Origin of the sequence: Rhodanobacter aciditrophus (assembly GCF_050026795.1) — a bacterium.
Lineage (GTDB): Bacteria > Pseudomonadota > Gammaproteobacteria > Xanthomonadales > Rhodanobacteraceae > Rhodanobacter_A.
In genome coordinates this window covers 742,737-796,708 of record NZ_JALBWP010000010.1, presented here as the reverse complement: position 1 = coordinate 796,708, position 53,972 = coordinate 742,737, and the positions used below count along the sequence as shown (strand labels likewise).

Here is a 53,972-nt window from a genome sequence, read left to right as displayed (position 1 = left end):
GATGCGCCCAAGCTGCTTCTGCTCGGCGGCGTAGCCGGCGAGGAAACCCCGGTAGTCGCGCAGCTTCGCCGCATCGTCCAGCTCCACCCACAACGTCACCCACAGGCAGGGCGAGTTCTGCAGGGGCTTGCTGCCGACATCCCATTCTGCCCAGCACGTGAATGGCTCGAGGTCGGTAGGCGCGATGTCCTCGCTGGTGCCGAACGGCAGGAACACGTCCTCCGGCCTGGCGTAGAAGCTCGCGGTATCGCCGTTCGCGAAGCGCCCACCGGCCACGTCGAAGAACGCCGGCGATGGCCGCCATGGCGCCAGCACGCCCACGATGCGCACATCGCTTCCCTTCAGCCTGAGCGTGCGCCCAACGCTGTCGGCGCCGCCGAACACCTTGCGATTGAGGTCGTCCGAGATCACCGCGATGCGGGCTTTCTTCGCATCGTCGTCAGCGCTCCAGCCCTGACCGTACTCGAACGGCGCGCCGAACATCGCGAAGAAGTCGCTGGTAGTGGCCAGCACCGACGCCATCAGCGGCGGCTGGTTGACCTCCGGCGCGCGCAGCTTCAGCGTGGCGCGTGCGATCAGCGCCTGGCGGTTGGCGCGATGCGCGCTCCACAGGTCCATCGCCGAGCGGTAGTCCATCATGTCCCAGGGCTGATGCTGCGGGTCCGGCTTGGGCGACGGGTCCACCTGCGGGTAGTAGATGTGCTGGCTGCGCCCCGGCAACGGGTCGCCCGACAGCAGATGCATCACCGTCAGCGTGGTCATCGACGCGCCGATGCCCACCGCGATCGCCAGCACCATCAGCGCGGTAAGCGTGCGGTTGCGCTTGAGGCTGCGCAGGGCAAGGTCGAGGTAGTAGCCGAACACTTCACATCTCCTCAGTTGCACTCCCCTCCCCGCATGGAGAGGGGGCGATCAAACCGCGCGCGTGGCTGTCACCGGCGGCACGTTGGAGGCGCGCCGCGCCGGCACGAACACCGCGCACTGGCCCAGCACCAGCACCGCCACCACGCCGATCAGCGCGTAGAACACCGGCAGGCGATCCATCTCGTAGTAGCGCATCAGCGCCAGGTTGAGGCCGATGGCCATGCCGATGCCGATCAGCGCGCCGCTGCCCGCGATCAGCAGGTTCTCCAGCTGGAAGTAGTGCAGGATGTCGACCTTGCGCGCGCCGAGCGCGCGGCGCACGCCGATCTGCCGGTGGCGTTGGCCCACCCAGAAGCTGGTGAGGCCCACGATGCCCGCCGCGGTGACGCTGAGCAGCACCAGGCAGATCACGCCCATCAGGATCGCCATGCCCACGTCGGCGCGGTAGGCCTCGGCGCGGATGTCGGCGAACGATTTCACGCTGTTGTCGTCGAGCACGCGCAGCGGATTCACCCGATACAGCGCCGGGGCCACCGCGCGCATCGCCGTCTCCAGCTGGCCCGGCTTGGTGCGCACCGCGTAGCGCGCGTAGTTCGCGTCGAGCCGGGTCGGCACCAGGGTGGCGTTCCAGGTGAAGCCGTTGACCCAGGTGCCGGTGGCAGGCACCTGCAGGCGCGCCACCACGCCGACGATGGTGCTGGGCGTGCTGCTGCCGTCGAGGTAGATCGCCTTGCCCACCGCGTTGCCCTGGGGGAACAACTTGTCCGCCAGCGCCTTGGTGACCATGACGATCGGCCGCGGAGGATTGTCGCGGAAGCCCTGGTGCTGCACGTCGCCGGCATTGAACGCGCGGCCGGCCGCCAGCTTCAGGCCCAGCGTGGCCATCGCCTGCTCGTCGGTGAAGTAGTACGTGGTGCGCACGTTGCTGCCCTTGTCGCTGAACTTCACGCCCGGTTTGGTCGAGGCCGCACCGTTCCAGGACGAGTTGAGCAGCGGCAGCGAGTTGATCGGCGCCACCGAGGCCACGCCGGGCAGGCTGCGCAGCGCGGCGAGGTCCTCCTTCTGCATGGCATCGAGCTTCGCCACGCCGTCGGCCGTGTCGGCGCTGGGCGCGCCCACCCACTGCTGGGTGACCAGGAACAGGTTGCTCTCGTCCAGCCCGGTGGGGCGGTTCACCCGGTCGATGCGCTGGCCGATGATGAAGATGGCGTTGCAGACGATCGCCAGCGTCAGCGCGATCTGCAGCGAGATCAGCACCACGCCTGCCTTGTGCTTGCGCAACGCCGCGATCATGGGATGCAGTTTCATGGCGGAATCCTCTCTGCACGTCATTCCAGCGAACGCCGGAATCCAGTGCCTTGCTGTAGTTGAAAGTCGCTGGACCCCGGCCTTCGCCGGGGTGACGACCGGCTAGTTGCTCTTCAGCTGCCACGCGGGCTGCACGCGCGAGGCTCGCCAGGTGGGGTACAGCCCGGCCAGCATCGTGGCGATCACCGCCACCAGCAGGGTGAGCACCAGCAGCGATACGTCCAGCCGCGCCAGCGCGGCGATGTCCTTCGGCATCACCCAACCCACGCTGGCCACGCCCGCACAGGTCAGCAGCAGGCCCAGCACGCCACCCGCCGCGCCGACCATGCCCGCCTCGGTGAGGAACTGCAGGTAGATCGCCTTGCGCGGCGCGCCCAGCGCGCGGCGCACGCCGATCTCGGCGCTGCGGCGCAGGAACTTCGCCAGCAGCAGGCCGATGGTGTTGACCAGGCACACCAGCAGCAGGCCAAGCGCCACCAGCAGCGAGACCTTGGTGTCGCTGGGCACCACGTGCTGGTTGTCCAGCCACGCCGGCAGATCACGCAGGCGGTTGTTCGGCGCCCAGCTGAAGCGGCCGGCCTGCTGCTGCTCGCGCGCGTAGCCCTGCAGGTAGTCGCGGTACCTCGTCACCGCCGCCGCATCGTCCAGCTCGACCATGTAGGCGATCCACACGCATTCGGAATGCTGCAGACCGGCGAAGCCGGGCTCCTTGGGTATCGCGTTGCAATTGGTGTTGCCGTCGTTCTGGATGTTGGCCTGGATGGCGGTCTGGAACGGCAGGAACACGTCGTCGTACTGGCTGTTGAAGCCGCCCGAGTTGACCACGTCGTAGAAGCGCGGCTGCGGGTTCCAGTCGTTCAGCACGCCCACCACGCGGTAGTCGCTGCGCTCGATGTTGACCGTCTTGCCCACGCTGTTGGCGCCGCCGAACAGTTTCTGGTTGAGCTTGCTGCTGATCACCACCACCTGGGCACGGTTGGCGTCGTCGCTGGCGCTCCATCCGCTGCCGTACAGGAACGGTACGTCCAGCATCGGGAAGAACTCGCCGTACACTGCATGGCCGCTGACGTTGATCGGATGCTTGGTGGCCTCGGCGGGCACGATCGAGGGTGAGATCTGGTACATCGCCGACTGCAGCCTGGCGCGGTGGTCGCGCATCAGTGCGGTAGCGTCGGTGTAGTCCATCGCGTTCGGTGGGTCGCCGTCCGGCTGGCGACCGTTCGGCCCCCAGTTGTCGACCTGCGGCACGAACAGCTGCGACGACTTCCACGGAATCGGGTCGCCCGACACGGCGCGGAACACCGACCACGAGGTCATCGACGCGGCCACGCCGAAGCCGATCGCCAGCACCATCAGCACGGTGAGGCCGGGGCTGCGTTTCAGGCTGCGCAGTGCCAGATCCAGGTAATAGGTGAACATTGCGTCTCTCCGGTGATTTGTCTCCTCCCCGTTTGCAGGGGGAGGTCGGGAGGGAGGCCTCGCAAGATCGAAAGCACCCCGCCCAGCCCTCCCCTGCGCGCAAGGGAGGGATCAAAAGCAACTCACACGCTGCGCGTCGCCTCCACCGGCGACACGCGCGATGCGCGCAGCGCCGGCGCCAGCACGGCGCCCTGTCCCAGCAGCAGCAGCACGACCACGCCGATGCCCACGTAGGCCATCGACATGCGACTCATCTCGAAGTGGGTGACCGTCCACAGGTTGAAGGCGATCGCCAGCACGGCGCCCAGCAGCACGCCCGCCGCGCTGATCAGGAAGTTCTCGGTGAGGAAATAGCCGAGAATGTCGCGCTGCCTGGCGCCCAGCGCGCGACGCACGCCGATCTGCTTGCGGCGCTGGCCCACCCAGAAGCTGGTGAGGCCCACGATGCCCGCCGCGGTGATCGCCAGCAGCACCACGCTGATGATGCCCATCAGGATCGCCATGCCGCGGTCGCTGTCGTAGGCGCGATGGCGGATCTCGGCGTAATCCTGGATGCCGTCTTTCGGATCGATGATGCGCATGCGGTTAAGCGCGAACAGCGCCTTGGGTGCCTCGCGCATCGCTGCGGCGAGCTGGCCCGGCTTGGCGCGCACGATGTAACTGATGCCGTACGGGTTGTCCAAACGCATTGGCCAGATCAACGACTGCCCGGCATAAGGCTTGTTCCACCGATCCGTGCCCTGCCGGTGCAGGTCGTCGACGATGCCAATGATCGTCGTCGGCACCGTGCTCATCGAATAGAACGACTTGCCCAGCGCAGAACCGTCGGGGAACAGCCGGTCGGCCAGCGCCTTGGTCACGATGACCACCGGCGGGACGTTGATCTCCTGGGGGCCCATGGCGCCGACTTCGTCCGGACGGAAGTTGCGCCCGGCGATCAGCCGTGTGCCCAGGGTATCGAGCAGGTGCTCGTCGCCCAGGTACACCGCCGAGTCGGTGGTCATCTTGACCTGATCCGGCGTCATCATGACGTAGTTGTCCCAGCCACTGCCCTGCAGCGGATAGCCATTGCTGGGGGAAGCGTCGCGCACGGCAGGCAGCTGTCGCAGCGCGACCATGTCGGCCTGTATCTGCGCGTCGATCTGCTGCGCGGACATGTTGCCGGCCCACTGGTTGTCGATCACGAACACGTTGTGCTCATCGACGCCGCTGGATTCGGACAGGCTGGCCAGGCGCTGATGGATGATGAAGAGTGCGTTGCACACGATGGCCAAGGTCAGCGCGATCTGCAACGCGATCAGCAAAGTGCCCGCCTTGTGTCGGCGCAGGGCGACGAGGATGGGCCTGATCTGGATATTCATGGCTGTCTCCTCAGCTCGACTTCAATTGCCAGGCCGGCTGCACGTGCGCCGCGCGCCATGCCGGATAGAACGCCGCGAGCACGGTGGCAATGATGGCCACGGCAAACGTGAGCGCCACCAGCGACAGATCGAGCCTGGCCAGCTTCGCGATCTCCGGCGGGAACAGCACCCCCACGCCCGACACTCCCACTGCGGTGAGCAGCAGTCCCAGCGCGCCGCCCGCCAAGCCCACCGTGCCCGCCTCGATCAGGTACTGCGCGTAGATCTCCTGCCGCGTCGCGCCAAGCGCTCGGCGCACGCCGATCTCGCCCGCACGGCGCAGGAACTTCGCCAGCAGCAGGCCGACCGTGTTGACCAGGCAGATCAGGAAGAAGCCCAGCGACACCATGAGCGAGATGCGGCTCTCCGGCGGCACCACTTGCTCGTGGTCGAGCCACTGCATCACGTCGCGCAGGCGCACATTGGGCGCCCAATTGAAGCGGCCAGCCCGTTGCTGGTCGGCCGCATAGTTCTCGAGGAAACGCCGGTAGTGCGCGGCATCGGCTGCACTGTCCAGTTCCACCCACGGCGTGACCCATACGCAGTTGCTCTGCAAGTAGTCCTGCCAGGTCTTGAAAGTGAGCTTGCCTCGGCAACTGTTCCGGCCGGCGGTGCGCATCCGCAGATCCAGCGCACGAGTGAACGGCATGTAGAAATCGGACTCGTCAGCGAAACCGCTGGTGGTGAACATGTCGAAGAAGCGCGGTTTCGGGTTCCAGTAGCGGGTTACGCCCACCACACGGTAATCGTGCCCACCAAGATTGATCGTGCGCCCCACGCTGTTGGCACCGCCGAACAGCTTCTGGTTGAGCCGATCGCTGATCACCACCTCGGTGCTACGCGTCTGGTCGTCCTGCGCGTTCCAGCCGCCGCCGTACCGGAACGGCACATCGAACATCGGGAAAAAATCGCTGTAGACGGCATAACCGCTCGCGGCAATGGGCATATCGCGTTCACCTTCCGGCATAACCGACACTTGCACCGGATACAGCAAGGTTTGGCGCTTCGCCTCGTGCGCGCGCATCAACGCCATCGCGTCGATGTAGCCCAGCGCTTCCGCCGGCTCGCCGCCCTTCAGGTTCTGCTGCGGGCCCCAGGCATCGATCTGCGGCGTGAACAGCTGCGCCGACTTGTCCGGAATCGGATTGCCCGACACCGCGCGGAACACGGAATACGTGATCATCGATGCGGCCACGCCGAAACCGATCGCCATCACCATCAGCAGGGTGAGGGCCGGGTTGCGGCGCAGGCTGCGCAGGCCGAGCTGGAAGTAGTAGGTGAACATCACGTTCCTCTGTCGGTTTTCCCCTCCCGGGCTTGCCGGGGGAGGAAGCGAAACTCATTGCAGCAAGCCGTTGACCGCTTCCAGGTCGCGCAGGTCGATCGTTCCGGCGGCCTGCTTGAGCAGCAGCTTGTTGAGCACGAACTGGTGGCGCACCACGGTGTATTCGCTCTGCATGCTGGCGAGGTACTGGATGGCGAACACCACGTTGGTCAGCGACTGCGTGCCGATGGTGTAGCCCGCTCGCATCGAGGCCACCGTCTTCTGCGCGGCCTCGACCGAATCGCGTGCGCTGTCTACCTGCTCGATGCCGTCCACCACCAGGTTGAAGTAGTTGGCGGCATCGCGCGCGGCCTGGCGGCGCTGGGTTTCCAGCACGCCCTGGTCCGCATCGCGCTGGTACAGCGCCTGCTTCACCCGCGCATGCGTGAGCCCGCCGCTGAACAGCGGGATGGTGAGCGTCAGGCCCACCGTGGTGGTGGCCGGCCCGTAGGCGCCCGTGCCCGGCATGGCGCTCGACCACTGGCCGAACTTGTTGTAGCCCACCCCCGCGGTGAGCGTAGGCAGGTGGCCGGCGCGCGCCGCCGTCACCTTGTGCTCGTCGCTGCTCACGGCGTAGCGCGCGGCGAGCACGGTGGGGTTGGTCTTCAGCGCCGCGTCCACCCAGGCCTGCTCGCTGTCCGGCTGCGGCGCCTGCATGGGCAGGTCGTCGCGCAGCTTCTTCAGCTCGCCCACCGGCTTGCCGGTGATCTGCTGCAGCGCCCGGCGCGCATCCTTGAGGCTGTCCTCCGCGCTGATGCGCTGCGCCTTGATGTACAGGTAGAGCGCCTTCGACTGGCTGACGTCCGCGGCCATCGACAAGCCGTTCTTGAAACGCGAGGAGGTCTGGTCGTACTCCTGCTTGTAGGCGTCCTCGTAGGCGCGGTCGATGTCCAGCAGGTCCTGCGACACCAGCACGTTGAAGTAGGCGTTGGCCACGCGCACGTACAGGTTCTGCAACGCGGCCTGGTAGGTCTGCTCCTGCGCGTCGCGGGCGGCGTGCGCCGCGCGCAGGTTGGCAATGGCGGACAGGTCGATGATCGGCTGGCTGAGGTTGCCGGTGAGGCTGCGGTCGCGCACGTGACCACCGCCGCCCGTCTGCACGATGTTGCCGTTGCCGGACGTGGTCTGGGTGCTGCCGCCGCTGTGGATCTGATCCATCTCCAGTCCCGCGGACAGCTGCGGCAGCAACGCGGCGCGCGCCGCCGGGACGCCCTCGGCCACCAGCAGGCGTTGTGCGTCGGCGGTGGCCAGCACCGGGTCGTTGGCGACGGCCTGGCGGTAGGCGTCCATCAGGTCCTCACCGTGCCCCGGGAACGGGGCGACGGCGAGCAGGAGCAGCACGGGCAGCAGCTTCACACGCATGGACTGGACTCGCAGTGGGCGGGCATGGGGACGACGGTTGCGGGAGGCATCAGGCCGGGCTGGCGTTGCCGCGCGCCGCGGCCACGCTGTTGTGGAAGCGCGGATCCTCGGCGAGGTCCACCACCTGGCCGTCGATGATGTGCACGTTGCGCTGCGCGCGCGCGGCCAGCTCGGGATCGTGGGTGACCATCACGATGGTGGCGCCTTCGCGGTGGATCTCCTCCAGCAGCTCCAGCACGCCGCGGGCCATCTGCGTGTCCAGATTGCCGGTGGGTTCGTCGGCGAGCAGCAGACGGGGGCTGCCGGCCAGCGCGCGGGCGATCGCCACGCGCTGCTGCTGGCCGCCGGAGAGCTCGGCGGGATAGTGCTTGTAGCGCGAGGCGAGGCCCACCCGCTCCAGTGCGTCCATGATGCGCTGCTTGCGCTCCGGCGCCTTCATGCCGCGGTAGCGCAGTGGCACTTCCACGTTGTCGAACACGTTGAGGTCCGGGATCAGGTTGAACGCCTGGAAGATGAAGCCGATCTTCTCGTTGCGGATCTTCGAGCGCGCATTGTCGTTGAGGTTGCTCACCTCGATGCCGTCGAGGTGGTACTCGCCGCCGGTGAACGTTTCCAGGAGACCGGCGATGGTGAGGAAGGTGGTCTTGCCCGAGCCGGAAGGCCCGGTGACGGCGACGAACTCGCCCTCCTTCACGTCGATGTTGAAATCGCGCAGCGCGTAGGTCTCCACCACTTCGGTGCGGTAGACCTTGGACAGGTGGGTCATCTTCAGCATGGTTCACGTTCCTCGGTGGTGGTGGATGGTGCTTTGAAGTCCCTCTCCTTTCGGGAGAGGGGCGGTGACCTCAGGCCGGGATCATCCCGGCTTGTCGCGGGGTGTCGGTGTGCATGGGGATCGCGCGGAGGAGAAGACCTCAGCGGGCAATCGCCACGCGCTGCGCGCCCTTGAAGCTGTCGGTACCGGAGATCACGATGCGGTCGCCTTCCTTCAGACCCTGCAGGATCTCCACCTTGTCGATGCTGGAGACACCCACGCGGATCGGCGTCTTGGTGGCGATGTCGTCCTTGACCACGTAGGCGTAGCTGCCGCCGGACTCGTCGACGAAGGAGCCGCGCTGCACGGTGAGCACGTTGTCGCGCTTGTCGAGCAGGATGCGCACGGACAGGCGCTGGTTCTGGCGCAGCTGCTTAGGCGTGGCGCCCTCGAAGCGCACGCGGGCGGCCACTTCGCCGTTCACCACTTCGGGCGAGATCGCGCTGACCAGGCCCTTCCAGGTATTGCCGTTGCCGCTGATCTCGCCGGTCATGCCGATCGCCAGGTCGCGGGCGAAGCTTTCCGGCACCTTCACCTCCACTTCCAGCGCGGTGAGGTCGATCACGCTGAGCAGCTGGGCGTCCTTGGCCACGGTGGCCACCGGCGCGATGAAGAGCTGGCCGACCTGGCCGTCCACCGGCGACTTCACGTTGAGGTCGTCCACCTGGCGCTGCAGGTCCTGCACCACCAGCATCTGGTTGTCGTGCGCCAGCTTCTTCGCCTGGATGTTGAAGTTCAGGCTGTCGTTGCTCATGCCGAGATCGTCCTTGGCGTGCGCCAGGGTGATCTTCGCCTTCTCCAGGTCGTCCTTGGCCTTGTCGACCGCCACCCCGGTAGAGGCACCGGCGGCGTAGGCCTTCTGCTCGCGGTCGAGGTTGTTGGCGGCGCTCTTGGCGTCGATCTGGGCGTCGTCGTAGGCCTTCTGCAGGGCGCCGCGCTTGGTGCGCGCATCCACCTGCGCCTGCAGGTAGTCCACCTTCATCGCGTCGGCCTTGGACTGCTCCTGGGCCAGCTTGTTGCGCAGCTCGGGGCTGTCGATCACCGCCAGCACCTGGCCCTTCTTCACCGCGTCGCCGGCGCGCACCTTCAGCACCGCCGCGCCACCGTAGGTGGCGTAGAGCGTGGGGCTGTTCGCCGCCACCACCTTGCCTTCGGCGGCGATGTCGCGCACGAACGGCCCGCGCTCGACGGTGGCGAAGGCCAGCCGCGACGCGCTCACCGAGGCGTCGGCCGAGAACAGGCGGAGGATGCCGGGCATGGCCAGTGCCAGCACCACCAGCAGGGCGACGCCGCCACCGATGAAGAGCAGGCGGCGCTTGCGGTTGGGCTTGGCTACGACCAGGCGGTCTTGTGCGGAAGTGTCGCGGATCATCGAGCGTTCCCCGGCCGCGGACAGTGCGGCCACGTGACCAGTTGAGCAAGCTGCGTGCCAGCCGAATGGAACAAAAAAACTCCATTGTTTTCAGCTGCCTGGAACGGAATCTCCGGGCGAAGCAGTGTCCGCGGACACTCCTCGGACAATCGGACGAACACGGCGCCGGCCGGCGCTGCGGACGCGGAAACGCGAAGGGCCCCGGCGCGAGCCGGGGCCCTTCCTCGCTCCTTGCGAAGCGCGCTGCCGCCTAGAAGTCCTGCTTGAAGCGGATGCCGAACGTGCGCGGCTGGCTGACGCCGGTGTAGACCTGCCCGTTCGGATACTGCGGCACCACGCCGTGCGCACCGCAGATCGTCACCCCGCACTCGGTGAACTTGTACAGCACCGCCCGCTCGTCGAACGCGTTGTCGACATAGGCATCCAGCGACCAGCTGCCCTTCTGGAAGCCGGCGGACAGGTCGACCGAGTTGTACGCGGGCAGGTCGCCGAGCAGGCTGCGCTCCTCGAGCCGCAGATCGCTCGTGCGCCTGCCCACGTGCACCAGTGCCGCCTGTACGTAGCCTTCGTTCTCGCCCATGTCGAAGCTGTAGCGCGCCACCAAGTTGCCCTTGAAGCGCGGCGTGATTGGCAGCTGGGTACCCTTCGGCGCCTGCGGCCCAGTCACCACCGAGCCGTTGGACGGATTGATCGAACCGGCGGGGCAGTAGGTGACAGGGTTGCCGTCGGCGCCCGTGAATCCGCAGTAGTTGGCGGTCAGCTTGGCGTCGTAGAACGCGACGCCCGCGCTGAGGTTGAGATTGTAGGTAGCCTGCCAGACCAGCTGCGACTCCAGCCCGTCGATGCGCGCCGAATTGGCGTTCTTGATGATGGTGAGGCCGTTGGGACCGAGGATGTTGAACTGGAAGTCGTTCCACTTCTCGCGGAACACCGCGCCATTGAACGACAGCCGATTGCCGAACCACGAGGTCTTCCAGCCCAGCTCGAGGTTGGTCAGGTAGTCCGCCTGGTAGGGCGGCAGCGCGCCGGCACGGTTGACGCCACCCGGGCGGTAACCCTCGGAGCGGGTGGCGTAGACCATCGCGGTGGGCGAGATGTTCCAGGTGAGGTTGAACTTGCCCAGCGAGCCGCTCTGCTTCACCTGCTTGTTGAAATCGAGGCACGGGGCGCCGAGGAACGGCTGGTTCGAGATGCAGCCCGCCTCGCCGTAGCTCGAGTTCGGCGAGAAGCCCTTGCTGAAACCGTAGAAGCCGTACAGCCGGTTCTCGCTGCGGAAGTAGCGCCCGCCGACCGTGGCGGTGAGCGTGTCGGGAATGATGTCGTAGGACAGTTCGCCGAACACCGCCTTGTCGTAGTCGTAGCGCATCTGCCGGGTCAGCCACAGCGTGTTGGGCCAGCCGCTCACCGACAGCGAGGTGGCCAGGTTGGCGATCTGGTAGTCCTGCATGATGTCGTGCTTCTGTTTCTGCCAGAACACGCCGGCGACCAGCCGCAGACGGTCGTCGGCGGGCGAAACGATGCGCAGCTCGTGGCTGTCGTTCCGGTAATGGTCGCGGTCGTTGATGAATTCGGAGGGATTGATCAGCGCGCCGGCGTTGTCGGTGATGTATGCACCGTAGGACAGCAGGGTGTCGTACCAGAACGAATAGTCGTTGTAGTCGGTCGCTTCCTCCTGGTCGCGCTTGAGGTGCGCATAGGCGTACGTAAGGTCGAAGTTGCCGATCTTGCCCTGCACGGTCAGCGCGCCCTGCCACCAGCGGTCGTCGACACGCTCCGGGTAGAAGTGGGTGACCGCGAGGTCGCCGACCGCAGGATCGCTGGCGAAGGTGCCGTGCGAGATCGTCTGCTGCCCCATGATGGTCGGGCTGATCGACCAGTTGTCGTCGAGGTCGACCTTCAGCGCGGCGCGGGCGCCCTGGGTGTTGGCGTCGTTGTAGTGGTTGCGGGCGTGCCCGTGGCATTCCAGCATCGGCCCCGGCGTGCAGTCGTCGGCGTTGCTGATGGTGATGCCGGAGACCGGGAACGTGCGCGTGCCGGCCTTGTTGTCGATGTAGCCGGCGTCATGCTCGCGCCAGCCCACGATGCGCACCGCCGCGCTGTTGCTGAGCGGGATGTTGAGCATGCCGTCGCCGGTGTAGCCCACGCCGCCGTGCGCCACCTTGTCGACACCCAGCTGGTAGCTCGCCGCGAAGCGGCCGGGGTCCGGCTTGTTGGTGATGATGCGCAGCGCGCCCGCCTCGGCGCTGGCGCCGTACAGCGACCCCTGCGGCCCGGCCAGCACCTCGATGCGGGCGATGTCGTACATGTGGATGTCGAGCGGCCCCTGGATCGTGGTGACTGGCTGGTCGTCGAGATACACGCCCACGCTCGGCTGCGAACCGGAGTGGTTGGTGTTGCCGCCGCTGGCCACGCCGCGCATGTAGATGGTGGCGAAGCCCGGGCCGGTGGCGATGCCGCCGCCGCCCTGCTGGAACGTGACGCTGGGCAGGTATTTCACGTAGTCGTTGAAGTTCTGCACGTGCAGCGCGTCGAGCTGGTCGTTCTCCAGCACGTTGATGCTGATCGGCACCTTCTGCAGGTTCTCGGTGCGCTTCTGCGCGGTCACCGTCACTGCGCTCAGCGTCGTGGTTTTCGGCTTCGTCTTCGCCGCCGGCGCCGTGGTGGACGTCGCGGCCTGCCCCGCATCCTGCGCCAGCGCCGGCGCGGCGATGGCCAGGCAGATCGCCGCCGCCAGCGGCAGCCTGGCCAATCCGGCCCGCGGCATTCCCGTGATCCGCTTCAACCCATTCGTGTGCATAAACCCTCCCCAGGCTAGTCCACGACCATCGATCGGTATCGAACCCCCTACATCCCCTCCGGCGCCTCCGGATAGCTCTCCAGCACCGGCCCCAATGCCGACACCAGCGGCTCCAGCCACGCTGCGTAATGCCGCCAGTGATCCACCCCTTCGCGATAGATCGGCTGGCGCACCTGCTCCGAACTGGCCGTGCGCACCGGCCGCGTGTTCTCGAAGAAGCGCAGGCAGGCCGCCTCGAACGGCAGGCCGCAGTAGTCGAGCAGCCGGCGCACCTCGCCCTCGGTGTCCTCGACCATGCGCTCGTACACCACGCGATGCACCCGCCCGGGCAGCACGGCGTCGAAATGCGCCATCAGCGCCACGTAGTCGCGGTAGTAGCGGCCGATGTCCGCGAGGTCGTAGCTGAAACCCTGGCCGCGCGCGAAGTGCTGCTTGAAGGCCGAGAAACCGCACGCCATGGGGTGCCGGCGCGCGTCGATGATCTTCGCGTTCGGCAGCATCAGCTGGATCAGGCCGACGTGCATGAAGTTGTTCGGCATCTTGTCGATGAACAGCGGCGCCGCGGTCTTGCGCTGGATGCGGGTGTGCGCGAGATAGCGCTCGCCGAGCGCGCGCAGCGCAGCGGCGTCCAGCGCCGCCAGCGCCGCGTGGTAGGGCATGACTTCGTCGGCGTCGCCCTGCTGGCGCAGCAGGCGCGTGATCGAGGTGACCTCGGGCAGCTCCATCGTGCCTTCGACCTGGCTGTGGCTGGACAGGATCTGCTCGACCAGGGTGGAGCCGGCGCGCGGCAGGCCCACCACGAAGATCGGGTCGGGTGCCGGGCAGCCGCTGCCGGCACGCGCGACGAAGAATTCGCGCGTGTAGCGCCCGCGGATGTAGCGCACCCGCGCACTGGTGTCGTCGGCGCTGTAGTCGAGCTGCGTGCGGCGGATCGCGTTGCCCTGCGCGTAATGGCGGAACGACGGCCCGTACTCGCCGGCATCCTCCAGCGCCTTGCCCACGGCGAACTCCAGGTGCAGGCGGTCGTCCCCGGCCAGGTCCGCACGTGCCAGCTGCGCACGCATCGCGGCCAGTTCGTCGGCACCGAAGCGGAAGGTCTTGAGGTTGGCCAGGCTCCACCAGACTTCGCCGAACGACGGTTCGAGTTCCAGGCTGCGCCGGTAGGCGGCGATGGCGCGCTCGAGGTGGCCGGCGGTCTTCAGCGCATGGCCGTAACTCACCCACAGCTTCGGGGTGTCCGGGTAGCTCTCCAGCAACTCGGCGTAGATGCGGATGGCCGGTTCGTAGTCGCCGACCCGGCACAGCACCACCGCCTTCAGGTTGCGGCAGCCGACGTCGGCGGGATCGGCGGCCAGCAGGCGCTCGATCTCGGCCAGCGCCTGCTCCGGCCGGTTGCTGCGATGCAGGACCAGCGCGTAGTTGCGGCGCGCCTCGCGGAAGCCCGGGGCCAGCTCCAGGCAGCGTTCGAGCAGGTTGAGCGCGTCCTCGTTGCGGCCCAGCCGGGCGGCGACCTCGGCGAACATGCGGATCGCCGCCACGTCGGTGGGCGCCCGCTTCAGCTGCGCGCGCAGCAGCGCTTCGGCCTCCGGAATGCGGTTCTCGACCAGGGCCACGGCGGCGTCCAGCAATTGCGGGTCGCGGGTGGAATGACGCACGTGGCTGGCGTAGGCCGCATCGGCGGCCTCCTGTTCACCGGCCGCCATCAGGCAGTCGCCGAGCGCGCGCCAGGCCTGCGGCAGCCCGGGCTGCAGCGCCACCGCCCGGCGCAACGCGGCGATGGCCTCCTGCCCGCGACCGCCACGCGCGAGGGCCAGCCCCAGGTCGAGGTGGATCGCCGCCCATTCGGGCCGGGCCTGCGCCAGCGGCACCAGGATGGCCAGCGCACCGGAGAGGTCGCCCAGCAGCAAACGCGCCGCCGCCAGCAGTTGCAGCGCGGGCGCATGGCCGGGGGCGACCTGCAGGATCTCGCCGAGCTGTTCGGCCGCCAGCGTCGGGTCGCGTTCCAGCAATCGCGCGGCGTGGGCCAGCGCCTGCTCCAGCGTGCCGGTGGCGGCGGCCTCCGTCACGTGCCGGCTCGCCGCGGCGATGCGGGCAGCCCGCGCGGGTCGCATCCCGGGTGGCGTGGCGGGAACACGGCGCGTGGCATGGGCGACGGCAGCTCCTCGGAGGTTCACGGCAATCTAGCACCCAGATCCGACAGGCAGGTAGTGGCGGTGTTCGGGCCGGCGCGACGGTGGCCACGCGCACCGCAATCAACCACGCATTGCCCGCGACGCGCGGAGCTGCGGATGCGCCCGAGCGGGAATTGCGGCGACGCGGGGGCGGGATAGCCCGCGCCGGCATCCGCAGCCTGCGCCGCAACGGTGATGCCGGGGTGCCGGGCCTGCTCGCGCACGCGGCCTCCGCCGGCCGACGCTACGCCCGCGAACTGGAGGAACCGGCCACCGACGGTGTCGCGTTCAAGCGGCATTTCCACGGCGCCGGCGCCGACGCCCCGCGAGACCGGCGCTGGTCCCTACCCCGCATGCGCGCGCACGATGCGCCCGGCCAGTTGCCGGCCCAGCGGCGACAATCGGGTGACCGCTTCGCCGCGCAAAAGGTCGAACCCGGCCAGCCGCTGCCGATGGAAGCGCAAGGGGTACGCGGTCAGCGCGCGCAGGTGCGGCGGCGGCAGGGCTGGCACCGGTGCGCCGCGGTCCAGCAGGCGGTCCCAGCCCAGGTAGTCGGTGTCCGGCAACAGGTGCAGGCGCAGGCAGGGGAGACCCTCGCCGTCGAGGCCGTCGATCCACTCCCGCGGTCCGTCCGGCGCGATCTCGCTGACCGCCAGCAGCCATTGCACGCGCAGCAGCGGCGCCAGCGCGGGCGTCGCCACCAGCACCCCGCACGGCCGCCGCGGCAGGTCCGGAGCGCACGCAACCAGCGGCATGTACAGCACACTGCCAAGTGTCGGCAGCGAGGCGGCCAGGGCAGCCGGCGTGATGCGCAGGCGGCATCGGCAGGCATCTTCGCAACCGGCTCGCGGAAAACATTGCAGCAGCTGTCGCCACCACGGACTCGACATCGCCTGCCTCCGGCATCGCGCACGAGGGCCGACCGGCCCGACCAGGGCACGCGGCCTGTCGCCCGCGCACCGGAACACCCGCCGTTGCGGCTACTTGGTGAGAATCAGCTTGTCGTTGCGGGTGAGCCGCAGGTGGTACTCGCTGCCCTGATGCTGGATCACCAGCTCGCGCCCGCCGTCCAGCAGCGACTGGCTGCTGACGCGGCGCACGGCAGGCGCCGCGTCAGCAGAGCGGGGCTGCAGCGAAAGACGTGGCAGCGGACGGACAAGCCGCGCAGCAGCAGGGAGACTCAAGGTGGTGGCGATCGACATGGGCGACTCCGCATGGATTACAGTCTGAGTTAATGATAATGATTCTCATTAGACTGTCAATCGCCGCGACGGAAGCCGCTTGTCGCAGGCTCACCCCACCGCCTGCAGCACGCGCTGGCGCATCGCCTTGTCCAGCTTCGGCAGCACCTCCAGCGCGCCGAGATTGTGTTCCAGTTGTTCCAGCCGGCTGGCGCCCAGCATCACCGTGGACACGTTCGGATTGACCAGGCACCAGGCGATGGCCAGTTGCGCCGTGCTGCAGCCCAGCTCGTCGGCCAGCGGCCGCAGCCGGCGCGCCTTCGCCACGCGCTCGCCCCGCTCGCCCAGCACCCTGTCATGCAGCCAGGCGTAGTCGGGGTGCGCCAGCCGCGAGTCGGCCGGCACGCCGTGGTCGTACTTGCCGCTGAGCAGGCCCGAGGCCAGCGGCGACCAGGTCGTGGTGCCCAACCCGAAGTCCTCGTACAGCGGCGCGTATTCCACTTCGACCCGTTCCCGGTGCAGCAGGTTGTATTCCGGCTGCTCCATCGACGGCGCCGCGAGATGGTTCGCGTGCGCCACGCGATGCGCCTCGCGGATCGCCTCGGCGGGCCACTCGCTGGTGCCCCAGTACAGCACCTTGCCCTGGCGCACCAGCAGGTCCATCGCCGCCACGGTTTCCTCGATCGGGGTGTCCGGATCGGGGCGATGGCAGAAGTAGAGATCCAGGTAGTCCACGCGCAGGCGCTGCAGGGCCTGGTGGCAAGCCTCGATCACGTGCTTGCGCGACAGCCCGCGCTGGGTGGGTTTCGGATGGTCGTAAGGGCCGAAGTACACCTTGCTCGACACGCACCAGCTGTCGCGCGGGAAACGCAGGTCGGCCAGCACGTCGCCCATCAGCGACTCGGCCGCGCCGTTGCCGTAGGTCTCGGCGTTGTCGAAGAAGTTCACCCCGCGGTCCCAGGCCAGCGCCAGCATGTCGCGCGCCAGCGAGCGCCCCACGCTCTTGCCGAAAGTCGCCCAGGCGCCGAAGGAGAGGACGGAAAGCGGCAGGCCGGAACGGCCGAGGCGGCGGTATTGCATGGGAGGCTCCATCAGCGTGCGAGGGACGATCGGCGTGGGTCGATCCCTGTGCATGCTGCGTCGGCGCCTCGGGCCGATGCAAGTCTCGCGACTTCCCGTCGGATCATATTTGAACATATACATCATATTTGAATATAGTGACCCGGCCTGACGTCACGACATCCCCCACTGCAGAGGCAAGCTCCATGGATCGTCGCCGTTTCCTGCTCGCCGGCTCGGCTGCCGCATCACTGGGCGCCCTCGGCCTCGCCCGCCCCGGCCATGCCGACGCCGCGCCCGCGCCGTCCACCGCCGGGCCACGCCCCCGCCCCACGCCGCAGCAACTGCGCTGGCAACGCGACGAGCTGGCGATGTTCGTGCATCTCACGGTGAACACCTTCACCGGCAAGGAGTGGGGCGACGGCACCGAATCGCCCAGCATCTTCAACCCGCGCAGGCTGGACGCGCGGCAATGGGCGCGCACGGCGAAGCAGGCCGGCTTCCGCGGCATGATCCTCACCGCCAAGCACCACGACGGCTTCTGCCTGTGGCCCACCGCCACCACCGAACACTCAGTGAAAAACAGCCCGTGGAAGAACGGCCATGGCGACGTGGTGCGCGAGTTCACCGACGCCTGCCGTGCCGAAGGCCTGGGCGCCGGCATCTACCTCTCGCCATGGGACCGCAACGCCAGAAGCTACGGCAGCGGCCAGGCCTACAACGACTACTACATCGCCCAGCTCACCGAGCTGCTCACGCGCTACGGCAGGATCGTGGAGGTGTGGTTCGACGGCGCCAACGGCGAAGGCCCGAACGGCCGCAGGCAGGCCTACGACTGGCCGCGCATCCACGCCACCGTGCGCCGCCTGCAGCCCGACGCGGTGATGTTCTCCGACGCCGGCCCCGACGTGCGCTGGATCGGCGACGAGAAAGGCGTGGCCGGCGGAACCTGCTGGTCCAGCATCGACCCGGCCAGCGTGCCCTACCCCGGCTACGACCGCCCGTGGGTGGGCGACCTGCTGGGCCACGGCGACCCGCACGGCAGCGCGTGGCGCCCCGGCGAATCCGACGTGTCGATCCGCCCCGGCTGGTTCTGGCATCCCGAGGAAAACGACAAGGTGCGCTCGCCCGACGGTCTGATGGAGCTGTACTTCAGCACCGTGGGACGCAACAGCAAGCTGCTGCTCAACGTGCCGCCGAACCGCGACGGCCTGTTCGATCCGGAAGACGTCGCCTCGCTGCAGGGCTTCGCCGCCCGGCGCAGCGCTCTGTTCGCCGGCAACCTGCTGCAAGGCGGCAGCGTGCACGCCAGCAGCAGCGACCTCGCACACCCGGCCTCCAGCGTGCTCGACACCAATCCGGACACGTACTGGAGCGCCGCGCACAGCGTGCGCGACGCGTGGCTGGAAATCGAGCTGCCGCGCGACGTCGAATTCGACACGCTGGAACTCGGCGAGGCGATCGCCTTCGGCCAGAACATCGCCAACTACCGTGTCGAGACCTGGAACAACGGCGCATGGCAGCCGCTTGCCTGGGGCACCACCATCGGCCACAAGAAGCTCACGCGCTTCGACCCGGTGCGCACGACCAGGCTGCGCGTGTTGCTGGAATTCGCCTACGGCACGCCGCGGCTGTCGCGCGTGGCGGCGTATCGCCGCCCGGACGGGCGCTACGGGCCGGGGCACAACGAAAAGTGATGTCCTCTCAGGCGCCCTCGGCCACGTAGGCCGTCAGCGCCTCGAACAGATGGTCGTAGACCAGCCGCACGCGGCGGTTCGTGCGCAGGTCCTCGTGCATCACCAGCCAGGTGTCCAGATCCAGCGCGAAGGCAGGCACTACGCGCAGCAGCGAACGCTCGCGCCGGGCCAGTGCATGCTGGCATGCACCGACGCCGTAGCCGGCACGGAGCGCGGCCAGTTGCGCCAGTGTGCTGTCGGTGCGCAACGCGAAGTGGCTGCGCGTGAACACCTCCGCGCCCGGCAGGCGGGCGCGCATCGCGCGCAAGGCCGGCGTCTCGCGATCGAAACCGATCAGAGCATGGCCATGCAGGTCCGCCATCTCGCGCGGCGTGCCATGCGCCTTCAGGTAGCGCCGGTGCGCATACAGCCCGATCCCGATGGCGCCCACGCGCCGCGCCACCAGCGCGGCCTGGCTCGGTCGCAGCATGCGCACGGCGATGTCGGCGTCCTTGCGCAGCAAGTCCTCGGCGACGTCGGACAAGGAAAGCTCGACCACGATGCCCGGTTGCTGCCGGCGCAAGTCGGCCAGGATCGCGGGCAGCACCTCGCCGCCGATCACCTCGCTGCAGGTGATGCGCACGACGCCGCGCACCTCCTGCCGGCTGCCTGACGCCGCGCGCCGCAGCGCGGCGGATGCGGCGGCCATGCCACGCGCATGCTCGGCCAGTTCGGCGCCCACGTCGGTCAGCACCAGCCCTTGCGGGGAACGCGTGAACAAGGCCACGCCCAGCATCGTCTCCAGTTGCCGCACGTGCCGCCCCAGGCTGGGCTGGGTCATGCCCAGCGTGCGCGCCGCCGCGGACAGGCTGCCCTCGCCCGCCACCGCAAGGAAGGATCGATAGAGGTCCCACGCCGGCTCGTCGTTGCCCATACATTTATTTATAGCAAATGTTTACCGCTAGGCAATTTCCAAACACCTCGTCCAACGCCAAGCTGGCCGCACCCAACCCGGAGTACGGCCATGAACACAGCAAAGACAGCCCTGATCCTCGGCGCCACCGGCGGCGCGGGTGGCGAGATCGCCGCGGCCCTGCTGCGCCGCGGCTGGACGGTGCGCGCGCTGGTGCGCGACGCCACCCGCCCCGGCCTGGACCCGCGCGTCGACTGGCGCGAAGGCGACGCGATGCACGCCGACGACGTGATGCAGGCCGCCGCCGGCGTCGACGTGCTCGTGCACGCGGTGAACCCGCCGGGCTACCGCGACTGGCACAAGCTGGTGCTGCCGATGCTGGACCACAGCCTCGCCGCAGCCCGTGCCAACGCGGCGCGCCTGGTGTTGCCGGGCACGGTCTACAACTACGGTCCCGATGCCTTTCCCCTGCTGGCCGAGGACGATCCGCAGCAACCACTGACCCGCAAGGGCGCGATCCGCGTGGCGATGGAGCGGCGGCTGGCCGACGCCACCGACGTGCGCAGCCTGGTCCTGCGCTGCGGCGACTTCTTCGGGCCGCGCGCCGGCAACAACTGGTTCGCGGCGATGGCGAAGCCAGGCCGCCGCTTGCGCGCCCTGTTGTACCCGGGCCGCCACGACCTGCCGCACGCCTGGGCCTATCTTCCCGACGTGGGCGAGGCGGTCGCGCGGCTGCTGGAGCGCGAGGGCGAACTCGAACGTTTCGCCCGCTTCCACTTCGCCGGCCACTTCATCGATGGCGATGCCCTGCTCGCCGCCGTGCGCCACGCCACCGGCAATGCCACGTTGCCGCTGCGCGCCTTCCCGTGGTGGCTGACGCGGCTGGCGGCGCCGTTCGTGGTGCTGCTGCGCGAACTGCGCGAGATGCGCTACCTGTGGCGCGAGCCGCTGCAACTGGACAACCGCCGGCTGCAGGCCTGGCTGGGCGAGGAGCCGCATACCCCGCTGGATCAGGCCGTCGAAACCACTCTGCGCGGCCTTGGCTGCGCGGCGTGAATTCAGCGCACGGAGCGCGGCGCGATCACCAGTACCGCCGCACGTCACGGCCGGGCCCATGGCAGCGTATCGCGGAACGAACCGCTGCCATGGCCGGGGACGGGACTCAGATCGCGCTGAAGTCCATGATCTTGAAGGTGATGTGTGCCGTGGCGTTCTCGCGGTCGAGCAGCATGGCGATGCCGTATTTGTCCAGGTAGGCGTAGTGCAGCCTGCTGGTCGTCACGCCATTCCTGTTGATGGACTCGCAGTCGAGGCCGCGCGCCGAACCGGCGATCTTCGGATTGAGGTTCGCCGCGCTGAAGGCCGCACCAAAAGCGCACTTGGTCTGGGTCTCGACCGACACGCGCGGCAATCCTTCGTAGATCTCGGTGAGCGCGTAGTCCAGCTGGCGGAGGCCGCTGGAGACGGCATCGAAATGGGAAATGGCGGTGGTCTGGATGATCCGGGGGGCGTAAGTCTGGTCCAGGCGCACAAGCTGCGAACGCAGACTGAGAATGTTCCGGTAGGTGAGGTTCAACGTCATGCTCACGGGTATGCCGTTGGCCGACATCGTTTCGACGCTGCGCATCATGCCGTTCCCCTGGTTTTCAACCACCCAGTGGCCGTCGAATTCGGCGATATCGGGGCCACCGACCTTCCTGCTGGTGGACCGCACATCCACCACCAGCCGGCCGAACCCGGCCGGAGTGGCATCCATGTTGACGATGGCGCTGCGCGCCTCGGCGGGCAACATGAACGGCGTGAACTGCCGGCTCGCGTAACCGTCGGTATCCTGCACGATCGACTTGACTGTCGTCTGTCCCTGCGTGATGGGCTGCCGCATCAGCGGCGGCGGCATGCAGCCGCCGAGCAAACCCGCCGTCATCGTCGCAAACAGGCCACACACGATCTTCCCAAGACGCATATCCGCTCCCCTGTGGACAGGATGCAAGAAGGCTGGCGTAGTCGATGGCTGCAACCATCCTGTGCCGCCGGTCCGCGGATGCTACCAACAAACGCCGGTCCCTCTGGCGATCACCGCCTGGATTGGCTCAAAGCACGCGCAGCGAGAGCCACAGTACGACTGCAGAGAAAGAACCCGCGGCCACGTCATCCACCATCACGCCCAGGCCGCCCTTGAGCCGGCGGTCGAACTCGCGGATCGGCCAGGGCTTCCACACGTCGAACAGGCGGAACAGCGCGAAGCCGGCGGCCACCGCCCACCACGGCGCGGCGAGCGCAGGCAGCAAAGCGATCCACAGGCCGACGAACTCGTCCCACACCAACGCGCGATGGTCGTCCACGCCCAGCGCGCGGCCGCCCATTTCGCAGGCCCACACGCCCAGCGCGAAACCCAGCACAATGGCCAGCAGATTGAGCGGCAGCGACAGCTCGCGCAGCAGCAGCCACGGCAGGATCGCGGCCAGCGAGCCGAAGCTGCCCTGCGCCACCGGTGCCAGGCCGGAGCCGAGGCCGCAGGCGATCCAGCCCGCCGGTGTGGCGAGCAGCGCGCGGCGTTGCGCGGGCGTCAGCGTCTTGCGTTCGATGGGGGCATTCATGCGGCGAAATGATCCCAGCCCGCATGTCCTGGCTCCAGCCAGCGACCGTCCGCACCGCGCACGCGCACGCCCTCGCCCGTCACGATGCGGCCGATGCGCGTGGCGCCGCAGCCCAGCCGTGCCAGGTCGGTCTGCACCTCCGCTACGCGCGCGGCGGGCACGCTGAAGCACAGTTCGTAATCGTCGCCGCCGGTCAGCGCGAAATCGCGCGCAACGGCTTCCTCGAACAGGCCGAGCAGCGCGGGCGAACGCGGCAGCAGGGCCGCGTCGACCTCCGCGCCCACGCCGCTGGCCGCGCAGATATGGCCGAGGTCCGCAAGCAGGCCGTCGGACACGTCGATGCAGGCGCTGGCGCGGTTGCGCAGCGCCAGCCCCGCCGCCAGCCGCGGCACCGGCCGGTTCAGGCGCTCGACCAGCGCATCGCGCATGGACGTCCGGACGTCCATCTGCATCGGCACCTGCAGGCAGCGCAGGCCCGCCGCCGCGTCGCCCAGCGTGCCGGTGACCAGCACCGAGTCGCCCGCACGGGCGCCGGCGCGCGTCAGCGCCTGCCCCGGCGGCACGAAGCCGTGCACGGCCACGCTGAGCGTAAGCGGGCCACGGGTGGTGTCGCCGCCCACCAGGGCCAGCCGGTGCTGGCGCGCCAGCTGCGCGAAGCCGTCGGCGAGGCCGTCGATGAAGTCGGCGTCCGGCCGCGGCAGGGTCAGCGCCAGCAGCGCCCAGGCCGGCACGGCACCCATCGCGGCAAGGTCGGACAGGTTCACCGCCAGCGCCTTCCAGCCAATGTCGGCCGGTGCGGTACCCGGCGGAAAGTGCACGCCCTCGACCAGGGTATCGATCGCCACCGCCAGCTCCTGCCCCGCGGGCACCGCCAGCAGCGCGGCGTCGTCGCCGATGCCCAGGCGCACGTCGTCGCGCGGTTGCGCGGTGCGTTCGCGAATGCGGTCGATCAGGCTGAATTCCATGGCGGTCCTGCCGGTGATGCGGCCCCAGAGCAGAGCATCCACACGCGCGCGACGCAAGCCCGTGACCTGCGGCGCATGCGCCGGCGCGGCGCCCGTGCAAGGCTGGCGCCACCTTGCCTGCCGGAGCCTGCCCGCCATGCGTTGCTTCCGCCTATGCCTTGCCGCACTCCCGCTTGCCGTTGTCGCCGCCCCGGCGCTGGCAGCCGCGCCACCGTCCGCCACCCGCCATACGGCCGTACTGGCGCCGGTGCGCGCGTTCTTCGCCGCCATGGCGCGCTACGACCAGGCTGGCATGCGCGCACAGGTGCTGCCCGCCGGCATGGCCACGCTGATGCGCGACGGCAAGCCGGTGCAGCTCGCGCTGGGCGATTTCGTGGACCACGTGAAGCCGAGCAAGTCGCGCATCGAGGAGCGCATCCGCGACCCGCAGGTGCGCGTCGACGACAACATCGCGGTGGTGTGGGCGCCCTACGTCTTCCTGCTCGACGGCAAGCCGCACCATTGCGGCACCGACGTGTTCAACCTGGTGCGGGTGGACGGCCGCTGGCTGATCGCCGGCATCGCCGACAACAGCCGCGACTGCCCGGCGAAGTAAGGGGCGCTCAGCGCGCGAACACCAGGGAAGGCCCGCCGTGGTAGGTGGTGCGCCGCCATTCGCGGAACCCGACCTTCGCGGCCACGCGGATGGAAGCGGCATTGCCTTCGTCGATAAGACACACGGCGCGCATGCCCGGCAGATGGGCGTCGGCCCAGGCGACGGCCGCAGCCACCGCCTCGGTCGCGTAGCCGCGGCCATGCACCTGCGGCGACAGCGCCCAGCCGCATTCCAGCATGCCCGCCAGCGGAGGCTCGATCTCGCGGCGGAAGTCGGCGAAGCCGACGTCGCCCACGTAGCGGCCGCCGGCCTTTTCCTCGACCGCCCAGTAACCGTAGCCGAGCATGCTCCACAGCCCGCGCGAGGCCAGCATGCGGCGCCAGGTTTCCTCGGCGCTGGACGGGCGGCCGCCGATGTAGCGCACCACGTCCGGATCGGCCCACATGGCGGTACAGGCGGCGTGGTCGTCGGGGCGGTGGGCACGCAGGCGCAGCCGCGCGGTGTCCAGCACCGGCACCTGTTCTTCCGCGCGGGCGCCGGCGTCCATCAGCCGCGCTTCTCGACCGCGCGCAGCTCGGCGGCCACCTTGTCCAGCACACCGTTGACGTAGCTGTGGCCGTGGTCGGCGCCGAAGCGCTTGGTGACCTCGATCGCCTCGTTGATCACCACGCGGTACGGCACGTCGGGGCGGTGCTTCAGCTCGTAGGCCGCCAGGCGCAGCGCGGCGCGCTCGATCGGGTCGACCTCGCCCACCTCGCGGTCGAGGTGCGGGCGCAGCACGGCATCCAGCGCATCGACGTTCTTCTCGACGCCATGCAGCAGGTCCTCGAAGTAGTCGAGGTCGGCCACTTCCATGTCCTGTTCGTGGCGGAACTGCTCGATCACCGCGTTCATGTGGCTGCCGGACAGCTGCCACGCGTACAGCGCCTGCAGCGCGCGGCGGCGGGCACGCGAGCGCGCGGCGAGGTCGATGCCCTCGGGACGCGCGTGCATCACAGCCGGCCGTACAGGTTGACCATCTCCAGCGCGGCGATGGCCGCGTCGGCGCCCTTGTTGCCGGCCTTGGTGCCGGAACGCTCGATGGCCTGCTCGATGCTGTCGGTGGTGAGCACGCCGAACGCCACCGGCACGCCGGAATCCAGCGCGGCCCTGGCCAGGCCCTTGGCGCACTCGCCGGCCACGAAGTCGAAGTGCGGCGTGGAACCGCGGATCACCGCGCCCAGCGCGATCACCGCGGCGTACTTGCCCGAGGTGGCCAGCTTGTGCGCGACCAGCGCGATCTCCCACGCGCCGGGCACGCGCACCAGCTCGATGTCGTCGTCCTTCACGCCGTGGCGCACCAGCGCATCGCGCGCCCCGGCCACCAGCGGCTCCACGACGAAGCCGTTGAAACGGCCCGCGACGATGGCAAAGCGGCCCTTGGGCGTGGCGAAATCGCCTTCGATGGTTTTCATGCGGGGAATGATCCTGAGCGGGCGGCAAGCCCATGCGAGGCGGCCATTTTACGGGTTTGGCGGCGGCGGTGCTCGAACCACCTCACCGGCATCGCCCCGTCTGCGGGAGGCGGGATCCTGCATCCGCGTTCGATAAGTTATCCATCGAAATCCATCAAGCTACTCGGGCATCACGCCGCCGTCCCACCCACCGTCATCGCATCGATCTTCAGCGTGGGCTGGCCCACGCCCACCGGCACGCTCTGGCCGTCCTTGCCGCAGACGCCCACGCCCTCGTCCAGCTTCATGTCGTTGCCGATCATGGAGACGCGGGTGAGCACGTCGGGGCCGCTGCCGATCAGGGTGGCGCCCTTCACCGGAGCGGTGATCTTGCCGTCCTCGATCAGGTAGGCCTCGCTGGCGGAGAACACGAACTTGCCGTTGGTGATGTCGACCTGGCCGCCGCCGAAGTTCGGCGCGTAGAGGCCCTTCTTCACCGAGCGGATGATTTCCTCCGGCTCGTGGCTGCCACTGCGCATGTAGGTGTTGGTCATGCGCGGCATCGGCAGCGCGGTGAAGGATTCGCGGCGGCCGTTGCCGGTGGGCGCCATGCCCATCAGGCGCGCGTTGAGCTTGTCCTGCATGTAGCCCTTCAGGATGCCGTCCTCGATCAGCACGGTGCAGTTCGTGGGCGTGCCTTCGTCGTCCACGCTGAGCGAACCGCGGCGGCCGGGCAGCGTGCCGTCGTCCACCACGGTGACGCCGGGCGCGGCCACGCGCTGGCCCAGCCGGCCGGCGAAGGCGGAGCTGCCCTTGCGGTTGAAGTCGCCTTCCAGGCCGTGGCCGATCGCCTCGTGCAGCAATACGCCGGGCCAGCCGGGGCCGAGCACCACGGTCATCTGGCCGGCCGGGGCGTCGACGGAATCCAGGTTCACCAGCGCCTGGCGCACCGCCTCGTCGGCGAAGGCCAGCGCGCGGCCGTTCTCGATCAGTTCGCGGTAGCCGTAGCGGCCGCCGCCGCCGGCGTAGCCCTGCTCGCGGCGGCCGTTGGCCTCGGCGATCACTTGCACGTTGAGGCGCACCAGCGGGCGCACGTCGGCGGCCAGCGTGCCGTCGGAGGCGGCGATCAGCACGGTGTCGATGGTGGCGGCCATGCTGACGATGACCTGGGTGATGCGCGGGTCGCGCGAGCGCGCGTAGGCGTCCACCTCGCGCAGCAGGGCGATCTTGTCGGGGTTGGGCAGGCTTTCCACCGGGTCGATCGCGGGATACAGCTGCCGCGCGTTGCCCAGCGCCAGCGGCTGACCGGCGCCGCGGCCGTCCTGCGCGATGGCGCGCGCGGCCCTGGAGGCTTCCAGCAGCTGCGGCAGCACGATCTCGTCGGAATAGGCGAAGCCGGTCTTCTCGCCGGAGATTGCGCGCACCCCCACGCCCTGCTCGATGGAGTGGCTGCCGTCTTTGACGATGCCCTCCTCCAGCGTCCAGGACTCGCTGCGCGAATGCTGGAAATACAGGTCGGCCGCGTCGATCGACGGCCCCATCAGCTGCGTGAACACGCGCTCGAGGTCGCCGGTGGCGAGTCCGCCGGGGGTCAGCAGCCGGTTCTGCGCCTGCGCGATCAGGGAGTTCATGGGTCTTCGGTCGATGCGGTGGGGATGGAAAGAATGGGGGCGTGGCGCGCGAAATCAAAGCCGCATCAGCGTCCCGACGACGATGCCGCGGCCGGCAGCGCCTGCAGGTCGTCGCGCAAGGGGATCGTGATGGCCGGGCTGGACGACGCCGGGGCAGGCAGCAGCGGCGGCCGGACGACGGCGGGGGCCGCGGGCACCTCGCGTTTCTCCACCAGGGTCATCACCGGTTTGTCCCAGCTGCCGGTGACGTGGTAGCGCGCGCTGGCGGTCCTGTTGAGCCCCCTGCCCAGCAGGCCCTGCACGGCCAGGCCCGCGGCGGCGCCCACCGGGCCGCCCACCACGGCGCCGATCACCGGCAGGCTGTTGCCGATGTGCGGGACCACCTGCACGTACTGGTCGTAGTCCTTGGCGCGCAGGCCGGTGCGGCCGCTGATGCTGATCTGCGCGGCTGGACCCTTGATGACGAGGTTGTCCGTGGTGGCGCTGCCGTCGGCGAGGCGGAAGTCGCCGCTGATCGAATCGAAACCGAGGCCCTTGCCGAACACGTCGCCGAAATCCAGCGTCAACCGGCGCGGCAGCTCGGCCAGAGAGACCAGGCCGAACAGCCGCCCCACGCCCGGACCCATCTCGGGAATGCGGCCGTCGCTGACGCGGATCGCCAGCGTGCCGGTGGAATTGGCGAGGCTGAACGCCGACGGCGCGCCGGGCCAAGTGGCGTCGAGCTGATCCTGGGTCTTGCCGCCGTTCACCAGGCCGGTGTAGCCGAACGCGGCAAGCATCCTGCCGAGATCGTCGGCGGCGAAGTTGATGCGCATGTGGGTGTGGCTGTCGGCGGGCGTGCCGTTCCAGTCGCCGCTGCCGGTGATCTGCACGCTGGGCGACAGCGCGCGCAGCTGGTCGATGTGCATGCCCTGCGCGGTGGGCCAGGTTTCCAGCCGCGCCTCGCCCAGCCGGGCGTCGCCGAAGCTCAGCTCGCCCACCCACAGGTGGAACGGCGGCAGCGCGGCCGGGTTGATGCCGGTGTTGGCGGGATTCTCCTCGGGCTCGCTGGCGGCCGCCGTGCCGGCGGGCGCGGGCGGATTGCCCGGCCAGTGCAGGCGCGTGAGGCGCGCGGTGATGCCGCGCTTGTCCAGCTCGCTGGCAGGCACGCTGAAGCGCCCGGCCATCGCCGGGCCATTCACGTCCACCTGCAGGTGGTCGGCCGCCGGGGTGGCCTGCAGGGTCATCGCACCCAGCGGGCGGCCGAACCACTCGGCGTGGTCGGTGCCCACGTCCACGCTCTCCAGCGAAGGTCCGCCGCCTGCGCTGCCGGCGGCACCGTTGCTGCCCGCGGTCAGCGCGATCGCCTGCTGCACCCAGCCGGTGACATCCAGCTTCGCCGCGTGGCCGCGGATGCGCAGCCCCTGCGTGGGCAGTTCCGTGGGCACCTGCGTGCCGAACGCCAGCGTGCCGGCCAGCGGCTTGCTGCCGTCGGCGAGGCGCAGGTGGCCGCGCGCCTCCTCGCCCAGCGCCACCTTGAGGTCGGCGCCCTGCAGCGGCAGGGTCAGCACCAGGTGCAGCGGCAGCCCGGTGGCGGCGGGCTTCTTCAGCGGCACCGGCACGTCCAGCGCCATGCCGGCCAGGGTGGAGTCCACGGTGAGCGTCTGCACCAGCGCGCTGCCGTCCGCCGGCCGGGTGAGGCTGAAGCCGATGTCGAAGGGACTGCGTCCGCTGCCCAGCGGCGCCAGCCAACCCAGCGCGGGGTAGCCCTGGGTGAGGTCGGCGAGGCTGTAGTTGCCGCTGAGCTTCGCCGCCAGCACGGTATCCGGGTCGCCGGTGGCGCCGGCGATCGCCAGATCGAGCGTGGCGGGCTGGCCGTGGGCGGCGCCGCTCAGCGGGCCGGCATGGAAGCCGTGGCCGTCGAACGTGGCCGGGCCGCTGAGCTGGTCCAGCTTGAGGTTCCAGTCCGGCTCGCTCGCGTCCACGTTCTTCAGCTGCGCAGAGCCGGCGAGGGTGAAGTTTTCCGGCGCGCCCAGCGGCAGCGAGAGGTGGAAACCGAAGCTGCCGCTGCCGCCCAGCTTCAGCCCGGACAGCTGGGTGGCCTGCCGGCTGGCGATCGGGCTCTTCAGCACGAAGCCGAGCAGGCTGGCGCCGCTGCCGCTGCCGTCGACGTTGAGGTCGAGCGTGCCGTCGGCGAATTCGGGGATCAGCGCCACCACCTTGTCGGCCTTCACGCCCAACGAGGATCCGCCGTCGGCCTGCACCAGCATGCCGCTGTTGATGAAGCTGGCGATGGCGTGGACGCCGGTGGCATCGGGCCAGTCCGGCGAATAGCGGAAGGTCAGGTTGCTGATCTCGGCGCGCGCCTCGAAGCGGCCCTCGTTGTGGTGGAACGGCCAGTCCTTGAGGTCGCCGCGCACCAATACTTCGCCGTGGTCGATGTCGCCGCTGACCAGCGCGCGGTCCAGCCAGGCCACGGTGGCCGGCGGCATCACGTCGACCGGCCAGAACAGCTTGGCGGCGGTGACCTCGCCGTGCGTCAGCCCGGCATACAGGTCGAGGAACGGCGGACCGCCGGCGTCGTGCAGGTCGATCTCGCCGCGCAGCCGGCCGCCGTAGCCCTGGCCGTCGAAATCCAGCGGATCCAGTCCCAGGTGCCAGTCGCCGTCCGCATGCCAGAACGCCAGCGTGCCGGCCAGCCTCGACATCACGAACGACTGGCGGAAGGTGTGCGGATCGCGCACCGTCGCGGCCTGCGCCGGCAATTCCAGCGACACCGCCTCGCCGTCGCCGCGCAGGGTGCCCTTGATGCCGTCCACGCCCGGCAGCGCGCCGACCGGATCGATGCCGAGGGCGCTGAAGTCGGCAGCCAGCCGTTCGATCCCGCCGGCCTGCGACCAGGCCAGCGCTACGCGGTCCAGCTTGCCGTGCGGACGCCCGGCGCCCAGCCATGCCGCCAGCGCGGGCGGCAGCTTCGGCGCGAGGCCCAGCCACGGCAGCAGCGGCGCCAGCTGCAGGTCGCGCGCCGCCGCCTGCACGGCAAGCTGCGGCGTACCGGGGTGGTGCAGCCACACCGCGAGCGCGCCCCGGTCGTCGCCGGCCCAGCGCAGCTCGTAGCCGTCGGCGCTGCGGCTGAGCTCGGCCTCGCCGCGCAGCGCGGGTATCTCGACCTGGCCGTTCGCGCCGCCGATGCGCAGGCCGTCGAGGTCGAGGCGGGTGAAGTTGCGCACCACCCTGCCCTGCTTCCAGTCCAGCCACGCGGCCACGTTGCCGCGGCCGCCCTGCACGGCGTAGCCGCCCAGGTCCACGCCGGCCAGCAGCGCCGCCAGGTCGAGCTTCTGCCCGGACAGCCACAGCCGCCCGCTGCTGCCGTCTTCGCGGAAGCGCCCCGCTCCGCGCAGTTCGCCCGGCGCGCCTTCGCGGCGCAGCAGCGCGCCCACGCGGATGTGGCTGCCCTGCCGGCTCAGCCGCAGCTGGTCGGCGATCAGGCTGTAATGCTTGCCGTTGGCCGCGTCGGTGATGTTCAGCCGCAGGTTGTCCAGCCACAGCGCCACCGAGAGCCGGCTGAAGCCGGGCTGCTGCTCGGAGCCGGCGCCGGTACCGAGGCCGTTGACGTGCCAGCGGCCCTCCGCGTCACGGCTGAGGTCCAGCTGCAGCCCGCGCGTGCGCAGGTTCAGCAGGTGCCGCGCGGGCAGCCAGCCGCCGAAGTCCAGCCGCAGCTCGGATTCGGGAATCTCGATCGGCGTGCCCTTGCCGCCCGGCGGCACGCCCACGGTGACGTCGCGCAGCACGAACAGCGGGCCGGAGCCGGTCCAGCGGCCTTCCAGCGATGCGAAGCGGACGGGGCGCTGCAGCTTCGCGGAGAGCTCGCGCGCCACCCACTCGGGGTGCCGCGCCAGCAGCGGCAGCAGCAGCTGCGCCAGCGCCATCAGCACCGCCAGCGCGATTACGCCGATGCCGCCGACCCAGCCCAGCGCGCGTGCACCGCGATGCAGGCGCCGCTGCCAGATAGCCTTCATCGGCGTGCGGCCGGAACGCCGGCCGATTTACAGCAAAACCACATCAAACTGTTCCTGCGAATAATGTTCCTCGGCCTGGAAGCGTATGCTCTTGGAGATGAACTCCTCCAGTTCGGCCACCGCGGCGGACTCCTCCTCCAGGATGCGGCCCACCACGGCGGGGCTGGCCATCACCAGCAGCTTCTCGGCGTTGAACTGGCGCACCGCGCGGGTGATCTCGCGGAAGATCTCGTAGGTCACCGTCTCGGCGGTCTTCAGCGTGCCGCGTCCGCCGCAGGCCGGGCACGGTTCGCACAGCTGGCGCTCCAGGCTCTCGGTGGTGCGCTTGCGGGTCATCTCGACCAGGCCCAGCGAGGACATCGGGTAGACCGTGGTCTTGGCGTGGTCGCGGGCCAGGCCCTTGGCCAGCATGCGGAGCACCTGGCGCTTGTGCTCCTCGTCGACCATGTCGATGAAGTCGATGATGATGATGCCGCCGAGGTTGCGCAGCCGGAGCTGCCGCGCCGCCGCCTGTGCCGCCTCCAGGTTGGTGCGGTAGACGGTCTCCTCCAGGTTGCGCGTGCCGAGGTAGGCGCCGGTGTTGACGTCGATCGTGGTCATCGCCTCGGTCTGGTCGACCACCAGGTAGCCGCCCGACTTCAGCGGCACCTCCTTCTTCAGCGCATGCTGGATCTCGTCCTCCACGCTGTACAGGTCAAAGATCGGCCGCTCGCCGTCGTAGTGCTCCACCCGGTCGTCCAGGTTGGGCATGAACTTGTGCACGAACTTCACCACCTTCTCGAAGGTTTCGCGCGAGTCCACGCGCACCTTCTCGATGTCCTCGGTGAGCATGTCGCGCAGGCTGCGCAGCGGTAGCGAGAGCTCCTCGTACACGCGCTCGCCCACGCGGGTCCGGGCGATGTTCTCCTGCACCACGCGCCACACCTTGCCGAGGTAGGTCACGTCGAAGGCCAGCGATTCGGCGCTCTGCCCCTCCGCGTTGGTGCGCACGATGTAGCCGAGCGGGTGTTCGCCGACCAGGCCGGCCATCACCTCGCGCAGGCGCGTGCGCTCGGCCTCGTCCTCGATGCGCGCGGAAATGCCCAGCGTGTGCGCATGCGGCAGCAGCACCAGGTAGCGCGAGGGAATCGACAGGTGCGCCGACAGTCGCGCGCCCTTGCTGCCGATCGGGTCCTTCACCACCTGCACCACGACCTCCTGGCCCTCGTGCACCAGCTCGCTGATCGGCGGCGTGTGGCCGTTGCCGTGGCCACCGGGCGGTTCGGCACCCTCGGCGGCGGGCGGGCGCACGATGTCCGAGGCGTGCAGGAAGGCCGCGCGGCCCAGCCCGATCTCCACGAACGCGGCCTGCATGCCCGGCATCACCCGCTGCACCCGGCCCTTGTAGATGTTGCCCACGTAGCCGCGCTTCGATGCGCGTTCGACATGCACTTCCTGCAACATGCCGTTCTCGACCACGCCTACCCGCGTCTCGCGCGGGGTCACGTTGATCAGGATCTCTTCGCTCACTGCACACTCCCCGGCCAGGCGGTCTTTATAGCGGTTGCCCGCGCCGACTGTCGATGCGCGGCGCACGGTGCGCGTACACGGGTGTTTTGCCGGGCCCGAACGGCGACAATGGAGCGCCCCGACCCGGCTTGGACAATGGATCCGGCATGAAATTGCTGCTGGTGGAAGATTCCGAACGCCTGCGCCATACCCTGCGCCACGGCCTGCAGGGCGCCGGCTTCACGGTCGACGCGGCCGGCGACGGCGTGGAGGCCTGCGGCTTCCTGTCCGGCTACGACTACGACCTGGTGGTGCTGGACCTGATGCTGCCGCGGCTGGACGGCATCGGCGTGCTGCGCAGCCTGCCCGAGGGCGGGCGCCGGCCCCGCGTACTGGTGCTGTCCGCCCGCGACCAGGTGGCCGACCGCATCGAAGCGCTGAACGCCGGCGCCGACGACTACCTGGTCAAGCCTTTCGCCTTCGACGAGCTGGTGGCCCGCCTGCACGCGCTGGCGCGCCGCCCGCAGCAGGCCCAGCCCACGGTGCTCAGCCATGGCCCGTTGTCCTGGGATCCGCGTTCGCACAGCGTGAGCGTGGACGGCCAGCCGCTGGCGCTGACCCCGCGCGAATTCGCCGTGCTGGGCCTGCTGCTGCGCCATCGCGGCCGCGCGTTCAGCCGCCAGGAAATCCTCGACCGCACCGCCGGCAGCGACAGCGAGGCCTCCGACCGCAGCGTCGAGGTGCTGGTGTTCGGCCTGCGGCGCAAGCTGGACGCCGCCGGCGTACCCGGCCTGATCGAGACGCGGCGCGGGGCGGGTTACCTGATCCCGTGAAGCCGACCTCGCTCTCGTCCCGCGTCACCGTGCTGCTGGCCATCGTCTGCCTGCTGGTGCTGGGCGGCGGCGCGAGGCTGATGGACTGGCGCATCGACCACGAACTGGCCGGCCGCTTCCGCCAGGACCTGCTGGGCCAGGCCCGCGCGCTGGGCAACATGGTCGCAATGGAACAGGAAGCGCCCGCCGGCCGCGTCGCCGCCGGCCTGCCGGGCGGCGATGGCGACAGCTGGTACGAGCTGCGCTGCGACGGCTCCGCGCCACAGCACAGCGATCCGCCGCCGCCCGCCCTGCCGGCGGGCTGGCCCCGCGACACGGGCCCGCAGCCGCGCTTCGCCCGCCTTGGCCGCGGCGAGCGCCACCTCGACTCGGTGCGCCTGAGCTTCATCCGCCCCGGCGGCGACGGCGACGCCCACACGGCGGCACCCGCCACCTGCCGGCTGCTGTTCGTGCAGGACCGCCACTCGCTCGACCAGCTGCTGCTGGCGATCGACTGGATCCTCACGCTGGGCCCGCTGCTCGCCGCCGCGATCGCGTTGATCGCGGTGCCGCTGGTGGTGCGGCGCGGCCTGCGCCCGATCGGCGCACTGGTGGAACGCATGCGCGGCATCGGCCCCAGCGCGCCCGGCCAGCGGCTCGCCGCGATCGGCCTGAAGGAACTCGACCCGCTGGTGGCGCGCTTCAACGACGTGCTCGGCCGCATGGACGAGGGTCTCGCACGCGAGCGCCAGTTCGCCAGCGGCCTGGCCCACGAGACGCGCACCCGGCTCGCCGAATTGCGTGCACTGGCCGAGGTGGAGGCGCGCTACCCCAGCGGTCGCAGCACGTCCGAACTGCTGGCCGAGATCGGCAGCATCGGCGCCGAGCTGGAAGCCACCGTTGCCGCCCTGCTCCTGCTCACCCGCCTGCAGTCCGGACTGGAACAACCGCAGTGGCAGACGCTGCCGCTCGCACCGTGGCTGGAACGCCAGCTGCAGCGCCAGCAGGCCACCGCCGCCGCGCGCGGCATCGCGCTGACAAGCGAAGGCACGCCGCCCGCCGCACTGCGTACCGATCCGGCACTGCTGGAAGTCATCGTGGGCAACCTGCTCGGCAACGCCTGCGCCTACGCGCCCGAGGGCGATACCGTGCAGCTGCGCGCCGACGCGCACGGCCTCGCCATCGACAACGCCGCACCCGGTCTCACCGAGGCCGACCTCGTCCGCTTCGGCCAGCGCTTCTGGCGCAAGCAGCCGCCACACGCCGGCCACGCCGGGCTGGGCCTGGCGCTCACTGCGGCCGCCGCGCAGGCACTGGGCCTGGCACTGGACTTCCGGCTCGATCCGCAGCAGCGTCTGCGTGCCACGCTGGACTGGCGATCGGCCATCATCCCGGAACCCGCATCATGAGCGACACTCCCACGCCCATCCTGCTCGCCTGGAGCGGCGGCAAGGACTGCCTGCTGGCGCTGCAGCGCCTGCGCGCCGACCCGCGCTGGCGAGTGGTGGGCCTGCTCACCACGATCAACCGCAACTACCAGCGCATCGCCATGCACGGCGTGCGGCAGGATGTGCTGCAGGCGCAGGTGGACGCGCTCGGCCTGCCGCTGGTCGAGGTGCCGCTGGACTGGCCCGGCAGCAACGAAGCCTACGAGGCCGCGCACGCGCAGGCGCTGGCCGAGGCGCGCAGGCGCTGGCCCGGCATCCGTCACTGTGCGTTCGGCGACCTGTTCCTCGAAGACGTGCGCGACTACCGCGTGCGCCAGCTCGGCCGCGACAACTGGCGCGCGGTGTTCCCGCTGTGGGGCGAGGATACCGCCGCGCTGTCGCGCCGTTTCGTGGCCGAGGGCCATCGCGCCGTGCTGTGCTGCGTGGACACGCAGCAGCTCGATGCCGCGTTCTGCGGCCGCGCCTACGACGCCAGCCTGCTCGACGCGCTGCCCGGGGGCGTCGATCCCTGCGGCGAGCGCGGCGAGTTCCACACGCTGAGCTGCGGCGGGCCGCTGTTCCGCCAGCCGCTCCGGCTCAGGCGCGGCGAATCCGTGCTGCGCGACGGCCGTTTCCAGTTCACCGATTTCCTGCTGGACGATGGCGCGCAAGGCTGAAGCATCCATCCTGCCCGACGTGCTGGCGCCCGGCCTCGCGCTGGTGTTCTGCGGCACCGCCGCCGGCAAGCGCTCCGCCGCCGAGCGCGCCTACTACGCGCATCCGGGCAACCTGTTCTGGCGCGCGCTGCACGAGGCCGGCTTCACGCCGCGCCTGCTCGCCCCCGCCGAGTTCCCGCTGCTGCCGCAGTTCGGCATCGGCCTCACCGACCTCGCCAAGCGGCACAGCGGCAACGACGACGAACTGCCGCCCGGTGCCTTCGACGTGCCCGCGTTGCACGCGAAGATCGCGCGCTTTGCGCCGCGCCTCGTCGCGTTCACCAGCAAGAACGCCGCGCGCGCCGCGCTGGACCGCGCCGTCGGCTACGGCCTGCAGCACGAATGCATCGGCAGCGCGCGCGTGTTCGTGTTGCCGTCGCCGTCGGGACAGGCGCGCGGACACTGGGATATCGGATCGTGGTGCGCGCTGGCTGCGCTGTATCGCGCCGAGCAGCCGCTACGCCGATAGCCGGCGCCACCGCCCCGCCGAGGCGGGCGGCTTCGTCACGTACCGTCGTCGTTGCCCGCCAGCACGCCGCAGCGCAGCGGCGGTTGCACGCTGCCGGCCGGCTGCGCGTGCATGTCGGCCGGCGGTTCGCGGCTGGCCAGCCAGGCGGCCACCGCGCTGATGTCAGCCTCGCCCAGGCGGCCGGCCACTTCGGCCATGCAATCCGGCGCCGCGGTGGCGCGGGTGCGCGTGCGCCAGGCGCCGAGCTGAGCGCTGATGTAGTCGTAAGGCAGGCCGACCAGGCCGGGGATGTCGGGTTCCACGCCGGTGAGCTGGCTGCCGTGGCAGCGCTCGCAGGCAGGAATGCCGCGTGCGGGATCGCCCGCACTCACCAGCTGCTCGCCGCGCAGCAGCGTCGCGACCGGCAACGCCGGCAGCCTGGAGCTCGCATACGGCACCTGCTGTGCGGCGAAGTATCCGGCCATCTCGCGCAGATAGGCCTGATCTAGCCCGCGCACCGTGTATTCCATCGGCGCGTACCTGCGCAGGCCGCTCTGGAAATCCTGCAGCTGCCGCAGGAGATAACCCGCCGGCTTGCCGGCGAGGCGCGGGAAGAAGCCGCTGCCGGGCGAGCCCTCGCCGTGCACGCCGTGGCAGGCGGTGCAGGCGGCGATGCGCTGCTGCAGGGTATCGGGCACCGACGGCGACGAGGCAGCTGCAGGCGTGGCGGCGAACGCCAGCGCCAGCAGCAGCGGCAGGACGAGGAACGGCAGGCGCCGAACGGCGCGTCCGGCGACGGCACGCGGGAAGCAAGAGGTGCGCAGATCCATCTGCCGAGTATAGGGGGCCGTTCGACGCTGCCACATGGCCCGCGCCGGACTATGCTCTGCTGATCGCGATGCCTTGTCGCATCTGCCGGGGGATACCGTGACGCACCGACTGTTCACCCGTTCGCTGCTGGCCGCGACCCTGCTCGCCAGCGCGCCGCTGTGCGCCCGGCAGCATGACGACGCCTATGCCTCCGTTGCCCGGCTGCGGCAGCGCATGGACGACGGCACGCTCAGCAGCCAGGCGCTGACGCAGCAGTTCCTCGCCCGCATCCGCCGCATCGACCAGAGCGGCCCCGCGCTGCATGCAGTGCTCGAGACCAACCCCGACGCGCTGGAGATCGCCGCCGCGCTCGACGCCAGGCGCGGCGAGACGCACGGGCTGCTGTACGGCATCCCGGTGCTGCTGAAGGACAACATCGACACCGGCGATCGCGAGCAGACCACCGCCGGCTCGCTGGCGCTGACGGCTGCACCGGCGCCACGCGATGCCACCGTGGCGGCAAGACTGCGCGCGGCCGGCGCGGTGATCCTCGGCAAGACCAACCTCAGCGAATGGGCCAACTTCCGCTCCAGCCACGCCTCGAGCGGCTGGAGCGGCGCGGGCGGGCAGACGAAGAATCCCTACGCGCTGGACCGTAACCCCTGTGGCTCCAGCGCGGGCTCCGCCGCCGCGGTGGCGGCGGGGCTCGCCACAGTGGCGATCGGCACCGAGACCGACGGCTCGATCATCTGCCCCGCCTCGATGAACGGCATAGTGGGCATCAAGCCCACGCTGGGCCTGGTGAGCCGCGCCGGCATCGTGCCGATCAGCCACAACCAGGACACCGCCGGCCCGATGGCGCGCGACGTGGCCGACGCCGCCGCCCTGCTCACGGCAATCGCCGGCAGCGACCCGCGCGACCCGTCCACCGCCAACGCCGACCGGCACGCCACCGACTACACGAAATTCCTCGACCCGGACGGCCTCAAGGGCAAGCGCGTCGGCGTGGTGCGCGAACTCGCCGGCAACGAGCCGAACGCCGACCGCGTGCTCGACGCGGCGATCGCCACGATGAAGGCGCAGGGCGCGATCATCGTCGACCCGGTGCAGCTGCCGCACCTGAAGGAACTCGGCGACCCGGAGATGACCGTGATGCTGTACGACTTCAAGCACGACATCAACGCCTACCTCGCCACCCGCAGCGGCCTCGCCGTGCATACGCTGGCCGACCTGATCGCGTTCGACAAGGCGCATGCGGCGCAGGAAATGCCCTGGTTCGGGCAGGAGCTGTTCGAACAGGCCGAGGCGAAAGGGCCGCTCACCGACAAGGCTTATCTCGATGCGCGGGCCAAGGCAAAACGGCTGGCCGGTCCGAAGGGCATCGACGCGGCGCTCAAGTCGCAGCACCTCGACGCGCTGCTGGCACCATCATGGGGGCCGGCCTTCATGACCGACCCGGTGCTGGGCGACCACATCGTCAGCGGCGACCCCACCATCGGCGGCGTCTCGCAGCCGGCGGCGGTGGCAGGCTACCCCTCGATCACCGTGCCAGCCGGCTGGGCGCACGGCCTGCCGGTGGGCATCGTGTTCTTTGGCGCGAGATGGAGCGAACCCACGCTGATCAGCATCGCCTACGGCTTCGAGCAGCACACGCACGCATGGCAGCCGCCGAGGTTCCTCGACACGGTGGGCGGCCAGCCGGTGTCCCCAGGGCACTGAAGCCCAAGCCTGGAAGCGCCTACGATGGAACGCCAGCCGCACATCCATTGCCCGCTCTGCGCGTGGGAGCCGCGGGCCGACAGCCGCTGGAAATGCACGTCCAGCGAACCCGGCGCCGGCTGTGGCACGGTATGGAACACGTTCTGGACCGCGGGCTGCTGCCCCGGCTGCGGGCACTGCTGGGCCATGACGCAATGTCTGTCGTGCAAGCGATCCTCGCCGCACGAACGCTGGTACCACTTCCCGCCTCCCGAGAGCGGTGACGCCCGCGAGGCAAAGGAAGCGCTGGAAACGACGCGCTGAGCCCGGCGCGGAACCCAGGCAGCTACCGCCAGGAGGGTGACCACCGGGTGGAGGGCCAGGACCTTTGCGCGGCCACGGTCACGCAGCCACGCTGCCTGCCGACTTGCGCACGATCAGCATCGCCAGCTCCAGCGACTGCTCGTAGTTGAGCCGCGGGTCGACCATCGACTTGTACGCGCGCGCAAGATCGGCCTCGGTGAGCCCGCGCGCGCCGCCCACGCACTCGGTGACGTCCTCGCCGGTGAGCTCCAGATGCACGCCGCCCAGGCGCGTGCCGGCGGCGGCGTGGATATCGAACGCCTGCTCCAGTTCGCCCCGGATGTTCGCGAAGCGGCGGGTCTTGTAGCCGTTGGACGTGCTCTCGGTGTTGCCATGCATCGGATCGGCCACCCACAGCACGGGTTGCCCTTCGCGCTTGACGGCCTGCAGCAGCGGCGGCAGCGCCTCGCCGATCTTCGCGTGCCCCATGCGGTGGATCAGGGTAAGTCGGCCTGGTTCGACCTGCGGATTCAGCGCGTCGATCAGCGGCAGCAACTGGTCCGGCGTCACCGAGGGGCCCACCTTCACCGCGACCGGGTTGCGGATGCCGCGGAAGTACTCCACGTGGGCACCGTCCAGCGCCGCGGTGCGCATGCCGATCCACGGGAAGTGGGTGGACAGGTTGAACCAGCCCGGGTGCCGCGGCACCTGGCGCGTGAGCGCCTGTTCGTAGTGCAGCAGCAGCGCCTCGTGCGAGGTGAAGAAGTCCACCTTCGTGAAGCCGGCGATCGGCCCCGCGAGGGTTTCCATGAAGCGCAGCGAGTCGCCGATGCCGGCGACCATGCGGCGGTACTCGGCGGCCAGCGGCGAATGCTCCACCCAGGCCAGGTCCCAGTACTCGGGGTGGTGCAGGTCGGCGAAACCGCCGTCGATCAGCGCGCGCACGAAGTTCATCGTCAGCGCGGAATGCGCGTGGGCGCGGATCAGCCGTTGCGGATCGGCGCGCCGCGCCGCAGCGGTGAACTCCGGGCCGTTGACCACATCACCGCGGAAGCTGGGCAGGGTCACGCCGTCGCGCGTCTCGGTGTCGGCCGAGCGCGGCTTGGCGTACTGCCCCGCGAAACGCCCCACGCGCAGCACCGGCTGCTTCAGCCCGTGCACCAGCACCAGGCTCATCTGCAGCAGCACCTTGAGCCGGTTCGAGATGATCGGGCTGCTGCAGTCGGCAAAGCTCTCCGCACAGTCGCCACCCTGCAGCAGGAAGCGCTTGCCTTCCTGCGCCTCGGCCAGCGCCTGCTTCAGCGCCAGCACCTCCCACGAAGTCACCAGCGGCGGCAGCCCGGCCAGCTGCGCGGTGGCCTGTGCCAGTTCGGCGGCGTCCTCGTAGTGCGGCTGCTGCAGCGCCGTGCGGCCCTGCCATGACGACGGCGTCCAGCCCGTGACGCGCACGTCCCGCGGCAACTCGCTCATCGCCGCGCCCCCGCCGGCCGACGTGCGCCCGCCAGCACCGCCCACGCGCCCAGCAGCACGAACCAGATCAGCGACCACCACGGCATCGACAAGCCCAGGATCGGCTGCACCGCTGCGCATTCGCCGGAGCCGCTGAGCACCTTGAGCAGCACGCCGACCAGGCCACCGTTGCTGGCGCGGGTTTCCAGCAGGTAACCCAGCGGCGCGCCGCAGCTCGGCACCTGGCCGGGCGGCAGCGACTGGATCCACAGATGGCGCGCGGCGATGCCGATGCCCGCTAGCGCGACCAGCAGCAGCAGCCCGACGTACACCCAGCGCCCGCCGCCGCGCGGCGCGTGCAGGCCGCCGATCAGGAACACCACGCCCAGCGCGATGAACGCCACGCGCTGCAGGATGCACAACGGGCAGGGGTCCATCTGCAGCACGTATTGCGCATACAGCGCGAAACCGATCAGGCCGGCGCAGGCCAGAAAGCCGGCAAGGAGGCTGACGCGAAACGACCAACGCAGGGGGTTCATGGACGGCACGACAGGGAGCGGAAGCACGACATTAACCGCTTGCCGCCGGGCTGTCAGCCATGCCTGCCGCGACAAGACGGCAGCATCGCCGTTCTGCACGCCCGCGGGGTACCCGCAGCGGTGGCGCACAGGGAGGTGCACCATGAAAAAACCCCGGCTGGTCGCCCGGCCGGGGTTTCATTCGGACGTCTGGATGTCCGTACGCGGGCTTACTCGGCGTCGCCGGCCTCGGCCTGCGGGCGGCCGACCAGCTCGACGTAGGCCATCGGTGCGTTGTCGCCGTCGCGAAAACCGCACTTCAGGATGCGCAGGTAGCCACCGGGACGCTCGCGATAGCGCGGGCCCAGCTCGACGAACAGCTTGCCCACCGCTTCCTTGTCGCGCAGGCGCGCGAAGGCGAGGCGGCGATTGGCGACACCGTCGGTCTTCGCCAGCGTGATCAGCGGCTCGGCGACGCGGCGCAGTTCCTTGGCCTTCGGCAGGGTGGTCTTGATCAGCTCGTGCTTGAACAGCGACGAAGCCATGTTCTTGAACATCGCTTCACGGTGGGCGCTGGTGCGGTTGAGCTTGCGACCGGATTTCATGTGGCGCATGGCGGAATACTCTCTACAGGTCTGTTGTTATGAAAAGCCGGCGATTGCGTCCGGCTTCCCGCGGTTGCCCGCTGATGAAAGCCCTTCGTGGTACGGGCTCTTGTTGAGCTTGACGGCCAGTGGCCGTCCGGGGCGTCTGCAAAATCCGAGGCTTGCGCACTCGTCAGACCGCCAAAACCGGGCGCCAAGCGTGTCGCCCGAAACAGCTTGCGGCCCCGCAGGGCCGCTTTGCAGCCGGCGAACGCACCGAGATGCATTCGCCGGCTTGCCGGTACCGCTGGCGGCCGCGAACGACCGCCCTTAAATCAACCCAACTGCATGCCGTGCGAGAGCCCGGCCGGCGGCCAGTTCTCCAGCTTCATGCCCAGGGCCAGGCCGCGCGAGCCAAGGACGTCCTTGATCTCGGTGAGCGACTTCTTGCCCAGGTTCGGCGTCTTCAGCAGCTCGACCTCGGTCTTCTGCACCAGGTCGCCGATGTAGTAGATGCTCTCGGCCTTCAGGCAGTTCGCCGAACGCACGGTGAGCTCCAGATCGTCGATCGGGCGCAGCAACAGCGGGTCGAAACCGCTCTTCTCGGCCTTGTCGGTGGCGCTCTCGCGGCGCGAGAAATCGCCGAACACCGACAGCTGGTCGTTGATGATCTCGGCCGCCTTGCGCACCGCGTCCTCGGCACCGATGGTGCCGTTGGTCTCGATGTCCAGGACCAGCTTGTCGAGGTTGGTACGCTGTTCCACGCGGGCCGCATCGACCTCGTAGGCCACGCGCAGCACCGGCGCGAAGGACGCGTCGAGTTGCAGGCGGCCGATCGGACGAGCCTCGTCGTCCGGGTGGACGCGGGCGCTGGCCGGCTGGTAACCCACGCCGCGACGCACCTTCAGGCGCATGTTGAGCGCGATGTCCTTGGTCAGGTGGCAGATCACGTGCTCGGGGTTGATGATCTCCACCGAGTGGTCGACGACGATGTCGCCGGCCGTGACCACGCCCTTGCCCTTCTTGGACAGGGTAAGGGTGACCTCGTCGCCGGTGTGCTGGCGGATCGCCACGTCCTTGAGGTTCAGCAGGACTTCGATCACGTCCTCCTGCAGGCCCTCAAGCGTGGTGTATTCGTGCAGCACGCCGTCGATCTCGACCTCGACGATGGCGCTGCCGGGAATCGAGGAGAGCAGCACGCGGCGCAGCGCGTTGCCCAGGGTGTGACCGAAGCCACGCTCGAGCGGCTCGACCACCACCTTGGCGCGATTGGCTCCGAGCTGTTCGACGCTGAGGCCGCGTGGCCGCAGCACGCTAGTTGACGAAACTGCCATGCAGAGCTCCGGTGATTACTTCGAGTAAAGCTCGACGATCAACGCCTCGTTGATGTCGGACGGCAGGTCGCCGCGATCCGGCACCGCCTTGAACGTGCCTTCGAATTTCTTGCTGTCGACCTCGACCCAACCCGGACGCAGGTCCATGGTGTCGAACACGGTCGCCGCTTCCTGCACGCGCAGCTGGCTGCGGGCGCGCTCGGTCAGCGCGATCGCATCGCCCGGCTTGACCTGGTAGGACGGGATGTTGACCTTCTTGCCGTTCACCAGCACCGCCTTGTGGGCGACCATCTGGCGGGCCTGGGCGCGGGTGACCGCGAAGCCCATGCGGTAGACGACGTTGTCCAGGCGGCTCTCGAGCAGACGCAGCAGGTTCTCGCCGGTGTTGCCCTTGAGGGTCGACGCCTTGGTGTAGTAGTTGCCGAACTGGCGCTCGAGCACGCCGTAGATGCGCTTGACCTTCTGCTTCTCGCGCAGCTGGACGGCGTAGTCGGACATGCGCATGCGCTTGTTGGCGCCATGCTGGCCGGGCTTGTTCTCCAGCTTGCACTTGGAGTCGATCGCGCGGGCCGGGCTCTTCAGGCTGAGGTCAGCGCCTTCGCGGCGGGCGAGCTTGCAGGTAGCTCCACGATAACGGGCCATGGTTGTGCTCCTTCAGACTCGACGCTTCTTGGGGGGACGGCAGCCGTTGTGCGGGATCGGCGTGACGTCGATGATGTTGAGCACCTTGTAGCCCAGGGCGTTCAGCGAACGCACGGCCGACTCGCGGCCCGGGCCCGGACCCTTGATACGCACTTCCACGGTCTTCACGCCGTAGTCGCCGGCGGCGCGGCCAGCCTTCTCGGCGGCAACCTGGGCGGCGAACGGGGTGGACTTGCGCGAACCGCGGAAACCCGCGCCGCCGGCAGTCGCCCACGACAGCGCGTTGCCCTGGCGGTCGGTGATGGTGACGATGGTGTTGTTGAAGGAGGCTTGCACGTGGGCCACGGCATCCGTGACGACGCGCTTGATCTTCTTCTTGGTCTTGACAGGCTTGGCCATGTTCGGGATCCGTTACTTCTTGATGGCGCGACGCGGGCCCTTGCGGGTGCGTGCATTGGTACGCGTGCGCTGACCGCGCACCGGCAGGCCACGACGGTGGCGCAGGCCGCGATAGCAACCCAGGTCCATCAGGCGCTTGATCGCCATGCCCACTTCGCGGCGCAGGTCGCCTTCCACGACATACTTGGCGATTTCCGCGCGAAGCTTCTCCACTTCGCCTTCACTCAGCGACTTGATCTGGGTGGTGGGAACCACGCCAGCGTCCGCGCAGACCTTCCTGGCCCGGCTGCGGCCAATGCCGTAAATGCTTTGCAGGCCAACCCAGACATGCTTCTGGACCGGCAAATTGACACCCGCGATGCGCGCCATGATGTACTTTCTCCGATGCGTTTCGTGCGCGGTAAACGCGCAATTCTAACCTGAATTACCTTGACAGGAAAGCCCTGCGGCGCCCAACGCCGCCAGCCCTCGGTTGTTCGACCCGCCCCGTTGCGCCCCAGCAGCCACTAGTTGCGACGGAGATTGGCCTTCTTGAGCAGACTCTCGTACTGGTGGCTGACCAGGTGCGCCTGCACCTGCGCCGTGAAATCCATCACCACGACCACCACGATCAGCAGCGACGTGCCGCCGAAATAAAACGGCACGTGCCAGAACTTCTGCATGAACGACGGCACCAGGCAGACCAGCACCAGGTACAGCGCGCCGACGCCGGTCAGCCGGGTCATCACGCCGTCGATGTAGCCGGCCGTGGCGCGCCCCGGACGAATGCCCGGAATCAGCGCGCCGGAGCGCTTGAGGTTGTCCGCCGTCTCTTCCGCGTTGAACACGATCGCGGTATAGAAGAACGCGAAACCGATCACCAGCACGGAATACACAATGTCGTACAGCGGCTCGCCGGGGTTCAGCGCCTGGGTCAGATCCTGCAGCCAGCGCGCCTGGTGGCCGGTACCGAACCAGCTCATCGCGGTGGCCGGGAACATCAGCAGGCTGGACGCGAAGATCGGCGGGATCACGCCCGACATGTTGATCTTCAGCGGCAGGTTCGAGCTCTGGTTCTGGTAGGCCCGCTGGCCGCCGGAGCGCCGTGCGTAATTCACCGTGATCCGCCGCTGTGCCCGCTCCATGAACACGCAGAACGCCGTGACGCCCAGCACGACCGCAAACACCACCAGCAGCATCAGCACCGACAGCTCGCCGTTGCTGGACATGCCCAAAGTGTGCACCACCGCGCCCGGCAGACCGGCCACGATGCCGGCGAAGATCAGCAGCGAGATGCCGTTGCCGATGCCGCGCTCGGTCATCTGCTCGCCCAGCCACATCAGGAACATGGTACCGGCGGTCAGGCCCACCACCGAGGCCAGCACGAAGCCGAAGCCCGGGGTGTACACCACCGGCGCACCGCCCGCCGCCACCTGCTTCTGCAGCGCCACCGCGATGCCGAACGACTGGAACAGCGCGAGGCCCACCGTGCCGATGCGGGTGTACATCGTCATCTTGCGCTTGCCGGACTCGCCTTCCTTGCGCAGCGCCTGCAGGCTCGGCACCACCGAGCCCATCATCTGGATCACGATCGACGCCGAGATGTACGGGATCACGCCCAGTGCGAACACCGAGAAACGCGCCAGCGCACCGCCCGAGAACATGTTGAACATGTCCATCAGGCCGTTGCCGTTGACCAGGTTGCTCATCGCGTCGGGATTCACGCCCGGCACGGGAATGAACGAGCCGAGACGGAACACCACCAGCGCACCGATCACGAAGAAGATGCGCTGACGCAGTTCGGTCAGTTTGCCGAGCTTGCCGAGTGCGTTGCCCTTGGCTTGAGCCACCGTGATTACTCCACGCTGCCGCCGGCCGCCTCGATGGCTGCCTTGGCGCCAGCCGTGGCCAGCAGACCCGACAGCTTCACCGCACGACCGATTTCGCCCTTCAGCACCACCTTGACCTTCTTGGCTCGGCTGTCAATCAGGCCGGCCTTGTGCAGCTCGACCACGTCGATCACGTCCGCCTTGAGGTTGGCCAGCTGGTACAGGAACACCTGCTGGCTCTCGGCCTTCAGCTTGGAGCGGAAGCCGACCTTGGGCAGGCGGCGCTGCAGCGGCATCTGGCCGCCTTCGAAACCGTACTTGTGGGTGCCGCCGGCACGGGCGTGCTGGCCCTTGTGACCGCGGCCGGCCGTCTTGCCGAGGCCCGAGCCGATGCCGCGACCCACGCGCAGGCGCGTCTTGCGCGAACCGGCGGCGGGCTTGATGTCGTTGAGACGCATGATGATTACTCCTCGACCCGGACCAGGTAGTAGACCGTGTTGATCAGGCCACGCACCTGCGGGCTGTCCTTCAGCTCACGGACGTCGTTGGTCTTGTTCAGGCCCAGCGCCTTGACGCTGAGGCGATGCCGCGCCTGCACGCCGCGCAGGCCCTTCACCAGGCGCACGCGCACGGTGCCGGCGGTTTCGTTCTTCTTAGCCATTGCCCAGCACCTCTTCCACGGTCTTGCCACGCTTGGCGGCGATCTGCTTCGGCGAGGCCACCGCCTGCAGGCCCTTGATGGTGGCGCGCACCAGGTTGATCGGGTTGCGCGAGCCGACCGCCTTGGCCAGCACGTTCTTGACGCCCACCACTTCCAGCACCGCGCGCATCGCGCCGCCGGCGATCACGCCGGTACCTTCAGAAGCCGGCTGCATGTAGACACGGGCCGCACCGTGGTTCGCCTTGATGGCGTACCACAGGGTGCCGTTGTTCAGGTCGATGTTCACCATGTTGCGGCGAGCCCGCTCCATCGCCTTGGAGATGGCCACCGGCACCTCGCGCGCCTTGCCATAGCCGAAGCCGACCTTGCCCTCGCCGTCACCGACCACGGTCAGCGCGGTGAAGCTCATCTGGCGGCCACCCTTGACGGTCTTGGCCACGCGGTTGACGGCAATCAGCTTTTCCAGCAGGCCGTCGGAATTTTCGCGATCGTTGGAAGACATTTCTCGATTCCGTGTGCCCGGACCATCCGGGACTTTTGCTTGCGGCTGCGCCGCTTGTTGTTGTGTGCCGCTGACGCAGGGGCGGAATCCGGGTGGACTCCGGCCCCGGCGCTTAGAACTTCAGGCCCGCCTCGCGGGCCGCATCGGCCAGTGCCTTGATGCGGCCGTGGTAGCGGAAACCGGAGCGGTCGAACGCCACCGATTCCACGCCGACAGCCAGCGCGCGCTCGGCCACGGCCTTGCCCACCGCCGCGGCGGCGACCAGGTTCTTGGTGCCCTTCAGCCCTTCGGCCACCGACTTTTGCACGGTGGAGGCAGCCGCCACCACCTTGTCGCCGGAGGCGTCGAACACCTGGGCATAAATGTGCTGGCCGGTGCGATGCACCGACAGGCGCGCCACGCCCAGCTTGCGGATGTGCGAACGCGTGGCTTTGGCGCGACGCAGGCGGGATTCGTTCTTGTTCATCTGTCTGTTCCTCGAAAGCGGATCGGCTTGTATGAGCGGACTACCCTGCTCTTTTGAGGAGTGCGGCCATGGATGGCCGCTTCCACACGCAGGGAAAGCGTACTAACTCATTTACGCCTTCTTGGCTTCCTTCAGGGTGATCTTCTCGCCGGCATAGCGCACGCCCTTGCCCTTGTAGGGTTCCGGCGGACGGAACCCGCGGATCTTGGCGGCCACCTGGCCCACGACCTGCTTGTCCGAGCCCTTGATCAGGATTTCGGTCTGCGACGGAGTTTCCAGCGTGACTCCGGCCGGCGCCTCGAACACCACCGGGTGCGAGAAGCCCAGGCTCAGGTTCAGCGCCTTGCCGGCCATCGAGGCGCGGTAACCCACGCCGACCAGCTCCAGCTTGCGCTCGTAACCTTCGGAAACGCCCTTGACCATGTTCGCCAGCAGGGCGCGCGTGGTACCGCCGAACTTGTCGTCGGCGCCCTCGGCCAGCTGGATGTTGACAGCTTCACCGTTCACCGACACCGACACGCCAGGCAGCGCGTGGGTCGACAGCGTGCCCTTCGGGCCCTTCACCGAGATGCCGTCGGCGGCGGCCTTCAGCTCCACGCCCTTCGGCAGGTTGATCGTCTTCTTGGCAACACGTGACATCGTCGACTCCTTAGGCAACCTGGCCGATGACTTCGCCGCCCAGGCCCTTGGCACGAGCCTGCGCGTCGGTCAGCAGACCGGCGGACGTCGAGATGATCGAGATGCCCAGGCCACCGAGCACCTTCGGCAGTTCATCCTTGCCGCGGTAGATGCGCAGGCCGGATCGGCTGACGCGGGAAATGGACTCGATGGCCGGACGGCCCTCGAAATACTTCAGCTTGATCTCGAGTACGGGCTTGCCCTCCTCCTGGGAGGTCTGCACGTCGAGAACGTAGCCTTCGTTCTTGAGAAGGTTGGCGATGGCCACCTTCAGCTTCGACGACGGCATGCGTACCGTCGGCTTGCTCATCAGCTGAGCGTTGCGGACACGCGTGAACATGTCGGCGATGGGATCAGTCATGCTCATGAAAACATCCTTCAGAGTGCACCGATATCCGATAAGACCGGAAATCAACAAGTTGTGATGCCGACGAGGAGCCGGCCTGCCTTGCGCAGACCGACAACTGTATCAGCTTTGCCGGTGTTTGGCGAATACCGTTGCGAAATCGCAGCGTTGACGGCGCTAGAGCGCCGCCGGGCCGCCCGATCCGGGACCGGGCAGGTGGATCGATTACCAGCTCGCCTTGCGCAGGCCCGGCACGTCACCGCGCATGGTGGCCTCGCGCAGCTTGTTGCGGCCGAGGTTGAACTTGGCGTACACGGCACGCGGACGGCCGGTCAGTGCGCAACGGGTGCGCTGGCGCACCGGGCTGGCGTCGCGCGGCAGCTTCTGCAGCTTGCCCTGGGCCTCCATCTTCTCCTCGTAGGAGGCGGTGGGGCTCAGCACGATCGCCTTCAGTTCGGCGCGCTTGGCAGCGTGCTTCTGGACGAGCTTGGTCCGCTTGATGTCGCGGTTGACCATCGAGGTCTTTGCCATATTTAACTCTCTTTTTGAAAAGTCCGGCCATGGATGGCCGGTTTTTCTTCGATCAAGGACGATCGTCTTAATTGCGGAACGGGAAGTTGAACGCTTCCAGCAGCGCCTTCGCCTCGGCGTCGGTCTTCGCGGTCGTGGTGATGGCGATGTCCATGCCACGCATCGCGTCGATCGCGTCGAAGTCGATCTCCGGGAAGATGATCTGTTCCTTCACGCCGAAGTTGAAGTTGCCACGGCCGTCGAAGGCGCGGCCCGAAACGCCGCGGAAGTCGCGGACGCGGGGCAACGAGATGTTGATCAGGCGGTCGAGGAACTCGAACATCTGGGCGCGGCGCAGGGTGACCTTGCAACCGATCGGCCAGCCGTCGCGGATCTTGAACGAGGCCACGGAAACGCGCGCCTTGGTCGTGATCGGCTTCTGACCCGAGATCTTGGCCATGTCGGCCACGGCGTTCTCGAGGATCTTCTTGTTGCCCGCGGCTTCGCCCACGCCCATGTTCAGCGTGATCTTGGTGATGCGGGGAACCTGCATCACGTTCTGGTAGCCGAACTTCTCGGTGAGCTTCGGCACTACCTGCTCTTTGTAAAACGTCTCAAGGCGCGTCATGTCATTAATCCTTACGCGTCCACGACCTCGCCAGTCGAACGGAACACGCGGACCTTGCGCCCATCAGCGAGCGTCTTGGTGCCAACGCGTTCACCCTTGTTCGTGGCGGGGTTGAACAGCTGCACATTGGAGAGATGGATCGAGGCCTCGCGCTCGACGATGCCGCCGGCCTGGTTGGCCTGCGGATTCGGCTTGGTGTGGCGCTTGACCAGGTTCACGTTGGAGACGTACACGCGGTCGTCTGCAACACGCAGCACTTCGCCGCGCTGGCCCTTGTTCTTGCCGGCGATCACGAGGACCTGATCGCCCTTGCGGATACGGTTCATGTTCTTGACTCCGCTCAGAGCACTTCGGGCGCGAGCGAGACGATCTTCATGAACTTCTCGCTGCGCAGCTCGCGGGTGACCGGCCCGAAGATACGGGTACCGATCGGCTCGAGCTTGTTGTTGAGGAGCACCGCTGCGTTGCCGTCGAAACGGATCAGCGAGCCATCGGGACGGCGCACGCCCTTGGCGGTACGCACCACCACGGCATTGTACACCTCGCCCTTCTTCACCTTGCCGCGCGGGATGGCATCCTTCACGGTGACCTTGATCACGTCACCGATCGCGGCGTAACGGCGCTTGGAGCCACCGAGCACCTTGATGCACATCAGTTCCTTGGCGCCGCTGTTGTCCGCCGCGGAGAGCGTGCTTTGCATCTGGATCATGTCTGCACCCTCCCCTTAGACGTTCGCGCGAGTGACGATTTCGACCACGCGGTGATGCTTGGTCTTGGACAGCGGACGACACTCGGCGATGCGCACCAGGTCGCCCTCGTTGGCGCCGAGGTCGTCCTGCGCATGCAGCTTGGTCGACCGGCGCACGATCTTGCCCAGCAGGCCGTGCTGCACCTGGCGCTCGATCAGGACGGTGACCGTCTTGTCCATCTTGTTGCTGATGACGCGGCCCTCGAGGGTGCGCGCCTGCTTCTGGTTGTCGCTCATGTCGGCGGTCCCTTACTTCTTGCCGCCGAGCACGAACTTCGTGCGGGCGATGTCGCGCCGGACGCGGCGCAGCTGATGCGGCTGGCTGAGCTGGCCGGCACCCTTCTGCATGCGCAGGTTGAACTGCTCCTTGCGCAGGTCCAGCAGGTGCTGCTTGAGCTCGTCGGCCGACTTGTTGGTCAGATCTTTGATGGCCATATCACATCACCGCCCGGGTCACGAACTGGGTCTGCACCGAGAGCTTGGCGGCGGCCAGGCGGAACGCCTCGCGCGCCGACGCCTCGTCGATGCCCTCGATTTCGTACAGCATGCGGCCGGGCTGGATCGGGGCGACCCAGAACTCCACGCCGCCCTTGCCGGCGCCCATACGCACTTCGATCGGCTTCTTGGTGATCGGCTTGTCCGGGAACACGCGGATCCACAGCTTGCCGCCGCGCTTCACGAAGCGGGTGATGCAACGGCGGCCAGCCTCGATCTGACGCGCGGTGAGCGCGCCGTGGGTGGTCGCCTTCAGGCCGAATTCGCCGAAGCTGACGAGATTGGCGCACTGCGCCAGACCGTCGTTGCGGCCCTTGAACTGCTTGCGGTACTTGGTTCGCTTGGGTTGCAGCATGGCAACTCTCCTTACTTCGCCGCGCGCTCGCGACGGCCTTCGCCGTCACGGTCACGACGCGATTCGCGGTCACGACGGCCTTCGCCGCCCTCGCGGCGCGACGACGGCGCCGGGGACTCGTCCTTCGGCTCCTGGCCGATCTGGGCCACGTCGAAGATCTCGCCCTTGTAGACCCACACCTTGATGCCGATGATGCCGTAGGTGGTGCTCGCCTCTGCGAAGCCGTAGTCGATGTCCGCACGCAGGGTATGCAGCGGCACTCGGCCTTCGCGCGCCCACTCGGAGCGGGCGATCTCGGCACCGTTCAAACGGCCGGACACGTTGATCTTGATGCCCAGCGCACCCAGGCGCATCGCGTTGCCGACCGCGCGCTTCATCGCACGGCGGAACATGATGCGGCGCTCCAGCTGCTGCGCGATCGACTCGGCCACCAGCTGGGCGTCCAGCTCGGGCTTGCGCACTTCGTTGACGTTGATGTGCGTGGGCACGCCCATCAGGTCGCTGACTTCCTTGCGCAGCTTCTCGATGTCCTCGCCCTTCTTGCCGATCACCACGCCCGGGCGGGCGGTGTGGATCGTCACGCGCGCGGTCTTGGCCGGGCGCTCGATCTGGATCTTCGAGATGCCGGCCGCGGCCAGCTTCTTCTTCAGCATCTCGCGAACCTTGATGTCCGCCACGAGATACTTCGCGTAGTCGCCCTTGTTGGCGTACCACTTGGCGTTCCAGTCCTTGGCGATGCCGAGGCGGATGCCGGTGGGATGAACTTTATGACCCATCGTCTTCTTCCTCTTACTCGCCGACGACCACGGTGATGTGGCTGGTGCGCTTCAGGATGCGCGAGCCGCGACCTTTGGCGCGGGCATACATGCGCTTCATCGCGGGACCTTCGTCCACGAAGATGCGCGAGACCTTCAGCTCGTCGACATCCGCGCCGAGGTTGTTCTCGGCGTTGGCGACGGCCGACAGCAGCACCTTGCGGACAAGGTGGGCTGCCTTCTTGTTGGTGTAGGCGAGCACGTCGCTGGCCCGGCCCACGGGCATGCCGCGGACCAGGTCGGCCACCAGGCGTGCCTTCTGCGCCGAGATGCGGGCGCCGCGCAGGATCGCTTTGGCTTCGGTGCTCATCACTTGCCCTTCTTGTCGCCGACGTGGCCCTTGAAGGTGCGGGTCACCGCGAACTCGCCGAGCTTGTGCCCGACCATGTTCTCGTTGACGAGCACCGGCACGTGCTGGCGGCCGTTGTGGATGGCGATGGTCAGGCCCACCATTTCGGGCAGGATCATCGAGCGGCGCGACCAGGTCTTGATCGGACGCTTGTTGTTGGCGGAAACCGCGGCTTCCACCTTCTTGGCGAGGTGAAGGTCGACGAACGGACCTTTCTTCAGAGAGCGTGGCATGTCGGGTTCCTGTTACTTGCGGCGGCGCACGATGAACTGCTGCGTGCGCTTGTTGTTGCGGGTCTTGTAACCCTTGGTCGGCGTGCCCCACGGGCTGACCGGATGACGGCCGCCGGAGGTACGGCCTTCACCACCGCCGTGCGGATGGTCGACCGGGTTCATTACCACGCCACGCACGGTCGGGCGGATGCCCATCCAGCGCTTGGCACCGGCCTTGCCGAGCTTCTTCAGGCTGTGCTCGCCGTTGCCGACTTCGCCGATGGTGGCGCGGCACTCGACCGGTACGCGGCGCATTTCGCCGGAGCGCAGGCGCAGCGTGGCGTAGCCGGACTCGCGGGCCACCAGCTGCACCGAGGCGCCGGCGCTGCGCGCGATCTGCGCGCCCTTGCCGGGCTTCATCTCGATGCAGTGGATGGTGGAGCCCACCGGGATGCTGCGCAGCTGCAGGCAGTTGCCGGCCTTGATCGGCGCGTCGTGGCCCGACAGCAGGCGGTCACCCACCTGCACGCCCTTCGGCGCGATGATGTAACGGCGCTCGCCATCGGCGTAGCACAACAGCGCAATGTGCGCGGTGCGGTTCGGGTCGTACTCGATGCGCTCGACCTTGGCGGCAATGCCTTCCTTGTCGCGCTTGAAGTCGATGATGCGGTAATGCTGCTTGTGGCCACCGCCGCGGTGACGCGTGGTGATGCGGCCAAAGTGGTTGCGACCGCCGGTCTTGGACTGCGCCTCGGTCAACGCCGCGTACGGTGCGCCCTTGTGCAGGCCCTCGGTGCGGACGCTGACTGCGTCGCGACGACCCGGCGAGGTCGGCTTGTGAGTGATCAGTGCCATCTCAATTCAACTCCTGGCTCAGGCCTTGGCCGACACGTCGATGGTCTGGCCATCGGCGAGGCGCACATAAGCCTTGCGCTTGCCCTGGCGGCTGCCAGCGCGGAAACGGAAGGACTTGACCTTGCCCTTGCTGTTGACGAGGTTCACCTGCTCGACCTTGACGTCGAACATCTGCTCCACCGCCGCGCGGACATCGGCCTTGGTCGCCTCGGGGGCCACCACGAAAACGTACTGGTTGTGCTCGCCGACGCGAGCCGACTTCTCGGAGATGTGCGGCGCGCGCAGCGTGTCGAGAATGCGTTCGTTGCTCATGCCAGCCACTCCTCGATCTTCTTCACGGCGTCGACCGTCATCACCACGTGGTCGGAACCGACCAGGCTGACCGGGTTCAACGCCATCACGTCCAGCACGTGCAGGTAGGGGATGTTGCGCGCGGCCAGGTACAGCGCCTCGTTGGCATCCTCGGAAACCAGCAGCACCCGGCCGGACACCCCGAGCTCGGCAAGCTTGGCGACCATCGCCTTGGTCTTCGGCTGGTCGACGCCGAAGCCCTCGACCACCTTCAGGCGGCCTTGGCGATTCAGTTCCGCCAGGATCGAGCGGATCGCCACGCGATAGGCCTTGCGGTTGACCTTCTGCTCGAAGCTGCGCGGCTTGGCCGCGAAGGTGACGCCACCACCCACGAAGATCGGGGCGCGGTAGTCGCCGTGACGGGCGCCGCCGCCCTTCTGCTTCTTGAACTTCTTGGTGGTACCCGACAGCTCACCACGCGACAGCTGCGCCTTGGTGCCGGCGCGACCGCCAGCCTGGTACGCAACCACCACCTGGTGGATCAGGGCCTGCTTGAACTCGCCGCCGAACACTTCGTCCGACACGCTGAGCGGCTTGGCGCCAATGACATTCAGTTCCATGGCGTCTCTCCTCAACCCTTGGTGGTCGGACGGATGACGACGTCGCCGCCGGTCGCACCGGGGACAGCGCCCTTCACCGCGATCAGGTGACGCTCGGCGTCGACCTTGACCACTTCCAGACCCTGC

General features: G+C 68.6%; 61 protein-coding genes (2 of these 61 cut by a window edge). 8 read left to right on the top strand and 53 right to left on the bottom strand.

The window, feature by feature from the left end; genetic code table 11:
- The 14 genes from ACQGNW_RS08430 to ACQGNW_RS08365 all read right to left on the bottom strand — a co-directional run.
- On the bottom strand, window positions 1-864 hold the 5' portion of the coding sequence (locus ACQGNW_RS08430; RefSeq protein ID WP_426662671.1) for an ABC transporter permease. The gene continues 462 nt to the left of window position 1, outside the view; the window shows 864 of its 1,326 coding nt (coding positions 1-864); it begins with the start codon at window positions 862-864; its stop codon lies off the left edge, out of view.
- Between the two features lie 48 nt (window positions 865-912).
- Window positions 913-2,172: an ABC transporter permease gene (locus ACQGNW_RS08425; protein ID WP_426662670.1), complete on the bottom strand. Its 1,260-nt coding sequence runs from the start codon at window positions 2,170-2,172 to the stop codon at window positions 913-915.
- A gap of 102 nt (window positions 2,173-2,274) precedes the next feature.
- Entirely contained in the window at window positions 2,275-3,591 is a 1,317-nt protein-coding gene (locus ACQGNW_RS08420) for an ABC transporter permease (protein WP_426662669.1), read from the bottom strand.
- Between the two features lie 122 nt (window positions 3,592-3,713).
- On the bottom strand, window positions 3,714-4,952 hold the full coding sequence (locus tag ACQGNW_RS08415; protein ID WP_426662668.1) for an ABC transporter permease: 1,239 nt from the start codon (window positions 4,950-4,952) through the stop codon (window positions 3,714-3,716).
- 10 nt (window positions 4,953-4,962) lie between these two features.
- Entirely contained in the window at window positions 4,963-6,276 is a 1,314-nt protein-coding gene (locus ACQGNW_RS08410) for an ABC transporter permease (protein ID WP_426662667.1), read from the bottom strand.
- Between the two features lie 54 nt (window positions 6,277-6,330).
- Window positions 6,331-7,677: a TolC family outer membrane protein gene (locus ACQGNW_RS08405; protein WP_426662666.1), complete on the bottom strand. Its 1,347-nt coding sequence runs from the start codon at window positions 7,675-7,677 to the stop codon at window positions 6,331-6,333.
- Between the two features lie 49 nt (window positions 7,678-7,726).
- Entirely contained in the window at window positions 7,727-8,452 is a 726-nt protein-coding gene (locus ACQGNW_RS08400) for an ABC transporter ATP-binding protein (protein ID WP_426662665.1), read from the bottom strand.
- Window positions 8,453-8,591: 139 nt separating this feature from the next.
- Window positions 8,592-9,863: an efflux RND transporter periplasmic adaptor subunit gene (locus ACQGNW_RS08395; RefSeq protein ID WP_426662664.1), complete on the bottom strand. Its 1,272-nt coding sequence runs from the start codon at window positions 9,861-9,863 to the stop codon at window positions 8,592-8,594.
- 250 nt (window positions 9,864-10,113) lie between these two features.
- The gene (locus ACQGNW_RS08390) at window positions 10,114-12,627 is read right to left on the bottom strand and encodes a TonB-dependent receptor (protein ID WP_426662663.1); all 2,514 of its coding nucleotides are present in this window, start codon (window positions 12,625-12,627) and stop codon (window positions 10,114-10,116) included.
- 80 nt (window positions 12,628-12,707) lie between these two features.
- Entirely contained in the window at window positions 12,708-14,726 is a 2,019-nt protein-coding gene (locus ACQGNW_RS08385) for a tetratricopeptide repeat-containing sulfotransferase family protein (protein WP_426662662.1), read from the bottom strand.
- 104 nt (window positions 14,727-14,830) lie between these two features.
- Window positions 14,831-15,130, bottom strand: a complete 300-nt coding sequence (locus ACQGNW_RS08380; protein WP_426662661.1) for a hypothetical protein — start codon at window positions 15,128-15,130, stop codon at window positions 14,831-14,833.
- Window positions 15,131-15,175: 45 nt separating this feature from the next.
- Complete coding sequence (locus ACQGNW_RS08375) at window positions 15,176-15,721, bottom strand: hypothetical protein (RefSeq protein WP_426662660.1); 546 nt, start codon at window positions 15,719-15,721, stop codon at window positions 15,176-15,178.
- A gap of 90 nt (window positions 15,722-15,811) precedes the next feature.
- Window positions 15,812-16,033, bottom strand: coding sequence for a hemin uptake protein HemP (hemP, locus tag ACQGNW_RS08370; RefSeq protein WP_426662659.1), 222 nt, complete (start codon window positions 16,031-16,033; stop codon window positions 15,812-15,814).
- Between the two features lie 90 nt (window positions 16,034-16,123).
- Complete coding sequence (locus ACQGNW_RS08365; RefSeq protein WP_426662658.1) at window positions 16,124-17,092, bottom strand: potassium channel beta subunit family protein; 969 nt, start codon at window positions 17,090-17,092, stop codon at window positions 16,124-16,126.
- A gap of 185 nt (window positions 17,093-17,277) precedes the next feature.
- Here ACQGNW_RS08365 and ACQGNW_RS08360 point away from each other — a divergent pair, with 185 nt between their 5' ends.
- Window positions 17,278-18,768 carry an alpha-L-fucosidase gene (locus ACQGNW_RS08360; protein ID WP_426662657.1) on the top strand — a complete coding sequence of 497 codons (1,491 nt, stop codon included), beginning with the start codon at window positions 17,278-17,280 and terminating at the stop codon, window positions 18,766-18,768.
- Between the two features lie 7 nt (window positions 18,769-18,775).
- Here the strand turns inward: ACQGNW_RS08360 and ACQGNW_RS08355 are convergent, their stop codons facing one another.
- The gene (locus ACQGNW_RS08355; RefSeq protein WP_426662656.1) at window positions 18,776-19,681 is read right to left on the bottom strand and encodes a LysR family transcriptional regulator; all 906 of its coding nucleotides are present in this window, start codon (window positions 19,679-19,681) and stop codon (window positions 18,776-18,778) included.
- A gap of 90 nt (window positions 19,682-19,771) precedes the next feature.
- Between ACQGNW_RS08355 and ACQGNW_RS08350 the strand changes: the two genes are divergently transcribed.
- Window positions 19,772-20,716, top strand: coding sequence for an NAD-dependent epimerase/dehydratase family protein (locus ACQGNW_RS08350; RefSeq protein ID WP_426662655.1), 945 nt, complete (start codon window positions 19,772-19,774; stop codon window positions 20,714-20,716).
- A 106-nt stretch (window positions 20,717-20,822) separates the two neighbouring features.
- Here the strand turns inward: ACQGNW_RS08350 and ACQGNW_RS08345 are convergent, their stop codons facing one another.
- From ACQGNW_RS08345 to thiL, 3 genes are all read right to left on the bottom strand, one after another.
- Window positions 20,823-21,623, bottom strand: coding sequence for a hypothetical protein (locus tag ACQGNW_RS08345; RefSeq protein ID WP_426662654.1), 801 nt, complete (start codon window positions 21,621-21,623; stop codon window positions 20,823-20,825).
- Window positions 21,624-21,750: 127 nt separating this feature from the next.
- Complete coding sequence (locus ACQGNW_RS08340) at window positions 21,751-22,257, bottom strand: phosphatidylglycerophosphatase A family protein (RefSeq protein ID WP_426662653.1); 507 nt, start codon at window positions 22,255-22,257, stop codon at window positions 21,751-21,753.
- The gene (gene thiL, locus ACQGNW_RS08335) at window positions 22,254-23,222 is read right to left on the bottom strand and encodes a thiamine-phosphate kinase (RefSeq protein WP_426662652.1); all 969 of its coding nucleotides are present in this window, start codon (window positions 23,220-23,222) and stop codon (window positions 22,254-22,256) included. The genes ACQGNW_RS08340 and thiL overlap by 4 nt, the downstream gene beginning before the upstream one ends.
- A gap of 136 nt (window positions 23,223-23,358) precedes the next feature.
- Here thiL and ACQGNW_RS08330 point away from each other — a divergent pair, with 136 nt between their 5' ends.
- Window positions 23,359-23,817 (top strand): nuclear transport factor 2 family protein, encoded by a 459-nt coding sequence (locus ACQGNW_RS08330; protein ID WP_426662651.1) that lies wholly within the window; start codon window positions 23,359-23,361, stop codon window positions 23,815-23,817.
- Window positions 23,818-23,824: 7 nt separating this feature from the next.
- Here ACQGNW_RS08330 and ACQGNW_RS08325 read toward each other — a convergent pair whose 3' ends face one another.
- From ACQGNW_RS08325 to rng, 6 genes are all read right to left on the bottom strand, one after another.
- The gene (locus ACQGNW_RS08325; RefSeq protein WP_426662650.1) at window positions 23,825-24,364 is read right to left on the bottom strand and encodes a GNAT family N-acetyltransferase; all 540 of its coding nucleotides are present in this window, start codon (window positions 24,362-24,364) and stop codon (window positions 23,825-23,827) included.
- Entirely contained in the window at window positions 24,364-24,810 is a 447-nt protein-coding gene (gene nusB / locus ACQGNW_RS08320) for a transcription antitermination factor NusB (RefSeq protein ID WP_426662649.1), read from the bottom strand. The genes ACQGNW_RS08325 and nusB overlap by 1 nt, the downstream gene beginning before the upstream one ends.
- Window positions 24,810-25,271, bottom strand: coding sequence for a 6,7-dimethyl-8-ribityllumazine synthase (ribH, locus tag ACQGNW_RS08315; protein ID WP_426662648.1), 462 nt, complete (start codon window positions 25,269-25,271; stop codon window positions 24,810-24,812). Before ribH ends, nusB begins: the two co-directional genes overlap by 1 nt.
- Before the next feature lie 170 nt (window positions 25,272-25,441).
- Window positions 25,442-26,881: a metalloprotease TldD gene (gene tldD / locus ACQGNW_RS08310; protein WP_426662647.1), complete on the bottom strand. Its 1,440-nt coding sequence runs from the start codon at window positions 26,879-26,881 to the stop codon at window positions 25,442-25,444.
- Between the two features lie 65 nt (window positions 26,882-26,946).
- A complete protein-coding gene (locus tag ACQGNW_RS08305; RefSeq protein WP_426662646.1) occupies window positions 26,947-30,879 on the bottom strand; it encodes a YhdP family protein in 3,933 nt (1,310 codons plus the stop codon).
- Between the two features lie 27 nt (window positions 30,880-30,906).
- Window positions 30,907-32,388: a ribonuclease G gene (gene rng / locus ACQGNW_RS08300; RefSeq protein ID WP_426662645.1), complete on the bottom strand. Its 1,482-nt coding sequence runs from the start codon at window positions 32,386-32,388 to the stop codon at window positions 30,907-30,909.
- A gap of 146 nt (window positions 32,389-32,534) precedes the next feature.
- Between rng and ACQGNW_RS08295 the strand changes: the two genes are divergently transcribed.
- From ACQGNW_RS08295 to ACQGNW_RS08280, 4 genes are read left to right on the top strand one after another with little or no spacing between them, the layout of a single operon-like run.
- A complete protein-coding gene (locus tag ACQGNW_RS08295; protein WP_426662644.1) occupies window positions 32,535-33,200 on the top strand; it encodes a response regulator transcription factor in 666 nt (221 codons plus the stop codon).
- Entirely contained in the window at window positions 33,197-34,588 is a 1,392-nt protein-coding gene (locus ACQGNW_RS08290) for a sensor histidine kinase (protein ID WP_426662643.1), read from the top strand. The genes ACQGNW_RS08295 and ACQGNW_RS08290 overlap by 4 nt, the downstream gene beginning before the upstream one ends.
- Complete coding sequence (locus ACQGNW_RS08285) at window positions 34,585-35,283, top strand: Dph6-related ATP pyrophosphatase (RefSeq protein WP_426662642.1); 699 nt, start codon at window positions 34,585-34,587, stop codon at window positions 35,281-35,283. Before ACQGNW_RS08290 ends, ACQGNW_RS08285 begins: the two co-directional genes overlap by 4 nt.
- Window positions 35,267-35,791, top strand: a complete 525-nt coding sequence (locus ACQGNW_RS08280) for a mismatch-specific DNA-glycosylase (protein ID WP_426662641.1) — start codon at window positions 35,267-35,269, stop codon at window positions 35,789-35,791. Before ACQGNW_RS08285 ends, ACQGNW_RS08280 begins: the two co-directional genes overlap by 17 nt.
- Window positions 35,792-35,826: 35 nt before the next feature.
- Here ACQGNW_RS08280 and ACQGNW_RS08275 read toward each other — a convergent pair whose 3' ends face one another.
- Entirely contained in the window at window positions 35,827-36,600 is a 774-nt protein-coding gene (locus ACQGNW_RS08275; protein ID WP_426662640.1) for a c-type cytochrome, read from the bottom strand.
- A gap of 97 nt (window positions 36,601-36,697) precedes the next feature.
- On the opposite strand from ACQGNW_RS08275, the gene ACQGNW_RS08270 reads away from it, so the two are divergent.
- Window positions 36,698-38,299, top strand: a complete 1,602-nt coding sequence (locus ACQGNW_RS08270; RefSeq protein ID WP_426662639.1) for an amidase — start codon at window positions 36,698-36,700, stop codon at window positions 38,297-38,299.
- A gap of 381 nt (window positions 38,300-38,680) precedes the next feature.
- Here the strand turns inward: ACQGNW_RS08270 and ACQGNW_RS08265 are convergent, their stop codons facing one another.
- The 28 genes from ACQGNW_RS08265 to rplC all read right to left on the bottom strand — a co-directional run.
- Window positions 38,681-40,051 (bottom strand): class II 3-deoxy-7-phosphoheptulonate synthase, encoded by a 1,371-nt coding sequence (locus tag ACQGNW_RS08265; RefSeq protein ID WP_426662638.1) that lies wholly within the window; start codon window positions 40,049-40,051, stop codon window positions 38,681-38,683.
- Window positions 40,048-40,569, bottom strand: coding sequence for a disulfide bond formation protein B (locus tag ACQGNW_RS08260; RefSeq protein ID WP_426662637.1), 522 nt, complete (start codon window positions 40,567-40,569; stop codon window positions 40,048-40,050). Before ACQGNW_RS08260 ends, ACQGNW_RS08265 begins: the two co-directional genes overlap by 4 nt.
- Before the next feature lie 209 nt (window positions 40,570-40,778).
- Window positions 40,779-41,162, bottom strand: coding sequence for a 50S ribosomal protein L17 (gene rplQ / locus ACQGNW_RS08255; protein ID WP_426662636.1), 384 nt, complete (start codon window positions 41,160-41,162; stop codon window positions 40,779-40,781).
- A 305-nt stretch (window positions 41,163-41,467) separates the two neighbouring features.
- On the bottom strand, window positions 41,468-42,466 hold the full coding sequence (locus ACQGNW_RS08250) for a DNA-directed RNA polymerase subunit alpha (RefSeq protein WP_192105751.1): 999 nt from the start codon (window positions 42,464-42,466) through the stop codon (window positions 41,468-41,470).
- Window positions 42,467-42,481: 15 nt separating this feature from the next.
- Window positions 42,482-43,108 (bottom strand): 30S ribosomal protein S4, encoded by a 627-nt coding sequence (gene rpsD, locus ACQGNW_RS08245; protein WP_426662635.1) that lies wholly within the window; start codon window positions 43,106-43,108, stop codon window positions 42,482-42,484.
- 12 nt (window positions 43,109-43,120) lie between these two features.
- Window positions 43,121-43,507, bottom strand: a complete 387-nt coding sequence (rpsK, locus tag ACQGNW_RS08240) for a 30S ribosomal protein S11 (protein ID WP_007513384.1) — start codon at window positions 43,505-43,507, stop codon at window positions 43,121-43,123.
- A 12-nt stretch (window positions 43,508-43,519) separates the two neighbouring features.
- Window positions 43,520-43,876 (bottom strand): 30S ribosomal protein S13, encoded by a 357-nt coding sequence (gene rpsM / locus ACQGNW_RS08235; RefSeq protein WP_426662634.1) that lies wholly within the window; start codon window positions 43,874-43,876, stop codon window positions 43,520-43,522.
- A gap of 137 nt (window positions 43,877-44,013) precedes the next feature.
- Window positions 44,014-45,336: a preprotein translocase subunit SecY gene (gene secY, locus ACQGNW_RS08230; RefSeq protein ID WP_426662633.1), complete on the bottom strand. Its 1,323-nt coding sequence runs from the start codon at window positions 45,334-45,336 to the stop codon at window positions 44,014-44,016.
- Between the two features lie 5 nt (window positions 45,337-45,341).
- Window positions 45,342-45,779, bottom strand: coding sequence for a 50S ribosomal protein L15 (gene rplO, locus ACQGNW_RS08225; RefSeq protein ID WP_426662745.1), 438 nt, complete (start codon window positions 45,777-45,779; stop codon window positions 45,342-45,344).
- Complete coding sequence (gene rpmD, locus ACQGNW_RS08220) at window positions 45,779-45,976, bottom strand: 50S ribosomal protein L30 (protein ID WP_077481332.1); 198 nt, start codon at window positions 45,974-45,976, stop codon at window positions 45,779-45,781. The genes rplO and rpmD overlap by 1 nt, the downstream gene beginning before the upstream one ends.
- Entirely contained in the window at window positions 45,969-46,478 is a 510-nt protein-coding gene (gene rpsE / locus ACQGNW_RS08215) for a 30S ribosomal protein S5 (protein WP_181301007.1), read from the bottom strand. Before rpsE ends, rpmD begins: the two co-directional genes overlap by 8 nt.
- A 112-nt stretch (window positions 46,479-46,590) precedes the next feature.
- Window positions 46,591-46,944 (bottom strand): 50S ribosomal protein L18, encoded by a 354-nt coding sequence (gene rplR, locus ACQGNW_RS08210; protein WP_426662632.1) that lies wholly within the window; start codon window positions 46,942-46,944, stop codon window positions 46,591-46,593.
- A 111-nt stretch (window positions 46,945-47,055) separates the two neighbouring features.
- Window positions 47,056-47,583, bottom strand: coding sequence for a 50S ribosomal protein L6 (gene rplF / locus ACQGNW_RS08205; RefSeq protein WP_426662631.1), 528 nt, complete (start codon window positions 47,581-47,583; stop codon window positions 47,056-47,058).
- 10 nt (window positions 47,584-47,593) lie between these two features.
- Window positions 47,594-47,989, bottom strand: coding sequence for a 30S ribosomal protein S8 (rpsH, locus tag ACQGNW_RS08200; RefSeq protein WP_426662630.1), 396 nt, complete (start codon window positions 47,987-47,989; stop codon window positions 47,594-47,596).
- A gap of 204 nt (window positions 47,990-48,193) precedes the next feature.
- Window positions 48,194-48,499: a 30S ribosomal protein S14 gene (gene rpsN, locus ACQGNW_RS08195; RefSeq protein ID WP_181300999.1), complete on the bottom strand. Its 306-nt coding sequence runs from the start codon at window positions 48,497-48,499 to the stop codon at window positions 48,194-48,196.
- 67 nt (window positions 48,500-48,566) lie between these two features.
- Entirely contained in the window at window positions 48,567-49,106 is a 540-nt protein-coding gene (gene rplE / locus ACQGNW_RS08190) for a 50S ribosomal protein L5 (RefSeq protein WP_426662629.1), read from the bottom strand.
- A gap of 11 nt (window positions 49,107-49,117) precedes the next feature.
- Window positions 49,118-49,432 (bottom strand): 50S ribosomal protein L24, encoded by a 315-nt coding sequence (rplX, locus tag ACQGNW_RS08185; RefSeq protein WP_426662628.1) that lies wholly within the window; start codon window positions 49,430-49,432, stop codon window positions 49,118-49,120.
- A gap of 14 nt (window positions 49,433-49,446) precedes the next feature.
- Window positions 49,447-49,815 carry a 50S ribosomal protein L14 gene (rplN, locus tag ACQGNW_RS08180; RefSeq protein WP_007513359.1) on the bottom strand — a complete coding sequence of 123 codons (369 nt, stop codon included), beginning with the start codon at window positions 49,813-49,815 and terminating at the stop codon, window positions 49,447-49,449.
- Window positions 49,816-49,830: 15 nt separating this feature from the next.
- Window positions 49,831-50,091 (bottom strand): 30S ribosomal protein S17, encoded by a 261-nt coding sequence (rpsQ, locus tag ACQGNW_RS08175; RefSeq protein WP_404536077.1) that lies wholly within the window; start codon window positions 50,089-50,091, stop codon window positions 49,831-49,833.
- 12 nt (window positions 50,092-50,103) lie between these two features.
- Window positions 50,104-50,289 carry a 50S ribosomal protein L29 gene (rpmC, locus tag ACQGNW_RS08170; RefSeq protein WP_426662627.1) on the bottom strand — a complete coding sequence of 62 codons (186 nt, stop codon included), beginning with the start codon at window positions 50,287-50,289 and terminating at the stop codon, window positions 50,104-50,106.
- Between the two features lies 1 nt (window position 50,290).
- A complete protein-coding gene (rplP, locus tag ACQGNW_RS08165; protein ID WP_367853338.1) occupies window positions 50,291-50,704 on the bottom strand; it encodes a 50S ribosomal protein L16 in 414 nt (137 codons plus the stop codon).
- Between the two features lie 11 nt (window positions 50,705-50,715).
- Window positions 50,716-51,480 (bottom strand): 30S ribosomal protein S3, encoded by a 765-nt coding sequence (rpsC, locus tag ACQGNW_RS08160; RefSeq protein ID WP_426662625.1) that lies wholly within the window; start codon window positions 51,478-51,480, stop codon window positions 50,716-50,718.
- Between the two features lie 13 nt (window positions 51,481-51,493).
- Window positions 51,494-51,829, bottom strand: coding sequence for a 50S ribosomal protein L22 (gene rplV / locus ACQGNW_RS08155; RefSeq protein WP_426662624.1), 336 nt, complete (start codon window positions 51,827-51,829; stop codon window positions 51,494-51,496).
- Window positions 51,829-52,101 carry a 30S ribosomal protein S19 gene (rpsS, locus tag ACQGNW_RS08150; protein ID WP_077481308.1) on the bottom strand — a complete coding sequence of 91 codons (273 nt, stop codon included), beginning with the start codon at window positions 52,099-52,101 and terminating at the stop codon, window positions 51,829-51,831. Before rpsS ends, rplV begins: the two co-directional genes overlap by 1 nt.
- Before the next feature lie 12 nt (window positions 52,102-52,113).
- On the bottom strand, window positions 52,114-52,935 hold the full coding sequence (gene rplB, locus ACQGNW_RS08145) for a 50S ribosomal protein L2 (protein WP_426662623.1): 822 nt from the start codon (window positions 52,933-52,935) through the stop codon (window positions 52,114-52,116).
- Window positions 52,936-52,953: 18 nt separating this feature from the next.
- Window positions 52,954-53,247: a 50S ribosomal protein L23 gene (rplW, locus tag ACQGNW_RS08140; protein WP_426662622.1), complete on the bottom strand. Its 294-nt coding sequence runs from the start codon at window positions 53,245-53,247 to the stop codon at window positions 52,954-52,956.
- Window positions 53,244-53,846: a 50S ribosomal protein L4 gene (rplD, locus tag ACQGNW_RS08135; RefSeq protein WP_426662621.1), complete on the bottom strand. Its 603-nt coding sequence runs from the start codon at window positions 53,844-53,846 to the stop codon at window positions 53,244-53,246. The genes rplW and rplD overlap by 4 nt, the downstream gene beginning before the upstream one ends.
- 11 nt (window positions 53,847-53,857) lie before the next feature.
- Window positions 53,858-53,972 carry the end of a 50S ribosomal protein L3 gene (gene rplC / locus ACQGNW_RS08130; RefSeq protein WP_426662620.1) on the bottom strand. 527 nt of this gene lie beyond the right edge of the window, so only the last 115 of its 642 coding nucleotides appear in the window; the start codon falls outside the window, past its right edge; its stop codon occupies window positions 53,858-53,860.

Bases quoted from the DNA above. Each gene is read 5' to 3' on its own strand.
- rpsD (WP_426662635.1), bottom strand. From the start codon at position 43,108: ATGGCCCGTTATCGTGGAGCTACCTGCAAGCTCGCCCGCCGCGAAGGC.
- ACQGNW_RS08400 (WP_426662665.1), bottom strand. From the start codon at position 8,452: ATGCTGAAGATGACCCACCTGTCCAAGGTCTACCGCACCGAAGTGGTG.
- ACQGNW_RS08265 (WP_426662638.1), bottom strand. From the start codon at position 40,051: ATGAGCGAGTTGCCGCGGGACGTGCGCGTCACGGGCTGGACGCCGTCG.
- rplF (WP_426662631.1), bottom strand. From the start codon at position 47,583: ATGTCACGTGTTGCCAAGAAGACGATCAACCTGCCGAAGGGCGTGGAG.
- ACQGNW_RS08340 (WP_426662653.1), bottom strand. From the start codon at position 22,257: ATGAATGCCCCCATCGAACGCAAGACGCTGACGCCCGCGCAACGCCGC.
- rpsK (WP_007513384.1), bottom strand. From the start codon at position 43,507: ATGGCCAAGCCTGTCAAGACCAAGAAGAAGATCAAGCGCGTCGTCACG.
- ACQGNW_RS08425 (WP_426662670.1), bottom strand. From the start codon at position 2,172: ATGAAACTGCATCCCATGATCGCGGCGTTGCGCAAGCACAAGGCAGGC.
- rplP (WP_367853338.1), bottom strand. From the start codon at position 50,704: ATGCTGCAACCCAAGCGAACCAAGTACCGCAAGCAGTTCAAGGGCCGC.
- ACQGNW_RS08380 (WP_426662661.1), bottom strand. From the start codon at position 15,130: ATGCCGCTTGAACGCGACACCGTCGGTGGCCGGTTCCTCCAGTTCGCG.
- ACQGNW_RS08420 (WP_426662669.1), bottom strand. From the start codon at position 3,591: ATGTTCACCTATTACCTGGATCTGGCACTGCGCAGCCTGAAACGCAGC.
- ACQGNW_RS08410 (WP_426662667.1), bottom strand. From the start codon at position 6,276: ATGTTCACCTACTACTTCCAGCTCGGCCTGCGCAGCCTGCGCCGCAAC.
- ACQGNW_RS08305 (WP_426662646.1), bottom strand. From the start codon at position 30,879: ATGAAGGCTATCTGGCAGCGGCGCCTGCATCGCGGTGCACGCGCGCTG.
- ACQGNW_RS08375 (WP_426662660.1), bottom strand. From the start codon at position 15,721: ATGTCGAGTCCGTGGTGGCGACAGCTGCTGCAATGTTTTCCGCGAGCC.
- ACQGNW_RS08365 (WP_426662658.1), bottom strand. From the start codon at position 17,092: ATGCAATACCGCCGCCTCGGCCGTTCCGGCCTGCCGCTTTCCGTCCTC.
- ACQGNW_RS08390 (WP_426662663.1), bottom strand. From the start codon at position 12,627: ATGCCGCGGGCCGGATTGGCCAGGCTGCCGCTGGCGGCGGCGATCTGC.
- ACQGNW_RS08280 (WP_426662641.1), top strand. From the start codon at position 35,267: ATGGCGCGCAAGGCTGAAGCATCCATCCTGCCCGACGTGCTGGCGCCC.
- ACQGNW_RS08415 (WP_426662668.1), bottom strand. From the start codon at position 4,952: ATGAATATCCAGATCAGGCCCATCCTCGTCGCCCTGCGCCGACACAAG.
- ACQGNW_RS08275 (WP_426662640.1), bottom strand. From the start codon at position 36,600: ATGGATCTGCGCACCTCTTGCTTCCCGCGTGCCGTCGCCGGACGCGCC.
- rpsQ (WP_404536077.1), bottom strand. From the start codon at position 50,091: ATGAGCGACAACCAGAAGCAGGCGCGCACCCTCGAGGGCCGCGTCATC.
- ACQGNW_RS08355 (WP_426662656.1), bottom strand. From the start codon at position 19,681: ATGGGCAACGACGAGCCGGCGTGGGACCTCTATCGATCCTTCCTTGCG.
- rplD (WP_426662621.1), bottom strand. From the start codon at position 53,846: ATGGAACTGAATGTCATTGGCGCCAAGCCGCTCAGCGTGTCGGACGAA.
- rplQ (WP_426662636.1), bottom strand. From the start codon at position 41,162: ATGCGCCACATGAAATCCGGTCGCAAGCTCAACCGCACCAGCGCCCAC.
- rplV (WP_426662624.1), bottom strand. From the start codon at position 51,829: ATGAGCACCGAAGCCAAAGCGATCCTGCGCGGCGCCCGCATCTCGGCG.
- ribH (WP_426662648.1), bottom strand. From the start codon at position 25,271: ATGAAAACCATCGAAGGCGATTTCGCCACGCCCAAGGGCCGCTTTGCC.
- ACQGNW_RS08250 (WP_192105751.1), bottom strand. From the start codon at position 42,466: ATGGCAGTTTCGTCAACTAGCGTGCTGCGGCCACGCGGCCTCAGCGTC.
- rplN (WP_007513359.1), bottom strand. From the start codon at position 49,815: ATGATCCAGATGCAAAGCACGCTCTCCGCGGCGGACAACAGCGGCGCC.
- rpsN (WP_181300999.1), bottom strand. From the start codon at position 48,499: ATGGCAAAGACCTCGATGGTCAACCGCGACATCAAGCGGACCAAGCTC.
- rpmC (WP_426662627.1), bottom strand. From the start codon at position 50,289: ATGGCCATCAAAGATCTGACCAACAAGTCGGCCGACGAGCTCAAGCAG.
- rpmD (WP_077481332.1), bottom strand. From the start codon at position 45,976: ATGGCTAAGAAGAACGAAACCGCCGGCACCGTGCGCGTGCGCCTGGTG.
- ACQGNW_RS08405 (WP_426662666.1), bottom strand. From the start codon at position 7,677: ATGCGTGTGAAGCTGCTGCCCGTGCTGCTCCTGCTCGCCGTCGCCCCG.
- ACQGNW_RS08295 (WP_426662644.1), top strand. From the start codon at position 32,535: ATGAAATTGCTGCTGGTGGAAGATTCCGAACGCCTGCGCCATACCCTG.
- nusB (WP_426662649.1), bottom strand. From the start codon at position 24,810: ATGCACGCGCGTCCCGAGGGCATCGACCTCGCCGCGCGCTCGCGTGCC.
- ACQGNW_RS08360 (WP_426662657.1), top strand. From the start codon at position 17,278: ATGGATCGTCGCCGTTTCCTGCTCGCCGGCTCGGCTGCCGCATCACTG.
- ACQGNW_RS08345 (WP_426662654.1), bottom strand. From the start codon at position 21,623: ATGCGTCTTGGGAAGATCGTGTGTGGCCTGTTTGCGACGATGACGGCG.
- rplW (WP_426662622.1), bottom strand. From the start codon at position 53,247: ATGAGCAACGAACGCATTCTCGACACGCTGCGCGCGCCGCACATCTCC.
- rpsE (WP_181301007.1), bottom strand. From the start codon at position 46,478: ATGTCTTCCAACGATCGCGAAAATTCCGACGGCCTGCTGGAAAAGCTG.
- rplE (WP_426662629.1), bottom strand. From the start codon at position 49,106: ATGACGCGCCTTGAGACGTTTTACAAAGAGCAGGTAGTGCCGAAGCTC.
- rpsS (WP_077481308.1), bottom strand. From the start codon at position 52,101: ATGCCACGCTCTCTGAAGAAAGGTCCGTTCGTCGACCTTCACCTCGCC.
- ACQGNW_RS08395 (WP_426662664.1), bottom strand. From the start codon at position 9,863: ATGATCCGCGACACTTCCGCACAAGACCGCCTGGTCGTAGCCAAGCCC.
- ACQGNW_RS08260 (WP_426662637.1), bottom strand. From the start codon at position 40,569: ATGAACCCCCTGCGTTGGTCGTTTCGCGTCAGCCTCCTTGCCGGCTTT.
- rpsM (WP_426662634.1), bottom strand. From the start codon at position 43,876: ATGGCGCGCATCGCGGGTGTCAATTTGCCGGTCCAGAAGCATGTCTGG.
- rplR (WP_426662632.1), bottom strand. From the start codon at position 46,944: ATGAACAAGAACGAATCCCGCCTGCGTCGCGCCAAAGCCACGCGTTCG.
- thiL (WP_426662652.1), bottom strand. From the start codon at position 23,222: ATGGAATTCAGCCTGATCGACCGCATTCGCGAACGCACCGCGCAACCG.
- ACQGNW_RS08285 (WP_426662642.1), top strand. From the start codon at position 34,585: ATGAGCGACACTCCCACGCCCATCCTGCTCGCCTGGAGCGGCGGCAAG.
- rplB (WP_426662623.1), bottom strand. From the start codon at position 52,935: ATGGCACTGATCACTCACAAGCCGACCTCGCCGGGTCGTCGCGACGCA.
- ACQGNW_RS08330 (WP_426662651.1), top strand. From the start codon at position 23,359: ATGCGTTGCTTCCGCCTATGCCTTGCCGCACTCCCGCTTGCCGTTGTC.
- tldD (WP_426662647.1), bottom strand. From the start codon at position 26,881: ATGAACTCCCTGATCGCGCAGGCGCAGAACCGGCTGCTGACCCCCGGC.
- ACQGNW_RS08350 (WP_426662655.1), top strand. From the start codon at position 19,772: ATGAACACAGCAAAGACAGCCCTGATCCTCGGCGCCACCGGCGGCGCG.
- hemP (WP_426662659.1), bottom strand. From the start codon at position 16,033: ATGTCGATCGCCACCACCTTGAGTCTCCCTGCTGCTGCGCGGCTTGTC.
- rplX (WP_426662628.1), bottom strand. From the start codon at position 49,432: ATGAACCGTATCCGCAAGGGCGATCAGGTCCTCGTGATCGCCGGCAAG.
- rpsH (WP_426662630.1), bottom strand. From the start codon at position 47,989: ATGAGCATGACTGATCCCATCGCCGACATGTTCACGCGTGTCCGCAAC.
- rpsC (WP_426662625.1), bottom strand. From the start codon at position 51,480: ATGGGTCATAAAGTTCATCCCACCGGCATCCGCCTCGGCATCGCCAAG.
- ACQGNW_RS08325 (WP_426662650.1), bottom strand. From the start codon at position 24,364: ATGGACGCCGGCGCCCGCGCGGAAGAACAGGTGCCGGTGCTGGACACC.